Source organism: Flavobacterium chryseum, from assembly GCF_004362015.1.
Taxonomy (GTDB): domain Bacteria; phylum Bacteroidota; class Bacteroidia; order Flavobacteriales; family Flavobacteriaceae; genus Flavobacterium.
The window spans coordinates 115,343-173,013 of sequence record NZ_SNWW01000001.1 but is presented as its reverse complement, the minus strand read 5'-3'; the positions used below and the strand labels follow the sequence as shown (position 1 = coordinate 173,013).

Annotated in this window: 47 protein-coding genes (2 of these 47 running past the window's edge); 7 read left to right on the top strand and 40 right to left on the bottom strand. The window is 34.2% G+C overall.

What is annotated here, in order from left to right; all coding sequences use genetic code 11:
* The 12 genes from EV143_RS00705 to EV143_RS00650 all read right to left on the bottom strand — a co-directional run.
* A protein-coding gene (locus EV143_RS00705; protein ID WP_133506016.1) for an Ig-like domain-containing protein crosses the window boundary here: on the bottom strand, positions 1–44 show its start. It extends 3,325 nt beyond the left edge of the window; 44 of the gene's 3,369 nt are visible here — the first part of the coding sequence; it begins with the start codon at positions 42–44; its stop codon lies off the left edge, out of view.
* Positions 45–299: 255 nt separating this feature from the next.
* Positions 300–2,480, bottom strand: coding sequence for a glycoside hydrolase family 97 protein (locus EV143_RS00700; protein ID WP_243739767.1), 2,181 nt, complete (start codon positions 2,478–2,480; stop codon positions 300–302).
* Between the two features lie 47 nt (positions 2,481–2,527).
* Positions 2,528–3,907: an alpha-amylase family glycosyl hydrolase gene (locus EV143_RS00695; protein ID WP_133506014.1), complete on the bottom strand. Its 1,380-nt coding sequence runs from the start codon at positions 3,905–3,907 to the stop codon at positions 2,528–2,530.
* Between the two features lie 130 nt (positions 3,908–4,037).
* Positions 4,038–5,120, bottom strand: coding sequence for a SusE domain-containing protein (locus EV143_RS00690; RefSeq protein ID WP_133506012.1), 1,083 nt, complete (start codon positions 5,118–5,120; stop codon positions 4,038–4,040).
* A 13-nt stretch (positions 5,121–5,133) separates the two neighbouring features.
* A complete protein-coding gene (locus EV143_RS00685) occupies positions 5,134–6,645 on the bottom strand; it encodes a RagB/SusD family nutrient uptake outer membrane protein (RefSeq protein ID WP_133506010.1) in 1,512 nt (503 codons plus the stop codon).
* 9 nt (positions 6,646–6,654) lie between these two features.
* Complete coding sequence (locus tag EV143_RS00680; RefSeq protein ID WP_243739766.1) at positions 6,655–9,867, bottom strand: TonB-dependent receptor; 3,213 nt, start codon at positions 9,865–9,867, stop codon at positions 6,655–6,657.
* Positions 9,868–10,056: 189 nt separating this feature from the next.
* Complete coding sequence (locus EV143_RS00675; protein WP_133506006.1) at positions 10,057–11,235, bottom strand: FecR family protein; 1,179 nt, start codon at positions 11,233–11,235, stop codon at positions 10,057–10,059.
* Positions 11,236–11,712: 477 nt separating this feature from the next.
* Positions 11,713–12,276 carry an RNA polymerase sigma factor gene (locus EV143_RS00670; RefSeq protein WP_133506004.1) on the bottom strand — a complete coding sequence of 188 codons (564 nt, stop codon included), beginning with the start codon at positions 12,274–12,276 and terminating at the stop codon, positions 11,713–11,715.
* Positions 12,277–12,631: 355 nt separating this feature from the next.
* Positions 12,632–13,288 (bottom strand): aspartate kinase, encoded by a 657-nt coding sequence (locus EV143_RS00665; RefSeq protein ID WP_132032464.1) that lies wholly within the window; start codon positions 13,286–13,288, stop codon positions 12,632–12,634.
* 120 nt (positions 13,289–13,408) lie between these two features.
* Positions 13,409–13,780 carry a YraN family protein gene (locus tag EV143_RS00660; RefSeq protein WP_133506003.1) on the bottom strand — a complete coding sequence of 124 codons (372 nt, stop codon included), beginning with the start codon at positions 13,778–13,780 and terminating at the stop codon, positions 13,409–13,411.
* 163 nt (positions 13,781–13,943) lie between these two features.
* Positions 13,944–14,843, bottom strand: coding sequence for a S66 peptidase family protein (locus EV143_RS00655; RefSeq protein ID WP_133506001.1), 900 nt, complete (start codon positions 14,841–14,843; stop codon positions 13,944–13,946).
* A gap of 148 nt (positions 14,844–14,991) precedes the next feature.
* Positions 14,992–16,077: a serine hydrolase domain-containing protein gene (locus EV143_RS00650; RefSeq protein WP_133505999.1), complete on the bottom strand. Its 1,086-nt coding sequence runs from the start codon at positions 16,075–16,077 to the stop codon at positions 14,992–14,994.
* Between the two features lie 138 nt (positions 16,078–16,215).
* On the opposite strand from EV143_RS00650, the gene EV143_RS00645 reads away from it, so the two are divergent.
* On the top strand, positions 16,216–17,313 hold the full coding sequence (locus tag EV143_RS00645) for an endonuclease/exonuclease/phosphatase family protein (RefSeq protein ID WP_133505998.1): 1,098 nt from the start codon (positions 16,216–16,218) through the stop codon (positions 17,311–17,313).
* A 66-nt stretch (positions 17,314–17,379) separates the two neighbouring features.
* Positions 17,380–17,919: a 3-hydroxyanthranilate 3,4-dioxygenase gene (locus EV143_RS00640; RefSeq protein ID WP_133505996.1), complete on the top strand. Its 540-nt coding sequence runs from the start codon at positions 17,380–17,382 to the stop codon at positions 17,917–17,919.
* 114 nt (positions 17,920–18,033) lie between these two features.
* Here EV143_RS00640 and EV143_RS00635 read toward each other — a convergent pair whose 3' ends face one another.
* The gene (locus EV143_RS00635; RefSeq protein WP_133505994.1) at positions 18,034–18,993 is read right to left on the bottom strand and encodes an MBL fold metallo-hydrolase; all 960 of its coding nucleotides are present in this window, start codon (positions 18,991–18,993) and stop codon (positions 18,034–18,036) included.
* Between the two features lie 181 nt (positions 18,994–19,174).
* On the opposite strand from EV143_RS00635, the gene amaB reads away from it, so the two are divergent.
* Complete coding sequence (gene amaB, locus EV143_RS00630) at positions 19,175–20,728, top strand: L-piperidine-6-carboxylate dehydrogenase (RefSeq protein ID WP_133505992.1); 1,554 nt, start codon at positions 19,175–19,177, stop codon at positions 20,726–20,728.
* A gap of 77 nt (positions 20,729–20,805) precedes the next feature.
* On the opposite strand, the gene EV143_RS00625 is transcribed toward amaB, so the two are convergent.
* From EV143_RS00625 to aspS, 18 genes are all read right to left on the bottom strand, one after another.
* Positions 20,806–23,637 (bottom strand): pectate lyase family protein, encoded by a 2,832-nt coding sequence (locus EV143_RS00625; RefSeq protein WP_133505990.1) that lies wholly within the window; start codon positions 23,635–23,637, stop codon positions 20,806–20,808.
* 563 nt (positions 23,638–24,200) lie between these two features.
* On the bottom strand, positions 24,201–24,974 hold the full coding sequence (locus EV143_RS00620; protein ID WP_133505988.1) for a Bax inhibitor-1/YccA family protein: 774 nt from the start codon (positions 24,972–24,974) through the stop codon (positions 24,201–24,203).
* 162 nt (positions 24,975–25,136) lie between these two features.
* Positions 25,137–26,528 (bottom strand): NADH-quinone oxidoreductase subunit N, encoded by a 1,392-nt coding sequence (locus tag EV143_RS00615; protein ID WP_133505986.1) that lies wholly within the window; start codon positions 26,526–26,528, stop codon positions 25,137–25,139.
* Between the two features lie 150 nt (positions 26,529–26,678).
* Entirely contained in the window at positions 26,679–28,118 is a 1,440-nt protein-coding gene (locus tag EV143_RS00610; protein ID WP_133505984.1) for a complex I subunit 4 family protein, read from the bottom strand.
* 10 nt (positions 28,119–28,128) lie between these two features.
* Complete coding sequence (nuoL, locus tag EV143_RS00605; RefSeq protein ID WP_133505982.1) at positions 28,129–30,012, bottom strand: NADH-quinone oxidoreductase subunit L; 1,884 nt, start codon at positions 30,010–30,012, stop codon at positions 28,129–28,131.
* A 6-nt stretch (positions 30,013–30,018) separates the two neighbouring features.
* Positions 30,019–30,339, bottom strand: a complete 321-nt coding sequence (nuoK, locus tag EV143_RS00600) for an NADH-quinone oxidoreductase subunit NuoK (RefSeq protein ID WP_026982591.1) — start codon at positions 30,337–30,339, stop codon at positions 30,019–30,021.
* Entirely contained in the window at positions 30,339–30,878 is a 540-nt protein-coding gene (locus EV143_RS00595; RefSeq protein WP_133505980.1) for an NADH-quinone oxidoreductase subunit J family protein, read from the bottom strand. Before EV143_RS00595 ends, nuoK begins: the two co-directional genes overlap by 1 nt.
* Positions 30,879–31,424: a NuoI/complex I 23 kDa subunit family protein gene (locus EV143_RS00590; RefSeq protein ID WP_133505977.1), complete on the bottom strand. Its 546-nt coding sequence runs from the start codon at positions 31,422–31,424 to the stop codon at positions 30,879–30,881.
* Positions 31,425–31,595: 171 nt separating this feature from the next.
* Positions 31,596–32,654 (bottom strand): NADH-quinone oxidoreductase subunit NuoH, encoded by a 1,059-nt coding sequence (nuoH, locus tag EV143_RS00585; protein WP_208111243.1) that lies wholly within the window; start codon positions 32,652–32,654, stop codon positions 31,596–31,598.
* Positions 32,654–33,685, bottom strand: coding sequence for a 2Fe-2S iron-sulfur cluster-binding protein (locus EV143_RS00580; protein WP_133505975.1), 1,032 nt, complete (start codon positions 33,683–33,685; stop codon positions 32,654–32,656). Before EV143_RS00580 ends, nuoH begins: the two co-directional genes overlap by 1 nt.
* Positions 33,686–33,777: 92 nt before the next feature.
* A complete protein-coding gene (gene nuoF, locus EV143_RS00575) occupies positions 33,778–35,148 on the bottom strand; it encodes an NADH-quinone oxidoreductase subunit NuoF (RefSeq protein ID WP_133505973.1) in 1,371 nt (456 codons plus the stop codon).
* A 1-nt stretch (position 35,149) separates the two neighbouring features.
* Entirely contained in the window at positions 35,150–35,680 is a 531-nt protein-coding gene (locus EV143_RS00570) for a complex I 24 kDa subunit family protein (protein ID WP_133505971.1), read from the bottom strand.
* A 148-nt stretch (positions 35,681–35,828) separates the two neighbouring features.
* Positions 35,829–37,067 (bottom strand): NADH-quinone oxidoreductase subunit D, encoded by a 1,239-nt coding sequence (locus EV143_RS00565; protein ID WP_133505969.1) that lies wholly within the window; start codon positions 37,065–37,067, stop codon positions 35,829–35,831.
* 25 nt (positions 37,068–37,092) lie between these two features.
* Entirely contained in the window at positions 37,093–37,614 is a 522-nt protein-coding gene (locus EV143_RS00560) for an NADH-quinone oxidoreductase subunit C (protein ID WP_133505967.1), read from the bottom strand.
* A gap of 1 nt (position 37,615) precedes the next feature.
* Complete coding sequence (locus tag EV143_RS00555) at positions 37,616–38,164, bottom strand: NADH-quinone oxidoreductase subunit B (protein ID WP_056244209.1); 549 nt, start codon at positions 38,162–38,164, stop codon at positions 37,616–37,618.
* Between the two features lie 161 nt (positions 38,165–38,325).
* Complete coding sequence (locus EV143_RS00550; protein WP_133505966.1) at positions 38,326–38,691, bottom strand: NADH-quinone oxidoreductase subunit A; 366 nt, start codon at positions 38,689–38,691, stop codon at positions 38,326–38,328.
* A 241-nt stretch (positions 38,692–38,932) separates the two neighbouring features.
* Positions 38,933–39,127, bottom strand: coding sequence for a cold-shock protein (locus tag EV143_RS00545; protein ID WP_007137066.1), 195 nt, complete (start codon positions 39,125–39,127; stop codon positions 38,933–38,935).
* A gap of 370 nt (positions 39,128–39,497) precedes the next feature.
* Positions 39,498–41,249 carry an aspartate--tRNA ligase gene (gene aspS, locus EV143_RS00540; protein ID WP_133505965.1) on the bottom strand — a complete coding sequence of 584 codons (1,752 nt, stop codon included), beginning with the start codon at positions 41,247–41,249 and terminating at the stop codon, positions 39,498–39,500.
* 157 nt (positions 41,250–41,406) lie between these two features.
* On the opposite strand from aspS, the gene EV143_RS00535 reads away from it, so the two are divergent.
* Both EV143_RS00535 and EV143_RS00530 read left to right on the top strand, forming a co-directional pair.
* Positions 41,407–42,402: a TlpA family protein disulfide reductase gene (locus EV143_RS00535; RefSeq protein ID WP_133505963.1), complete on the top strand. Its 996-nt coding sequence runs from the start codon at positions 41,407–41,409 to the stop codon at positions 42,400–42,402.
* A gap of 209 nt (positions 42,403–42,611) precedes the next feature.
* Positions 42,612–42,959, top strand: coding sequence for a toxin-antitoxin system YwqK family antitoxin (locus EV143_RS00530; protein WP_133505961.1), 348 nt, complete (start codon positions 42,612–42,614; stop codon positions 42,957–42,959).
* A gap of 29 nt (positions 42,960–42,988) precedes the next feature.
* Here EV143_RS00530 and EV143_RS00525 read toward each other — a convergent pair whose 3' ends face one another.
* The 7 genes from EV143_RS00525 to EV143_RS00495 form a co-directional block, all read right to left on the bottom strand.
* A complete protein-coding gene (locus EV143_RS00525; RefSeq protein WP_133505959.1) occupies positions 42,989–44,116 on the bottom strand; it encodes a PepSY-associated TM helix domain-containing protein in 1,128 nt (375 codons plus the stop codon).
* A 210-nt stretch (positions 44,117–44,326) separates the two neighbouring features.
* On the bottom strand, positions 44,327–45,871 hold the full coding sequence (locus tag EV143_RS00520; RefSeq protein ID WP_133505957.1) for a PepSY-associated TM helix domain-containing protein: 1,545 nt from the start codon (positions 45,869–45,871) through the stop codon (positions 44,327–44,329).
* A gap of 3 nt (positions 45,872–45,874) precedes the next feature.
* Positions 45,875–46,177, bottom strand: coding sequence for a hypothetical protein (locus tag EV143_RS00515; RefSeq protein WP_133505955.1), 303 nt, complete (start codon positions 46,175–46,177; stop codon positions 45,875–45,877).
* A 17-nt stretch (positions 46,178–46,194) separates the two neighbouring features.
* Positions 46,195–46,527, bottom strand: a complete 333-nt coding sequence (locus EV143_RS00510; RefSeq protein ID WP_133505953.1) for a hypothetical protein — start codon at positions 46,525–46,527, stop codon at positions 46,195–46,197.
* A gap of 57 nt (positions 46,528–46,584) precedes the next feature.
* A complete protein-coding gene (locus EV143_RS00505) occupies positions 46,585–49,059 on the bottom strand; it encodes a TonB-dependent receptor (RefSeq protein WP_133505951.1) in 2,475 nt (824 codons plus the stop codon).
* Positions 49,060–49,275: 216 nt separating this feature from the next.
* Entirely contained in the window at positions 49,276–50,526 is a 1,251-nt protein-coding gene (odhB, locus tag EV143_RS00500; protein ID WP_133505949.1) for a 2-oxoglutarate dehydrogenase complex dihydrolipoyllysine-residue succinyltransferase, read from the bottom strand.
* Positions 50,527–50,606: 80 nt separating this feature from the next.
* Positions 50,607–53,381, bottom strand: a complete 2,775-nt coding sequence (locus tag EV143_RS00495) for a 2-oxoglutarate dehydrogenase E1 component (protein WP_133505947.1) — start codon at positions 53,379–53,381, stop codon at positions 50,607–50,609.
* Positions 53,382–53,498: 117 nt separating this feature from the next.
* Here EV143_RS00495 and EV143_RS00490 point away from each other — a divergent pair, with 117 nt between their 5' ends.
* Positions 53,499–54,050: a hypothetical protein gene (locus EV143_RS00490; RefSeq protein ID WP_133505945.1), complete on the top strand. Its 552-nt coding sequence runs from the start codon at positions 53,499–53,501 to the stop codon at positions 54,048–54,050.
* 105 nt (positions 54,051–54,155) lie between these two features.
* Here EV143_RS00490 and EV143_RS00485 read toward each other — a convergent pair whose 3' ends face one another.
* Both EV143_RS00485 and EV143_RS00480 read right to left on the bottom strand, forming a co-directional pair.
* Positions 54,156–54,509 (bottom strand): hypothetical protein, encoded by a 354-nt coding sequence (locus tag EV143_RS00485; protein ID WP_133505943.1) that lies wholly within the window; start codon positions 54,507–54,509, stop codon positions 54,156–54,158.
* 41 nt (positions 54,510–54,550) lie between these two features.
* Positions 54,551–55,576: a LacI family DNA-binding transcriptional regulator gene (locus EV143_RS00480; RefSeq protein WP_133505941.1), complete on the bottom strand. Its 1,026-nt coding sequence runs from the start codon at positions 55,574–55,576 to the stop codon at positions 54,551–54,553.
* Positions 55,577–55,741: 165 nt separating this feature from the next.
* Here EV143_RS00480 and EV143_RS00475 point away from each other — a divergent pair, with 165 nt between their 5' ends.
* A protein-coding gene (locus EV143_RS00475) for a TonB-dependent receptor (protein ID WP_133505939.1) crosses the window boundary here: on the top strand, positions 55,742–57,671 show its 5' portion. It continues 710 nt past the right edge of the window; 1,930 of the gene's 2,640 nt are visible here — the first part of the coding sequence; its start codon is at positions 55,742–55,744; its stop codon lies off the right edge, out of view.

The following is a 57,671-nucleotide window of genomic DNA, read 5'->3' as shown; positions in this document are numbered from 1 at the left end:
GTTTTCGTGAAATGTAAAAATCGAGTGGTAATGTTGATTTTCATAATTTTTGTTTTTTTGCATGCTTGTCAGCATCGTTAACTAAAATTCATTCTCATTTGCATTGTTTTAAATTTGACAAACATTTTGTGGTTAATAGTTTTTCAAGTAGTAAAATTTTAATTTTTGTCCATAAAAGGACATAGGTATTGCCACGAATTTCACGAATTAGCACAAATATTTAATCTGCAGCTTTAATTCGTGGAATTCGCAAAATTCGTGGCAAAAACCTTAGAAGCTTAGTCTCTCAGAACCTTAAATTAAATCTTTTTCAATCCCTTTAATTCTGATGCATTTCCTTCTTTGATGCTGATAGCAACGCCACCGCCCGGAGCTAAATACTGTTTTAAAATTGTTTTTGAGGTTACAACAACTTTAGTCACGGTATATTTTTGTGGGTTTTTGTTCCAGTTGGCTTCTTTTGCATCGGCATAAATTGTGGCGATGAAATTTTTTCCGGCAGGTAAATAATCAAAAGTAATGTTGGCTGTTCTTGCGTTTTCATCTGTAATTCCGCCAATAAACCACGCATCTTTTCCTTTTGCTTTACGGGCAATTGTAATATAATCTCCCGGTTCAGCTTCCAAAATATAACTGTTATCCCAATCTACAGCAACATCTTTGATAAATTGAAATGCATCTGGAAAACGCTCGTAATTTCCCGGAATATCAGCCGCCATTTGCAACGGACTGTACATGGTTACATAATATGCCAGTTGTTTTACCAAAGTGGTGTTGACACGTTGTGTACTTCCGGTTCCGTAATACGAAAGATCAGTTTGAAAAATGCCAGGCGTATAATCCATCGGTCCACCCATTAAACGTGTAAAAGGCAAAATCGTAGTATGATCCGGTGCTAATCCTCCCATCGATTCAAACTCAGTTCCTCGAGCAGATTCTTGTGCAATCCAGTTTGGGAATGTTCGGTTTAAACCAGTTGGTCGAACCGCTTCGTGACTGTCAATCATGATTTTATAATCGGCTGCACGTTTGGCAACATTAATGTAATGATTCACCATCCATTGTCCGTCATGATGTTCGCCACGCGGAATAATTTTCCCAACATAACCAGTTTTTACCGCATCGTAACCGTTGTCATTCATAAACTGAAAAGCACGATCTAAACGACGCTCATAATTGGTTGCTGATCCTGAAGTTTCGTGGTGCATGATAATTTTTACACCTTTTGAAGCAGCGTATGAATGAACTGCTTTTACATCAAAATCAGGATAAGCGGTTACGTAATCAAAAACTTCTTCTTTCCAGTTGTTGATCCAGTCTTCCCAGCCAATGTTCCATCCTTCAATAAGAATTGCATCGAAACCATTTTTAGAAGCAAAATCAATATATTCTTTTGCGCGTTCTGTTGTGGCTCCGTGTTTTCCGTTTGGTGTTAACTTAGAAAAATCATCAGTTAATTTTACGTTGTTTTCTTTTCCAAAGGCCCAGGTACTTTTTCCTGCAACAAAATATTCCCACCAAATCCCGATGTATTTTACCGGTTTTATCCATGAAACATCTTTATAGCTTGTTGGTTCGTTGAGGTTTAAAATTAATTTTGAAGCCAAAATCTCCGTTGCTTTATCGCTTACTACAATAGTTCTCCAAGGCGATTGTGCATCGGTTTGAATATAGCCTTTTGCTCCAACAGCATCTGGTGCTAAATGGCTTTTCATTTTATAGTTTACAGCATCAACTTCAAGATACATTGCCGGATAATTGATTAAACCTGCTTCGTGAATGTTGATGTATAAACCATCATCAGATTTCATCATAGAGGGCGTTTGTACAGCTAATTCTTTTATAGGCCATTGCGAATTGATGTCGATAGTCGCTTTTTTCATTAACGAAGGAACTTCAGAAATCTTCGAAGTGGTATACGCATATTCATTGGTATCATAATCTCCCGGAATCCAGAAAATTTTATGATTCCCGGCCAAATTAAATTCAGAACGTTCTTCTTTTATTACAAAATAACTCAAATCATTTTGTTTTGGAAATTCATATCTAAAACCTAATCCGTCGTTGAATAAACGGAAACGTATTCTAATATATCTGTTGTTGTTTTTCGCTTGCGCTAAAGTGACAACCAATTCATTGTAGTTATTTCGTATTGTTTTTTCTTCACCTAAAACCGGATTCCAATTTTCATCAACAGAAGATTGTGCTGTGTTTGTCACGGTAAAACCATCCAAAAACGAAGGCAAATTTTGAAGTTCTAAACCCAAAGAACTTGGTTTTATAACTGCTTTTTGTTTATATGATAATTGGTAAGACGGGATTCCGCCTTCTTTTAATTCAAATTTTAAAGAAAGATTTTTATTAGGCGAAGTTATTTCCTGCGCCTGAATCCATAATGAATTGGCACAGATAATAAGACACAACGCGATTTTTTTGCCTAAACGAATTTGAAGCAATGATTTGTGGGATTGAAAATTCATGTTTATTTAGTTTTTTGCAAATCTAAAGCTTAATTAATAAAAGGGTTCTAGTTTTTTAAAACTAAATATTGAAAAGGAAGCAATGTAATATCAGCTCCCAGGGTAATAGAAGCGCCTGTAAAAGCATCTTTCCAAGTTCCTTTTAATGCCGGTGAAATAAGATATGTTGCAGAATTATTAGTTAAATTAGAAAGAACAAGAACTTTTTCGGTATCGTTTACCATTGTAAAAGCACTAACTGCATTATTACTATATCCTGTGTAAGTTCCTCTTTTGATAGCATTGCTGGTGTTTCTAAAAGCAATTATCTTTTTGTACTCAGCTAACATACTTGCATCTGCCGTAGACCAGTCAATTGGCGTTTTTGCGAAATAATTCAATCTTTTTGAATATCCAATTTCCTGTCCGTTGTAAATCATCGGAACAGATTTCATGTATGCCGCTACAACGAAAGTTGCTACAGATCCTTGTTTGCCTCCAAAAAGTTCTAAAGGCGTTCCTTCTGTTAGGTTTACATCATGATTACTGGTGTATCTTACAATTCTGTTTTCCGGATTATAGTTGTTTGCATATTCTGTAGCATTCGAATCCTGAATAGTTGTTGCGGGTTTACTTTCTTTAAAAACTTTTTCTAAAGTGCTGAAGAAATTGAAACCAAAAGTGTAATCAAAACCGGAAGCAAAATGATTTACATTCGATCCTTCGGCTAACATTAAAATGGTTTGATTTTTTTTGATGCTTCTTAGTTTTGTGATTGCTTCTGTCCAGAAGGTTTGAGGAACAAAATCAGCATAATCGCATCTAAAACCATCTATGTTTGCTGTGTAAACCCAATAAGACATGGCATCGATCATGGCCGTTTTCATTTCGGCATTATTGAAATTTAATTGCGCTACATCATTATAATTCGTTCCCGGAGGAATTATAATTTCTCCTTTTTCATTTTTTTGATACCAATCTGGGTGTTCTGTAATCCAGGCGTTATCCCACGCAGTATGATTGGCAACCCAGTCAAGAACGACAGCCATATTTTTTTTGTGCGCTTCTTCAACCAACGTCTGAAGATCTTGTAAAGTTCCGAAATCAGGATTTACAGCTTTATAATCTTTTACGGCGTAAGGTGAACCTAGTTCTCCTGAAGCTTTTAATTTTCCGACTGGATAAATGGGCATTAAATAAATAACATTTGCGCCTAATTCCTGAATTTGGGTAAGTCTGTCCTGAACGCCTTTTAGAGTTCCGGCTTCACTAAAAGCACGGATATTTACCTGATAAATTATGGCATCGGCTTTATTTGGCATTTTTTCAAATGAAGTACCGTATTGAGGATATTCAGGGTTTGAATTTGAATCGTCATCTGAGGAACTACACGAAACAAACGCAAGCGTAAGGAGTAGTGAATAAAAGATGTTTATATTGAATTTCATGTTTTTTGAATTTTAGTTTTTTAATAAATCCGGTTTTCAGTTGTTAGAGTAACCTGCCTTTCACGTATGAAATGAAAGACAGAAATTACTCAAACCAAACTAATTTTCAGATTTTAATTTTAAGGTTGTACTACTTTTTTACAATAGTATAATTTGCAGTTGCCGGATATCCAAGACCAGAAGGATCAACATCGTTTATTTTAAATGTGATTTCATAAGTACCGGCTTCACCTACGTAATGCGCTCCCTGATCGTCCAGATATGCAATTCCATCTGTTGTATTTTTAGAACCGTAGTTGATCGTCCATTCATTATTTAGCCTGAATTTTACATTTCCGGGTACTAAATCTGCTGTTATTTTCCATGTTTTTGTTTGATAATCATAGTTCATTGGTGTGCTTGTGTTCCAGCTACCGGCAGTTCCATCACCAACAATTCCCCATGAATAGGCAACAGAACTCCATTTTAAAGTATTTAAATTTACTTTTACCTGATAGGAACCTTCTCCCGGAAGTACAAAATCAGTAGTGCTCATGTTTTTAAGATCATTGTTTGTGGCTCCTGCACCGTAATATTGTTCCCAGTTTCTGCCTGTATTTAATTTAAAAACCGGACCATAACCCGGAAGAACAGTTACGTAACCCTGATAAACACCTTTTGAAATTGCAGTTAAAGCTAAAGCGGTATCTACATTCCATTCGCCCTGATAGGCTCCCGGCATATAAATTTCGCCAAAAACAACGCTTCTTTCATATGGTGTAACCTTTATTGTAACAGGATTTGAATAAATTTTACGATCCATAGTAGCTTCTACGCGAATAACTATTTGCCCTGAAACATCTATTGGAAGACCTAAATCTGCAGCTATTTTGTTTAATTCCTGATCTGTAAATGCTTTGCTTAAAACATCACCGCCAACTTCAATTCGTTTGGCTTTTTGCCAGGCCAGACTTCCGCTTATATCATTTACTAAATCAAATTGTACGGCGTAAGTAACGGGTGCAGCAATGGGAAACGTAACTGCCGGCCACGAAATAAGCAAAGCCTGATCGTCTGCAGTATCTTCAGTAAGGACTATAGTGCTTGATGATACTTCGATTGCAGATGGAAAACTTACTGCTTTTAAAGTTGTTAACTGACCGTCAGTTTCACAGGATGAACCTAAAAAAAGCAAGCCGCCTAACAAGATTAATTTATTTATATATTTTTTCATGATAGTTTTGTTTTTAGTAATAACCCTCGTTTTGTTTTAATCCTCTGTTTGCATCTAAAGCAGCTGTTGGAATTGGGAATAATTTTCTATAGGCAGGAGATACGGGTCTGAACTCGTTTGCCAATAAGAATTTATCAAAACGAATCATGTCTTGTCTTCTGTGACCTTCCCAGTTTAGCTCAAATCCTCTTTCGTTATAAACATCATCCAATGTTGGGTTTGCAGCTAATCCGTTTAATCCAGCACGTACTCTGATTTGGTCTATAAAAGGTTTTGCTGTACCGGCGTTTCCTAAACGAACATAGCATTCAGCTTTCATTAAAATTACGTCTGCATATCTGAAGATTGGAAAGTCATTTGAAGCTCCTCCACCGGATCTTGGCGTTGCAGGGTAAAATTTAACGTTACGAACACCAGCCTGAGGTGCAGCTCCCGGATTGTCTAAAGAAGCAACCTCCAGTGTGTAATTAAATCCGCCCGGTTGTTCTCCCACTAAAAATTGCTGTCTGCGAATATCGTTTGCATCATATTTCAGAAAGAATTCTTTAGGCACAATAGTTCCGTTCCAGCCATCATATCCAAATAAACTTTTACCATGCGGGCCATATAAGCTGCGAGTGGCATAAATATTACGGGAAACTACATCAAGCGTTGCGTAGATAGGTAAAATGGTTTCATCATCCGGAAGTACATCACCAAACAATTCATAATATTTATTTCCTAACGGGCTGGCATCATTTTTTTCACCTGAGTGAAGACTAAATCCGCCTTCACTAACTTTATTACATGCGGCTAAACATTCGTTCCATTTTGCTTCTCCGGTATAAACTTCTGCATTCAGATATACTTTTGCCAATAATGTATAGCCGGCCCATCTATTGAATCTTCCGTAATAATTACCTCCTTTTGTTGTGGAAAGCAGGTCTACGTTCTGAGTTATTTCTTTTACAATAAAATCGAATACTTCTTTGCGGTTTGACTGAGGAATTTTATCAACTGTAGTATCATTATTGGTAAAAAAAGGAACATTCCCAAAATCATCAATCAATAAATAATAAAAGAAAGCACGTAATACTTTTGCTTCGGCAATTTTTGAAGCTTCGGCATTTGATTTTTCCAGTAATTGTATGGCTAAATTGGCATTGAAAATCGATTTGTATAACCAGTTCCAGGTATTATTAATAATGAAATCTGTTGGCAGCCATTCGTGTTTGTGCAAACGGGCAAAATCTTGTTGCCAGTCACCTGTGTTTCTATGCGGAATTACCTGCTCGTCTGATGACATACAGTTCATATCATACCAGCCATTATCGGCTCCGGCGTAACCTACACCCGGCACATTATTACGTACAAAGTCTCCCGGAATTTCTGCATAAACGCTGGCAAGAGCAATATCGGCTCCCTCCGGAGTTCCATAAAAGCTGTCTGGTTGATATTTGTCGTATATATTTTCGTTAATATCTGTACAGCTAAAAAGGGTTAGGAAACATGCGCTTCCTGCTATTACTATATTTTTAATTTTCATTTCTTTTTACTATTTAAATTTTACAGTCAAACCAAATGCAACACTTCTGGTACGCGGATAAATTCCTCTATCGCCACCAAAATTATCATTAGGGTCACCACTTCCGCTGATGTTCAATTCCGGATCAACACCTGTATAATCTGTAATCAGCAGTAAATTGTTTCCTGTAAGAGAAAGTCGAACATTGTCTATATATTTATCGGTAAAACGGAATGTATATCCTGCTGTAAGATTTTCTAAACGTATAAATGAACCGTCTTCTAACCATAAATCAGATCCGTATGGAGAAGAATGTATTCCTTTGTCGACAGCGCTTTCGAGAATATTTGATTTACCGGTATTCTCCAGCATACTTAAGTTTTGATTCAATGCGTTGTAAATTTTATTTCCTCCTGAACCTCTTACTAACATCGAAATGTCAAAGTTTTTGTAACGGTAAGATGGATTAAATGCAAAAGTGTACGTTGGCAACGCCGAACCTGCATAATAACGATCCGGACTTTTTACTCCCTGATCTATTATGCCGTTTCCATCACGATCCAATACTGTTTCAACACCGTTATTATTTTTACCTGTATGTTCTAAAATATAAAATGCACCAACTGGTTTTCCCTGCACTAAATAAGAATTGTTTGCTCCCCAGCCTACATAATCTGTATTTAAAGGAATACCGTTAATACTTCCGCTTAAATTAAGTACTTCATTTTTCATGAAGGATGCATTTCCTGCTAATGTTAGCGTACTGTTTTCCGTTTTGATAACATCATAGGCAAGAGCAATTTCTAAACCTTTGTTTGAAATGCTTCCTACATTGGCTTTAATTTCTTTGTATGGATAAGGAGGCTGAGGTACAGTATAATTAAATAATAAATCATCTGTCTTAGAATCGTAAACATCTAAGCTACCTCTTAACCTGTTGTCAAAAAGAGCAAAATCAAGTCCGATATTGGTTTGTTTTTTGGTTTCCCATTTTAAATCGGCATTTGCGTTTTGAGAAATGCCAAAGTTGGTAATAACAGAACCTCCAAAATAAGTGTTTCCTGAACTATCCACTAATGGTAACGAAGTTTGCGGATAAAGACCTTGCTGATTACCAGTTTCACCATAACCAACGCGTAATTTTAATTCATTAAACAAGGTTTGGCTGGTCATGAACGATTCTTTGTTAATTTGCCACGCAACAGATGCTGAAGGGAAACTTCCCCATTTGTTGTTGGTACCAAATACTGATGAACCATCTCGTCTGATACTTGCTGTAAGTAAATAACGGTCTAATAAAGAGTAGTTTAATCTTCCTAAATAAGAAACTAAAGACCGGTCATTTTTATAAGATCTTAAATCTCCGGGTCTTACCTTAGACAAATCGCCAAACTGAAGTGCATTGTAGGTTGCTTCATCACTTATAAAACCTCTTGCCTGAGCAAAATTACCCTGGTAAGTCTGGCTTTGCCATTCGTATAAAGCCAGTGCATTAAAACTGTGAACGCCTAAAGTTTTTTTATACGTAAGACTAATATTTGTTAGTTTTTCGTTTTGTCTTTTATTATCAATATTAGCATAGCCTTTCTGTTCTACTGCAAAAGCTTCTGTTGAACTTACCGGCAGGAAATATCCCTGAGTTGAATTTGTTTTTCTCCAGCTACCGAACCAGTTTGCCGAAAATCCTTTGCCCAAATCTAAATCTGCTTTTAAACTTCCAAATAAGTTATCCTCCTGTCTTTCATTCTTTACAGATTGAGCAGCTGCATACGGGTTTAAATATTGAAACACAGTTGAATCAGTAAAATAAGTTCCGTCAGTATTATAAACAGGATCTGTTGGTCTGGCCAATAATGAATTTGTAATTAGATTTGACTGATACGAAACGGCGCCAATTTTAGCAATACTTCCTGTTACATTATTTACTCCTGTATTTAAATTAAAAGTCAGTTTTAATTTGTCGTTAAGCGCCAATTGTGTTGCCTGAACGCGTCCAATATATTTTTGATTACTGGAGTTAATTACAACTCCATCCTGCATAATAGCAGTTATAGAAGCTCTGTAATTGAATTTATCGGTTCCTCCGCCAAATGATAGCGTATGTGTTTGTGTAATTCCGGTTTGAGTCAAAAGACCATACCAATCTGTATCAGAACCGTGATTTGCAGATGCAGGAACGCCAACACTTTGAGCCGTTTCCCACCATTGGTTTGCATTCAGCATTTCTAATTTTTTCGGAATAAAATCTATAGAAGTATAGCCAATATATTCCATAGTTGTTTTTCCTGCTTTATTTTTTTTAGTTGTTACGATGATAACTCCGGGCGCTCCTCTTGAACCGTAAACCGCTGTAGCCGAAGCATCTTTTAAAATATCTATACTTTCAATCTCACTTGGCGGAACCTGATTAAATAAATCCATGTTTCCCTGAATTCCATCTACAACAACCAGAGGATCATTTCCTCCAATTAAAGATGAAATACCACGAATACGAACGCTTGGCCCTGCACCCGGCTCGCTACCAATTTGAGTAATATTAACACCGGCAGCTTTTCCTGAAATCAAGGATAACGGATTTACAATTGCGCCCTGATTCATGTCTTTTGCGGCTATTGAAGAAACAGCTCCAGTCACATCTTTTCTGGCTGTAGTGCCGTAACCCACGACTACAATTTCCTGTAAGTTTGTAGCGTCCGGAAATAACTGAATGTTGATATTGCTTTGATTTGCAGTTACCTTTTTCTCTTTATAGCCAATAAAAGTCACCACGATTACAGATGCACTGCTTTCAACAATAAGTTTGTATTTTCCATCAAAATCTGTAACCATTCCGTTTTTAGTTCCTTCTTCTGTAACCGATGCTCCCGGCAAAGGCATACCATTTTCGTCAGTAATAATTCCGCTGACAGTTTCTTTTTCAAATTGAATGTTTTCTGTTCTTAGCTCGGGCTTTTTTAAGATAATTTGCGTATCACGAATTTTAAATTCAGTTGGAGTTCCTTTAAAAAGCCTGTCTAAAACCACATATATCGATTGGTCCTTTACCGAAATAGAAATCGTTCGGTCTAAGTCAATATCATTTAGTTTGTAAATAAACCTGAAATCTGTTTTTTGTTCTATGGTCTCAATAACCTTTTCGATTGTTGAATTGTTTAATTCCAGGGTAACTTTTGTCTTTTGGGCATAAGTATTTCCTCTAATATTAAACATGGCGACCAAAATAAGTAGTGTAGTTAGTTTCAATTTTAGGTCATTTTGGAACATTGAGTATAGGAACCCAATATTCTTAGATTTTTTTTTCATAATTTTGTTAATTGATTGTAGTTAATTCGTTATATTCAATCACTTAGTAAATCGGAAATTGTTCGCAGCTCTTTCCGATTTTTTTATTCCTGTATTTTTAGTTCTTCCTGTTTTTTCATTGGTTAGTGGTTATTTAATTAGTATCTGATTGTTTTTTATAGTGTAATTAATGCCGTGAATGTCATTAAAATAGCTCATTACATTTTCTATAGATTCTTCTTTAAAACTTGCATTGAATTTTTCGTTGGCCAGTTTTTCATTTTTATTGATGATCGTAACATTATAGCGTCTTTCGAGCTTTGTGATGATATTTTTGAAAGTCATATTTCTAAAAGTCAACCCGCCGTTTATCCATGAAGTATAAATATCCGTAATAACCGGTTTGGTCCTAATTGTAGCATTTTCTTTATTGAAACTTCCTTTGTAGCCCGGTTTTAGAATCGTGTTTTTATCAGCGTTGAATTCTTCATTTGTATTGTACATTCCAACAGAACCTTCAACCAAAACAACATCTGTCGCAGCATCTTCAGGATAATTAGAAACATTAAAGTGCGTTCCTAAAACACGTACATTCAGGTTGTCGGCATTTACAATAAAAGGGTGTTTTTTATCTTTTGCAACATCAAAAAATGCTTCTCCATCAAGAAAAATCTGTCTGTTTTCGCCGGCAATAAATTTCACAGGATATTTTAAAGTTGTTCCTGCGTTTAAGTGAACAAGCGTTCCGTCAGACAATTGCAATTGAAATTTTTTCCCGTACGGAATTTTAATCGTGTTATAAGACACTTTTTCTAAATCACCGTTATTTTCGTAAACCAGTTTATTACCTTCCTGATTTCCTATCACATTTCCTTTTGAGTCTAATACTTGTACAGAATTATCTTCAGAAATAACCTGAACCTTTCCGTCTTCTAATTGTAAAACAATATCCGTGCTTTTAAAATCGAATTTTTGTTCAGCTGCTTTATTGATGCTGTTTTGTTTGTAGAAAAGTCCAATTCCTAGTAAAATAACAACTGATGCGGCAATCGAAATGTATTTTTTGAAATTTGATTTTTTAGGAGCAATTTCAATCGTAGTTTCATTTTCTTTAGATGCCGATAAAATATTCAGAAAAATATCATCAGCAGTTTTTTGATTCATTTTTGGCATTTCGGCCAAAAGATTTTGAACATCTTCTACCGAAGGAAAATCTTCCGTAAGTTTATTTTTTTTGTAGTAGGCAATTACTTCGTTTGTTTCTTCTGGTGTACATTGGTTTAAAACAAACTTTTGTAAAAGGGTTTTTATTTCAGAATTTGAATTCATTACGAATTGATTTTAGTTCGGGTTTTATATAATACAGTTGAAATGAAGTTGACTACTACTCAAACGTTGTAAATTTTTCAATTTTAACATTTGACTATTGATGAATGAATTGTTAGGTATTGATTTTGCTGATGTTTTGATTTAAATATATTTTTAAATAATAAATTACCTGTGTCATTTCGACCGAAGGGAGAAATCACATCCAGAGAGCAACGAACCGTAATTCCGTTATGTGATTTCTCCCTTCGATCGAAATGACACAGATTGGCGATTTTCTTTTTCGATTCTGATTGCGAAGAATTATTAAAATCCATCCCTACAAAATAGTATGTTCTTACGGAACCCTCAAAAAAACTCCATAGACAGAAGATTTTAAAACTTTGTGCACTTTGCGTAAACCATTGCGTTTCTTGCGGTTAAAACAAAAAAAATCACTCGAAAAGAGTGATTTTAGTGGTTTACTTTGGTTTTTGTGGTTTAGATAATCTCGTCATGAACTTGAAAAAATACTCGCATCGATTCTAATGCTTTGCTCATTTGGTTCTTGACTGTATTTATAGAGATGCCGAGTTCCTGACTAATTTCTTCATAACTCATGCCTTTCTTTCGTGACATTTTAAATATTTGCTTTCGTTTTGGCGGTAATTGTTTCATGGCTTCTTTCCGAAGTTTTTTGCAATCGGCTTCTCGAATTCCGTAATCGCCTTGTTCATGTGATTTCTGACTTTCATAAAAAATCTCTTCTTTAAGCAACACTTCGTTTACTGCTTTGTTTAAGAAATTAAAAGCCTGATTTCGGGCAATTGTAAAAATATAAGCTTTAAAAGATTGTTCGAGATTTAAGTTTTCCCGATTTTGCCAAACCTTCATAAAAACATCCTGAACATTTTCTTCTGCCGCTTCTTTAGATTTTAAAATGCTAATACTATAGCCATAGATATCCTGATGGTACAAATCAAAAAGTTTACGAAATGCCTTTTCGTTGCCTCTTTTGAGTTCACTCACCAATAATTTTTCGCTATTGTCTTTCGCTTCTAACATTAATTTAATTAGTCTTTGTTTAATTCTAATTATATTAGGATACTATCAAATGTGCAGTCTTAATTGTTGACAGGTTAGCAAATATATAAAAATATAATTCGCAACAAATAGTATCTAAAAAAACTTAATTAAAATATTTTTAATAAAATTTTAAAGAATCTACAGTAATGGCAGTAAAAATTGAGTTTCCGATGGCTGTAAATTTTTTAACTAATATCGTAAAAGATGTTAGATACTAAAATTTATAGGGAATATTCTTATTTCAATTACAACTGCATTTAATGTTTCAAATAAAAAAATCCCTTTATCTTTTGATAAAGGGATTTAATAAGTAAGGAAATTTATTTAAACTTGATTAATTTTTTAAATCTTTAATTACTTTAAAAGCAACGTCAACCTGATCTTCTCCAACTAGAATCGTAAATTCATTTGAAGTCGAAATTACCTCATTAATAATAATTCCTTCCCACGCCAGGCGTTGAAAAATGAAGTAATAAATACCGGGAACTACAATATTTTCTTTTGGTAATTTTACCGTAATAGAAGCCAGATTATCTAATTTCTGAATTAGTTTTTCGCGCATAAAGTGTTTTTCAACCAAATGATTTACACTGCTGCTTACTACGATATTCGTTTCGTTTACACCACGAGATGAGGTATAAAAAATATCAGATAAAACATTAATATCAGAAATCAAATCAGCTTGTTTATTTAAAACAGTTTCTGAAGCAGCGAAGGTATAATCCGTCAATTCTGAACGAACCGTGATCTCGCCAATGTTCTTGATTACCTTATTGATTTTATGGTTTAATTTAAAATCCAATTCTTCAGTGAGTCGTTTAAGCGACATTACAACAGCGCCTTGTTTCACTTCTTTACCAAATTCACTTTCCAGTTCATTCATAATGTTCCGGGACAGAGAAGTTAAGTTGATGATTCCAAGCGATAGCGCATTCAGTAAAAACGGCTTTGTTTTGATGTAATTTTCTACAATTGAAGAAACGGTTTTCATAATTTTTTCTTTTTTTTTTGTAACGTAATTGGGTTGGTGTAGTTATAGATTTGTGTTATAAATCTATGCAAATATAAATAAAAAAACAATTTGTTACAATTATAACAATAAAAAATTGTGTTAAAAGTGATAAAAAGCGTCGGTAAGATGTTCAATTGCAAATGTTTCACCATTTTTTTGAACTGCGATTATGTCAAAACGAATTTCTAAATCATCAGTAAAATCCTTTTCCCTATAGTTTATGTAGGCATTTACTGCTTTTACCAGTAATTGAATTTTTTTTGGTTTTACAAAATCCTGAGGTAAACCAAAATCAGTACTTGATCTTGTTTTGACTTCTATAACGGCTAAAAAATGATCTTTTTGTGCGATAATATCTATTTCTGCTTTCTGAAATGTCCAGTTTCGATCCAGAATTTCATATCCATTTTGGCGAAGATATTCTACAGCAAGTTCTTCTCCCTTTTTTCCGAGTTCATTATGTTCTGCCATTTTTTTAGGTATGAGTTGTGGGTTATAAGTTATGGGTTTGTTTAGCGCGCAAAGACGCAAAGTCGCAAAGAATGAAATTCAAACTTTGCGACTTTGCGTCTTTACGAGATTTTTATGTGGTATTTAAATAGCTTTCTTAAGTTAGAAAACTAAATCAGATATATTATTTTTGAAAAGAAACAGTGCTTCCGGATGCATTTACATCAATTGTTACGGTACTTCCCATAATTAAAGCTCTGTTATCCTGAATATGTCCGGCAGGGAAATTGAAGATTACAGGAATATTATATTTTTTAGTAACATCATCTACAATTTCGACAGCATTTTTGCCCCAAGGCACTTCGTTGTCTTTCATTTTGGTCATAGCGCCAACAACAATTCCTTTTAGGTTTTCGATGCATCCATTACGGCGTAAATTCATCATCATACGATCGATATGATACAAGTATTCGTCTAAATCTTCGATAAATAAAATTTTATCCTTGCAATCAATAGCCGATTGTGATCCCAATAAACTGTATAAAATGGATAAATTTCCACCCACTAATTCACCGGTTGCTTTTCCAAAACGATTCATTTTATCCGGACCAACAGAGTAAGATAAAGGTTCACCAAACAAACTCGATTTCATAGAACTAATTGCGGCCGGAGTAGCACGCGGAATCGTTACAGGCATAACGCCGTGAATCGATTTATAGCCCATCGTGTTTAAGTGATTGTGCAGCACCGTAACATCACTAAAACCAATAATCCATTTTGGATGTTGTTTGAATTTGGTAAAATCTAAAAGATCAATCATTCTCACCGTTCCGTAACCGCCACGAACACACCAAATTGCTTTAATATTCGGATTATCTAACTGATGTTGAAAATCAGCAGCACGTTGCTCGTCAGTTCCTGCCAGTTGGTTTACATCAAGTCCAATAGTAGTTCCTACAACCGCTTCTAAACCCCAACTGTGCAATAAATCTATCGTAGGTTTTAAGTTATCGTCGATATTTTTTCTGGCAGTTGCTAAAATTGCGACCGTATCTCCTTTTTGTAAATAAGGTGGTGTTATCATGTTTTGTTGAGATTGACAGGTGAATGATTGTAAAGCAAAAATAAGAAATACGAATTTACCAAAAGCAAAGTGTTTCTTGAAGTATTGAAAGCTTTTCATGTTCTTATTTTCTTTTTACTTAAAATTATAAATTATTTTTAAATGAGCATTAATTAAATGATGGAGCTCCGTATTTCTTTTCTAATTCTTCTAAAATCAAAACTAATCCGTTATCAGCTTGTTCAGATTGTACGTTTGCAAAAAGAATAAAAGCTTTGTTTACGGATGAACAAATATACACTTTGGTTAAAAATGTTCCCGGATTTCCATTATGAAATGAATATTTTGAATCATTATTCTTTTTACTTTCAGAATTCCATCCAAAAGAAAATTCAGGTAACCCAAACTGCATATAATTAAACTCTTCAGCTGTCAATAATTTTGATTTTCCCTGCAAACCCTGAAGTAGCATTTGTATAAATTTACAATAATCAGGCAAACTTACCTTTATATTTCCTGCTGACGAAAGCCAGTTTAGTTTATAATTTAATGCTGGAGCTTCGGGCTTCAAATCTTCATCATGTCCCCAAGGCTGATTTTTATCTTTTAAATTAGGCTGACCAAATTCAAAATCAATATTTAAATTTTTTCCTAAATCTTTAACCAAAGTTTCATAAGTTTTGCCAGTTGCTTTTTCGAGCATAAGTCCAGCAGCCACATAACTGGGATTTGACCAATATATATGTTGCTTTTCTAAAACAGTTTCCTGCTGCAAAAACCAGGCAATAAATTCATAGCGTTGTTGCTGATCATTTCCTTTAATTTCTTTTTGCGTTGGAGCTTCGTTTCCGTAATACCATGTTTTCATGCTGGCTCTAAAAGTAATAAAATCCTGAAGCGTAAAATCATATGTTGAGGGTTGACTTTTTGCTTTTAATTCAGGATACAAATCAAAAAATTTAGTGTCCCATCTTATTTTTCTCTCCTTAACTAAAACTGCTGCAAGATATGCCGTAATGGTTTTTGTGACAGATCCTAAACGAAACTTATCGTCAATTTTTGCTTTGTATTTTGAGTTGATACGTTGATATCCTAAAGCGTTAATTTCTAAAACAGAATCTGAGGAAACTACCGCATAAGCCAATTCCGGAATATTATATTTAATTCTGATACTATCAGTAAACGAACTATTATTTTGTGCATGAGAACTATTAAAAAGAATAAATAATACAAAGGCAAAAAATAGTTTTTTCATTTTTTAAGAAGAGTGAATTGAGTAAGCAAGGTACAAGACATTTTAGGATTAACAAAAAATAACTAAAAATTAAACAATATAAAATTCCTACAAATTAATTAATTTTTTATAATTTGGATTTTTTAAATATCAATAACTATGAGGTTTGTTCTGTTTCGGTTTTATGTAATCGCTTTTTTTTCTTTATCACTACAAGTACAATCTAAAAAGTATGCCATTCATACTGTCGCATTTTACAATTTCGAAAATTTATTCGATACAATAGATGATATTAATACCAATGACGACGAATGGACGCCAACCGGAGCGCAGCGTTGGACGGATGAAAAGTACCAACAGAAATTGCAAAATCTTAGTAGAGTTGTAGCCGAAATTGGAACGCCTGAAAACTCAAATGCACCTGTCATTATTGGTTGTTCTGAAGTTGAAAATCGTGGCGTTTTAGAAGATTTAATCAAACAGCCAAAACTTCTTCCTTTTGATTACGGAATAATTCACTTTGATTCTCCCGATAAGCGTGGTATTGATGTTGCTTTATTGTATCAGAAAAAATATTTCAGACCAACTTCTTTTTCTAATATTCCTTTATTAATTTATAAAAATAATGTGCCAATTAAAGAAGAAAAACTGGAAGAAACTGATGATGAACTTGAAATAAAGATCGAAAATAAGAATCGTGTTTTTACACGTGATCAGCTTTTAGTTTCAGGATATTTAGAAGGTGAAGAAGTTCATATTATTGTCAATCACTGGCCATCGCGATCAGGAGGAGAGAAGGCGAGTAGTCCGTTTCGGGAAGCTGCCGGAAGATTAAACAGAAAAATTATCGATTCGCTGCAGCAAATAAATCCCAATGCAAAAGTGATGACAATGGGCGATTTAAACGATGGTCCGTTTAATAAAAGTTTGAAAATAGCTTTGGGAGCAAAGTCAAAAAAGAATGAAGTACCTGAATTTGGAGTCTTTAATCCGTTTGAAGAAATGGCTAATAGAGGACTGGGAACAATTGCTTTTCGTGATTCCTGGGATATTTTCGATCAGATAATACTAACGGAATCCTTAATCAAACCTGATTTTTCGAGCTTTAAATTCTGGAAAGCCGGTATTTTTAATAAACATTATCTGGTTCAAACTACAGGTCAATATAAAGGATATCCGTTACGACACAGTCAGACCGAAGTAGGTTTTAGCGATCATTTTCCGGTTTATGTTTATTTAATAAAAGAAATGAAATAATAGACGCACTACGACTCTACAAAAACTTTTCACTAACTTAGCTACTCATAAATTCAATACCTTAAAATGGCCATAGCAAAACCCTTCAATCTTACCAAATGGATCGACGAAAACCGTCATTTACTAAAACCACCTGTTGGGAATAAAAATCTTTATGTTGATTCCGGCGATTATATAGTAATGATTGTTGCGGGGCCGAACGCTAGAAAAGATTATCATTATAATGAAACCGAAGAACTTTTTTATCAGTTGGAAGGCAATATAAAAGTTGTTATTCAGGAAGATGGCGAGCGTAAAGAAATGGAATTAAATGCCGGAGATATGTATCTTCATCCTGCAAAAATCCCACATTCTCCAGTTCGTTCAGAAGGTTCAATCGGATTAGTAATTGAACGTAAACGTGCTGGAAAAGGTTATACAGACGGATTGCTTTGGCATTGTGATAACTGCAATAATAAATTGTACGAAGTGTTTTTTGAATTGCATAATATCGAAAAAGATTTCCTTCCTCATTTTGAGCATTTTTATAATTCAGAAGAATTAAGAACTTGCAATAATTGTGGAACTGTTATGGAGTCTGATCCGAGGTTTGTGGCGAAGAAATAATTTCTTGATTCCGAATTCAAACCTTTCAGATTTACGAACGTTCAGATTAGAGTTATTCGAGATCCTAACAGGTTTTTAAAACCTGTTAGGTGTTATTTTAAGAAACAAGATCACCTACAACTCAAATCGCTTCCCTTGTTCCGGATAAATGATCTTCAAACCTAAATCGTTTTGATTCTTAATTTGCTCTTTAATTTTTACAATATTTTTAGTTGGCGGTTTTAAATGTGTTATAATAACTTTAAAACCTTTCAAAGAATCTTTTCCGGCTAAATCTTCTAAAGCGTGAAGTTCTTTCATTAAATGATTGGGAGTCAAATGCCCGAATAGAAATTGGTCCGGCTGTTCATTCGGAAATGAAACTTCAATAAAAATTCCTTTCAATTGTTTGTTTTTAATTAATGGCGAAACTGCAGTCCATAACGTTTTTAATTTATCGCTTTTTTCAACAGCATCAGGACCGGTGTCGCCAAGATATAAAGCATAATCATTTCCATTTTTGATTAGAAACGCTGTACTTTCAAAAGGATTCACATGACTTAAAGTAAAAGCCTTTACCGTCATTGATGTATTATTTATTGGAGTTTCTTCACCAACCGTTAAAGTTTGAAAGTGGTATTTCTTTAAAGGAAAACCAACACCTTTATCACCAAAATTTGCCCAGGTTTGATCGTTGAAATAATGATTTTCCATCATTTCCATACATTTATTCGTGGCATAAACTGTTTTTGATGAATCGGCAGGAGAATTAATTATCAAACCAGAAACGTGATCTAAATGTGCATGCGAAATTAAATATCCTTTAATGTATTTTCGGAGAACTTCGGTGGTTGAAACTTTAAAAACTTTATTTTCAATTGCTTTTTCGATTCCGGAATTTACAGTTCCGGCATCAAGACAGATATAATCTTTTGTATTTATTGGTGCTATTAAATAAGCTGAAAGATTTTTCTCGTCGATTCCGCCTTTTACTCCCAAAGGAACAATCTGAAAAGCAGCTTTTTGTTCTTTTTGAGAAAAGGCATGAACTGAAATTAGAAGTAAAAAAAGTAGAAAACGATTGAAAGCAGACATATTTATTATTTTTGTGGTTACAAATTTCATCAATTATCATGAATAAATTAAGGTATATTTCTGTAATTCACTTTAATTAACTCTAAATTTACTTTGATTTTAACAACTCAATCTAATTGATATTAACTGTGAAATAATATCTTTACAAAAAAATATAACAATTTTAACTAAAAAAGTTACAATGACAACAATAGCATCACAATTTGGAATGAATGAGGCTCTGGAAAAATTGGGCATCAAATTGATAAATGAAGGAACATCAACAGGGATAGAAAATTTTTCTTCAGGAGAAATTTTAGATAGTTTTTCACCAGTTGACGGAAAATTGATTGCTTCGGTAAAGATGTCAAGTCTTGCAGATTATGAAAAAGTAATGCGTTCAGCGACAGCAGCCTTTAAAGAATTTCGTTTGATTCCGGCGCCACAGCGTGGTGAAATTGTACGTCAGTTTGGACAAAAGTTACGTGAAAATAAAGATGCTCTTGGTAAATTGGTTTCTTATGAAATGGGGAAATCATTGCAGGAAGGTTATGGAGAAGTTCAGGAAATGATCGATATCTGCGATTTTGCAGTTGGTTTATCGCGTCAATTGCACGGATTAACCATGCATTCTGAAAGACCGGGACATCGTATGTATGAGCAATATCATTCATTGGGAGTTGTCGGAATTATTTCAGCATTTAATTTTCCGGTAGCAGTTTGGTCATGGAATACAGCTTTGGCTTGGATTTCCGGAGATGTTTGTGTTTGGAAACCTTCTGAAAAAACGCCTTTATGCGGAATTGCATGTCAAAATATTATTGCGCAGGTTATTAAAGAAAACAATTTACCGGAAGGAATTTCGTGCTTGATTAATGGCGATTATCAAATTGGTGAATTGATGACAAAAGATACCCGAATTCCTTTAATTTCTGCAACAGGTTCAACCCGAATGGGAAAAATTGTTGCGCAGGCTGTTGCGGGTCGTTTAGGAAAATCATTGTTAGAATTAGGAGGAAATAATTCAATCATTGTAACTCCGGATGCTGACATCAAAATGACTGTTATTGGTGCTGTTTTTGGTGCGGTTGGAACTGCCGGACAGCGTTGTACATCAACACGTCGTTTGATTATTCACGAAAGTATTTATGATAAAGTAAAAGATGCTTTAGTGGCAGCTTACAAACAATTACGAATAGGAAATCCGCTTGACGAAAACAATCATGTTGGTCCGTTAATTGATACGCATGCTGTAGAAATGTATGCCATTGCTTTAAACAAAGTTGTTGCCGAAGGTGGAAAAATTTTAGTGGAAGGCGGCGTACTTTCGGGAGAAGGTTACGAAAGTGGATGTTATGTAAAACCAGCGATTGCTGAAGCCGAAAATTCATTTGCCATTGTACAGCACGAAACATTTGCACCTGTTTTATATCTAATTAAATATTCTGGAGATGTTGATAATGCTATTGAACTTCAAAATGGAGTTGCTCAAGGATTGTCTTCTGCCATTATGACGAATAATTTACGCGAAGCTGAAAGGTTTTTATCTGTTACAGGTTCAGATTGTGGAATTGCGAATGTTAATATCGGAACTTCAGGTGCTGAAATTGGTGGTGCTTTTGGTGGTGAAAAAGAAACTGGCGGAGGACGTGAATCAGGATCTGATGCGTGGAAAATTTACATGCGACGTCAAACCAATACGATCAATTATACTACGAGTTTGCCTTTGGCACAAGGAATTAAATTTGATTTGTAAATTGAGATTTACATTATTGATTAAATATATAAAAGGCTTCCAAATTTTGGAAGCCTTTAATTTTATAAATAGATTTTTTATTTTTTTATAATCGTTTGATTGAAAGAACCATCTGAAGTGAAAATTTTTGCTAAATAAGTTCCTGAATTTAGTTGGCTTAAATCAGTACTTTCACTTCCTTTTTGAATCGTTTTTACAAGAGATCCAAAGATATTGTAAATCAAAACTTTTTCTACTTTCTGATTACTATCCGATAAAAACAAAGTACTTGAAGCAGGATTTGGGTATAAAAATATTTTTTCTTCACTATCAGTTGTTTCAGTTTTGGCTACACGAAGCGTACCACCGTTGTAAACAGTACTCAAGTAGAAAAGATTAGCTGTATCTTTCTTTGTAATTGTATGACTTCCTGCAGCAAGAGTAACAGTTACAATTCCTCCCGAAGCAATTTTATCTACATTGTCAACCTTAATAGTTGCTGCCGATTCAACAAATACCAAAGTCAATGTACTTGCTTGAGTTGTTGTAAAAGTGATGCTTGTTGAAGATTCAATTTTAAGACATTGTGTCAATGTTAAACCGTTATACGTTACCGTTCCTTTTGATGTCGAAAGATTTCCTGTTATAGTATAAAATGAACTCGTTTTTCCAGAAGTTGTAAAATTATGTATTTCGTTTCCGGCCGGAGTTCCAGTTGTTACTGTTATAGTTCCGGATCCTGTTGCTGCAGTACCTGAAGTTCCTGTTGTTGCAATAGAATAAGATAAAGTAGCAGTTGGAGTTCCTGTAATTGTGATTGTTTTAGCAGAAGTATTTTTTACAAAACTAATTCCAGACGCAGGTAATCCGGTTACTGTCGCATCTGTTGCAGTGCCTCCCCAGGTAAATACTATCGAAGCAATTGCTGAACCACTCGCAACTGTTTGATTGTTGTTTGTAGTTGAAGTTAATGTTTGTGTTCCTGCTGCTGTAACCGTAATCGTTCCAGATCCTGTTGCAGGTGTTCCTGCAGTACCCGTTGTAGCGATTGAGTACGATACTGTTGCTGTTGGTGTTCCGGTTATTGTAATTGTTTTAGCAGTTGTATTTTTTACAAAACTAATTCCTGAGGCTGGCAATCCTGTTACTGTTGCATCTGTTGCATCTCCGCCCCAAGTAAAAACAATAGAGCCAATAGCAGTTCCGCTAGCAACTGTTTGATTGTTGTTGCTTGTCGATGTAAGTGTTTGGTTGCTTACAGGTGGATTTCCTTCACCTTGTATTGCAACTAATGTTGTGTTATAATTGGTAAGTGCAGATTTTAATGCTGTAATGACAAGAGATGAAGTATCGTCTACGGCATTGTTAAATACCCATTTTAAATCACCTCCGGAAACACGTCCTGCATATTGTGTTGTTTTCGTTTTGGCAACTGCAGGCTGATCGATAACTAAATTTTTAACGTATAATGCAGCATTAGTATCAAAATTATTATAAGTATTGGCGCCAGATTTAGATTTAACGTTGCTGCTTACAGTTTCACCTCTTGTAGTTGCCACATAGGCATCAAAATCAGTTAACGAGCTAATTTTTCCTGAAATATTGTATAGCGGATTTGGATCATTATAAGCAACAAAACGCATATTATTTGTTCCGTTTGAAGCATCAAAAGTATTATTAAACGCTTTAATTGAACCACCTGCTTCACCAGAAAAAGTTCCCATCGTTCCGGCATTATTTACTTGGTTTGCTTCATCCCAAATATCAGTTCCCTGTAATGAAGTTAACATTGGATGTTTACTGTTACGGAAATAATTTCCTTCTACAAATAATGAAGAACCCAGTGTAGAGCCTGAACCGTATTTTGAAACACCATCAAAATAATTGTTATAGATGTGTGCTGAATAATAACGAACACGTGGATGACGAGAATCTGAATGGTCAAACCAGTTGTGGTGATAAGTAATGTACAAACCGCTTGTAGTGCCTTCACTTAATCCTAAAAGACTTGCTTTTCCGCTATCCCAAAAATGGTTGTATGCTAAAGTAATGTAGGTTGATGTTTTATTATCTAATGCCCCATCTCCTTTTATTTGATCGGCATCACTTCCGGCATTCCCATAGAATAAATCGCAATTGTGAACCCAAACGTGATCGTTGTCTTGTTGCATTCCGATATTATCACCTGCTGAACTATTGCAGTTCATAACACCAAGGTTGCTGATTTCAATATTCGATGCAGATTTAAGTCGTACTCCCCAACCATTTGCAACAGCATCTGTACCAACACCTTCGAGAGTAACATAACTAGAAGCGTTATTAGCGTTTTCAATTACAACATCTCCACCTTCCATTACGGTCATGTCAGTAATATTTCCTACCAAGCGAAAAATAAACGGACGTGTGTCTTTTCCTTTTTTAATCGCATATAGAATATTTTGTAATCCCACGCAAGGGTTTACACTTGCACCTGTAATATTCATCGAAACGGTATTTTTAGTGTTTTGCGTAATGTAAACAATTACTGCATTGTCTTTAGGAGTTCCGTCAGCCTTGTATCCGCCAGGAACTCGTCCGCCTTCAAATGCAAAACCATTACGATCGTGCGCTACAACTGTTAGATTTCCGGTTGTTGTTCCTGTACCTTCTGTTCCTGAAATTACCGGTTTTATTTTTACAGTGTATGTTCCGGCTTTTAGTCCTGGAATATCGGCGCGATAGTAACTGCCGTAACTACGAATTAACTGGTCGTCAATTTTTCTATCTGTAATTCCTTCTCCGGAATAATATACATTGTAAGATTGTGCATTACTCACGGGTTGCCATTTTACAAATACAGATTCCAGCCAACCTGATGATTCATTAATTTGCTGCGCCCAACTTTGGAAAGCAAATAACATTAAGGTCAAAAAAAGTAAGTTTTTTTTCATGATAGTTTGTTTAAGTTAGTAAAAGTAATTGTGTGGTTATTTTCACATTACAAAAAGTGGTTTTATTGTAATCGATTACACAAAAATAAATAAAATTTCGATATTCAAAATTATTTTATCATAAAAAAACATATAATATAAAAAACACATTACTTAAAGAGTAAATATGTAATAAATTGCATTAATTGTAATTTATTACATAATGATATAAATGTTTCTGAAGTGTTATTTTTACTACATTTATCCTTTTTATTCAGACCATGATTGTAAAAACATTTAATCAATTAGGGATATTTTTAGATAAAAATCTGATCAAGTATTAAAATAAGAAAAAGAGGGTTAATTTTTATATTTTTAAATAATTGATGTAGTTTACAATGTACTTTTTACCTTTTTAAGTATTTATTTTTAATCAAAAACGGCAATAGTTGATTAGATTTAAGATTAGAATCAATAGAAGAAAGATAATAAATAGCTAATTTGATGGATTTTGAAGAAATTCTATTTAATAAAAAAGCCTTTCTGAATTCTCAGAAAGGCTTTAAATTTTATAATGCAAGAGATTAATTCTTGCTGGATAATTTTGATAGTAATCTTAAGAATTCAATATATAACCAAACTAATGTAATAATTAGTCCCATTGCGCCATACCATTCCATGAATTTTGGCATTCTTTCCTGAACGCCTTTTTCAATCTGGTCAAAATCTAAGAATAAGTTTAGAGCTGCAATAATAATTACAAAAACACTGATACCAATACTCATCATAGAATTTCCGTAATGTACAGGAGTAAAGCTTGTAAACATTGATACCAACCACGAAATTAAATAATAAGTAGCGATTGCCAGAGTAGCAGCAACTACAACAGACTTAAATTTTTCCGTAACTTTTACAATTTTAAATTTATATAAACCTAAACAAATCAAAAAAGTAACTAAAGTTGCTCCAACAGCATTGATTACAATTCCTGGATACATAGCTTCAAAAATAGCAGAGATTCCTCCAATGAATAAACCTTCAAATAAGGCGTAACCTGGAGCTAAGTATGGAGAATATTGTGGTTTGAATGCTGAAATTACAACTAAAATAAGCCCAACAATAGCACCGCCAATAGCCGGTAACATTACATTCAGTCCGTTAAATGCCATCCACCATGTTGTCATTGCAGATCCGCATAATATCAAAAATAAAATAGCTGTTTTATTTATAGTACCTGACAAAGTCATTTCCTGATTATAGTCAATAATTTGTGCGTGGTGTACTTCTTCAGCTTTTGAAACAGCATTTGATGAAAAACGCTTGTTGCTTAAAAATGGATTTTTTGAATTGAAGTTCATATTTCTAATACTTTTATTTATCCTCAAATATATGGAGTTTTTTTGATGTGTACTTATTTCAGTAAATTTTTTAACATGATTTTCTGTTCTAATTAGATTCATCTTTAAATAAAAAATCCACCTGTTGTAGCAGGTGGATTTGTATATATTTTGAATAAGTTTTTATTTCAATAAATCTAAAACTAAAGATGGAAATAATCCCAGTACAATGTTTAAAGTAATTGAGATTACAGCAACAGCATAAATAAGAAATGGTTTTCCGGTACGCTCTTCGTTTGGTTCTTTTGAGTACATGGCTAAAATCAATTTAAAATAATAACCAACACTAATAATAGAGTTAATAACAGCTACAATTACCAAGGCAATATATCCGGCCTGAATCGTTTGATTAAACAAGAATAATTTAGCAAAGAATCCTGAAAAAATTGGAATACCCGCCATAGATAATAATGAACCTGTTAAGATTGCAGCCAATAAAGGATTGGTTTTTCCCAAACCATGAAAATTCGTAATATCCTCGTTATCCTGATTTTTGCAAACATATAAGATAACACTAAAAGATGCAATTCCAGCCAAAGCATAAGCTGCAGTATAATAAAGCAATACACCCGCCGAACTCGAAATGCTTAATAAAGTCATCAACATAAAACCAGCATGAGAAATTCCTGAGAATGCTAACATACGTTTTACATTTACCTGACGTAATGCCATAATGTTTCCAACGGTCATTGATGCGATAGAAACAAACACAACGATATTTTCGAAAGTCCCTAAAAGTTCTTGATTGTCAAGTGACGGAATTAAATTTAATCCTTCAATTAATTTATATAATGTTGCAATGGCAATAACTTTTGCAAGTGTGCTCATCAAAGCAGTTGTTAATGCAGGAGAACCTTCATAAACATCCGGAGCCCAAAAATGAAATGGAACTGCCGCAACTTTAAACAACATTCCGATTATCATTAAAATCATTCCGATTGGAAACCAAATTGGTAATTCTGCAGATAAAGAGCTTTCGTGAATTTCTGCCACGTCAAAACTTCCCATTGCTCCGTAAATCAAACAAATACCAAATAAAATAATTCCTGATGCAAAAGATCCCATCAAAAAGTATTTCATACCGGCTTCGTTACTCTTTAAATTTAAACGATCGCTCGCAGCTAAAACATACAATGCGATTGATAGAATTTCAATTCCTAAGAAAAACATAGCCAAATTTCCAAAAGAAACCATTGCTACACCTCCGGCCAATAAAAATATTTTTATAGCAATAAAATCAGAGATTTTAGTTGGATGGTTTTCGTAAAAGTTATGACTTAAAGCTACCAGGAAAATAGTTAAAATAATAAACAACGATGAAAAGGCAGTCGAGAATTTACTCACTGTAATCATGTTATTGTAATAACTTGCTGTTGTTCCAAATTCGTAATAGTTAAGTGCCAAAACACCCAACAAACCAATAATGGTAATTGGAACAATGGCCTTTCTTAAATTAAGAATTTCAAACAATAGGCAGAAAATACCCAATCCTGTTATAGCTATTAATGTATTCATTTTTGTTTTTTTGATTTAGGAAATCTAAAACTAATGATGCCCTAATTTATTTTTATTTAAAATATATTTTAATTTTCCTTCGATAATAAATTTAACTTTTAAAGCTTCAGACAATCTGAAATCAAAAATCGTTAATCTCAATCTAAAATCTTAATTCTTGTTGATAACGTTTAAAATGTTTTCTAAACTTGGAGTAATCAAATCTGTAATTGGTTTTGGATAAAATCCGAAGAATATTAAAACCGCAATAATTACTACCAATGATATTCCTTCATTAACCGAAACATCTGCAAAAGTTTTAGAATTTGTTTCTCCCAACATTACATTCTGAAACATTTTAAGCATATAATAAGCTCCCAGGATAATAGTTGTTCCGCCTAATACAGCGAACCAAACATTAATTTGAGAAAGACTGTACAAAACTGTAAATTCTCCAACAAAGTTAAAAGTGCCTGGCAAAGCAACTGATGCTAAAACCAAAATTAAAAACATTGATGTAAATTTTGGAGATTGAATACGAATTCCGCCCATTGCATTAATTTCTCTGGTTTCAAATCTTCTAAAGATAATTTCAGCAGCGAAAAATAATCCAACAACAACAAAACCGTGAGCGATCATTTGTAAAACAGCACCGCGTAAACCGTCAATTGTTAGAGTGTAAGTTCCGGCAGCAATTAATCCAACGTGAGCTAATGATGAATAAGCCAATAATTTCTTTAAATCTTTTTGTCTTAAAGCAACGATTGATCCGTAAATAACTCCGGCAATTCCTAAAGCTATAAAAATATTCATGTATTCTTTTGCAGCAAGTGGCGCAAGTGGCAATTGCCAACGAATAACACTATATAATCCCATTTTCAGCATGATACCAGATAAAAGCATTGTTCCAACAGTTGGAGCTTTTTGGTAAACATTCGCTTGCCAAGTATGAAAAGGAATAATTGGAATTTTAATTGCATAAGCTAAAAAGAAAGCTAAGAAAATCCAAAGCTGTTCGTTTGCTGACAAATCTAATTTATATAAATCTTCAATTAAGAAACTATGCGCTTTTTGATATAAATAAATGAAAGCAATTAGCATGAATAAAGATCCGGCAAGTGTGTAAATAAAGAATTTCACCACTGCTTTTCTTCGTTCTTCCGCATCGCCATTACCCCAAATAAGAGCAATAAAGTAAATAGGAATAAGAGCTAACTCCCAGAAAATATAATATAAAAGTCCATCTGCAGCAAGGAAAGTTCCTGTCATTGCAAAGGCCATAAATAAAATTAAAGCATAAAAACCTTTAGCATTTTTATATTCGTTTCCAAAAGAAGAGAATATAATAATTGGCGTTAAAGCAACAGTTAACAAAAGCATAGCAATTGCTAATCCATCAGCATTTAGTGCAAATGAGATTTTAGGTTGATTAATCCAGGCGTTGATTAAACTGATGTTTTCGCCTGCATTAAAATGACTTAACAAAACCAATGAACAGCCTAAAGCCGCTAAACTAAAGAACAAAGCAACTTTTGAAGCTAGTTTGTCACCAACAAAATAAGTGGCAAATGCACCAATTAAAAGAATAATTAATATAAGAGAAACGTTCATAGTTGTTAAATTATTTAGCTAAAAATATATAGGAAACAATGGCGCAAAGACCCAAAACAAAAGCAAAAAGATATAGCCCGATGCTTCCGCTTTGTAATTTTTTACCCTGAAAACCTATTTCATTGGTTACTTTTCCTAATCCGAATACAAGTGCTGATAAACGAGTTTCAATATAGTCTCTAAAGAATCTTGATAATGCGTTTACTGAGCGAACAAATATGGCGTCGTAAATTTCATCAACATAATATTTGTTGTATAGAACTTTTGTTAATCCTGTTATGTTTTCATCTGCTTCCGGAACATTATCTTGTTTGAAGTATTTGATGTAAGCAATTAAAATTCCTAATAAACCGCCTAAAACAGCAACACCCATTAAAGTATATTCTGTAGTTCCTAAATGATGTTCTTCGCCTGCTGCTTTTGCAAAAAGAGGAGCCAGATATTCATTTAACCAACTATTTCCAGGCAAACTAATTAATCCGCCAAAAGTAGCTAAAACTGCTAAAATCATTAAAGGGAAAGTAATTAATCCATCACTTTCATGTAAGTGATGTTTTTGTTCTTCAGTTCCTCTAAAATCTTTAAAGAAAGTTAAGAACATTAATCTAAACATATAGAAAGCTGTCATGATTGAAGCAATAGATCCAACAACATATAATGGAATACTGTGGTGGAAAGCGGTCATTAAAATTTCATCTTTAGAGAAAAAACCAGAGAAAAATGGGACACCAGAAATTGCTAATGATGAAATTAGCATTGTCCAGAACGTTACAGGCATTGCTTTACGCAAACCACCCATTTTACGCATATCTTGTTCTCCATGTAAACCGTGAATTACAGATCCTGAACCTAAGAACAAACAAGCTTTAAAGAAAGCATGTGTGATTACGTGAAAAACAGCTACTTCATAAGCACCCAACCCTAAGGCTAAGAACATTAAACCTAATTGAGAAACGGTAGAGTAAGCCAGTACTTTTTTAATATCGGTCTGAACCAAACCAATTGTTGCAGCAACCAATGAAGTTACAGCCCCAACAACTGCAATAACAGTTTGAACGTCTGGTGCTAAATCAAAAACAAAGTGTAATCTCGTTACCATAAAGATACCTGCAGTAACCATTGTTGCAGCGTGAATTAATGCTGAAACTGGAGTTGGTCCGGCCATCGCATCCGGTAACCAAGTATATAATGGAATTTGAGCAGATTTACCACAAGCTCCAATAAACAAGCATAAAGCAGCTAGAGAAAGCAATGGTAAATTTAAATTAGTAGTTCCGGCAATTGCTGTTTGTAAAGTAGCATAATCTAAAGTCGAGAACATTGAACCAATAATAAACATTCCGATCAAAAGACCTAAATCTCCAATTCTGTTCATAATGAAAGCTTTTTTCGCTGCATCATTGTAATCCTGGTTTTTGTACCAAAATCCAATTAATAAGTACGAGCAAAGTCCAACACCTTCCCAGCCAATAAATAAAACTAATAAGTTACTTCCAATTACAAGTGTTATCATGAAGAATACGAACAGATTCAAATACGCAAAAAATTTGTGCATATTTTCGTCATCGTGCATGTAACTAATAGAGTATAAATGTATCAAAGAACCAATACCAGTTACAAAAAGCAACCAAAGCAGAGATAATTGATCTAATAAAAATCCAAGATTAATATGTAAATTACTGATCTGAATCCAGTCAAATAAAGTAATTTGAATGGCTTTTCCAGTTTGAGTAATTTGATTGAAAAAGAAAATTGTAACAAAAAAAGAAACGACAACAGAGGCAGTTCCGATAATTCCCGAAACTGTTTTTCCCAGAGTCTTTCCGAAGAAAACATTGATTAAAAATCCTAAAAAAGGAGCTAATACTAAAACTAAAGCTAAATTGGTATCCATTTCCATTTATCCTTTTAAATTTTTTAAATTATCGATACTAATCGAACCTAAATTTCTAAAGATCGAAACTAAAATAGCCAATCCTACTGCAACTTCTGCCGCAGCAACAGCCATCGAAAAGAATACAAAGACTTGCCCCTGTGCATCCTGATGATAAGTTGAAAAAGCAACAAATAAAAGGTTTACAGCATTCAACATGATTTCGATAGACATAAATACAATGATTGCATTTCGTCTATACAATACACCAAAAACACCAATACAGAAAAGTACAACACTTAAAAAGATGTAGTTTTCAATACCTATTTGATTTAATATATTACCCATTATTTATTTAATTTTTCTTTTTTAGACAATAGTACAGTTCCAATCATTGCTACCAAAAGTAAAACTGAAGCAAATTCAAACGGAACCATATATTCATTTAGTAATATCTTACCCAATACTTTAATAGATTGGAAATCTTCTCCTATGGAATCGTAAGCACCAACAATTGGTTTAGAATTTATGAATATTGCAATTAACACAATACAAATCAAACAAAAAGAAACAATGGCGCCCAAACGTGTTATTCTTGGTCGGTGTACATCGCGTTGTTCGTTTAAATTCATCAACATAATCGTAAACAGAAACAGAATCATAATTGCTCCGGAATAGACTATAATATGCACAATAGCCAAAAACTGAGCATTTAAAAGTAAATAATGACCAGCAATAGAAAAGAAACAAATTACCAGATAAATGGCACTATGAATTGGGTTTCTGCTAAAAATAGTTAAAAATGCGGTTGCTACTGTAATAAAAGCTAAGAAACAAAATATAATTTGTACAGTTGTTACGTGAGCAAAATCAGGAATATGTATCATTTAATTAGCATTATTAAGTTGAGCATTTTTGATTGCCACGTCAAGAGGCATCACTAGTCTGTCTTTTCCAAAAATGAAATCTTCTCTTTCATAGCTGGAAGGAACTAATACTTTTGATGTTGTTAAGTAAATAGCATCTTTTGGACAAGCTTCTTCACATAAACCGCAAAATATACAGCGCAACATATTGATTTCATATATCGAAGCATATTTTTCTTCTCTGTACAAATGTTTTTCATCCGCTTTACGCTCAGCAGCTTTCATAGTGATCGCTTCTGCAGGACATGATAAAGCGCATAATCCACAAGCAGTACAGTTTTCACGACCTTGCTCATCACGTTTCAATTGATGTTGACCACGATAAACCGGACTCATTTCACGCACTTGTTCAGGATAGTGAATCGTCACTTTTTTTCTGAATAAGTGTTTTACAGTGATAAGCAATCCTTTCACAATCGCCACAAGATACAATCGCTCTAAAAAAGTCATCTCTTTATTAGAGACCATCTTTTTTCTACCCGATAATGATATAGTTTCTATTGACATTTTACTATTATTATTTGTGATTTTGAATTTTAGTTTAAATCAAATTCAAGATCTATTTTATTTTTATTTGAAGCTAATCCTGCTTTCCGCTTTATCTTTTTATATTGTCTCGAGACTTCGTGACCATCTTAAAAGGATGCCGCTTCTATCAGGGCTAGAGCATTACAATTCTTAGAATCCTAAGTATGCAGCAATATCGTGTCTCAATATAACAACACCCGTAATCATGATATTAATAATTGAAAGCGGAATCAAAATTCTCCAGCCTAAATTCATTAATTGATCATATCTAAATCTTGGAATTGTCCAACGAACCCACATGTAGAAAAATATGAAGAAACATATTTTTGCAAACAATACTGCAATTCCTAAAACATTAGCCAAATTTACTCCAGCATTTTCTACCATCCAGCTCATTCCCGGATAATTATATCCTCCAAAAAACAATACTGAAATAATGGTTGCAGAAGTAAACATACTTGCATACTCAGCAAATAAATAGAATCCCATTTTCATGGAGGAATATTCAGTATGATAACCACCAATTAATTCAGATTCACATTCAGCTAAATCAAAAGGAGTTCTGTTAGTTTCTGCAAATGAACAAATTAAGAAAATCAAAAAAGACAAAGGCTGATAGAAAACATTCCAATTCATTCCTTGTTGTTGTAATGAAATTTCTTTTAAACTCATTGTTCCGGTCATCATCAATAAAGCAATCATTGATAATCCCATCGCAACTTCATAAGAAACCATTTGAGAAGCTGCACGAACAGCACCCATCAAAGAGAATTTATTGTTAGAAGCCCATCCACCAATCATGATTCCGTAAACTCCAACCGAAAGAACCCCGAAAATATAAAGTAAAGCAATATTAATGTCAGTTGCCTGAAGAATTACATCTCTTCCAAAAACATGAAGTCTGTCTCCCCACGGAATTACAGCACTTGTCATCAAAGCTGTACTCATTGAAATTGCCGGACCTACAACAAATAAAAATTTATTAGGTGTATTTGGGAAAAATTCTTCTTTAGAGAATAATTTCATACCATCAGCAAGTGGTTGCAATAAACCTCCCCAACCAGCGCGGTTAGGCCCTACACGATCTTGTAGAAAAGCTGCAACTTTACGTTCAGCCCAAGTAGAATACATTGCCATAATCATTGTAACGGCAAAAACCACTACAATTACAACACTTTTTTCTATAATAAACGCACCATCTACCATCATTAAGAAATTTTGTTGTTAGTATTTAATGGAATTTCAGCCATACTGATTTTTTTGCGGTCAGTATCTCTACCTAAAAGGATATTCTTTTCTGTATCGATTTGTACTTTTTCTAATTTTTGAGTGTAGTTATTTTGATTGATAACAGAATCTTTTTCAAATTCTCTTGGTCCTTCAATAACCCAGTCATTAACATTTTTATGATCAAAACGGCAAGAATTACAGATAAATTCTTCTACTTCATGATACTCGTCTTTACGACCAGTCACACGTTGAATTTCTCCTCCAAACATCCAAACGGTTGTTTTTCCACAACATCCAGGAGTTGTACATTCTCTGTGCGCATTGTAAGGTTTATTAAACCATACTCTTGATTTGAAACGGAAAGTTTTATCAGTTAATGCTCCAACAGGGCAAACGTCAATCATATTTCCGGAAAACTCATTGTCAATAGCTTTTGAAATTCCAGTTGAAATATTAGCGTGATCACCACGATCTAATACCCCATGAACTCTATTGTCTGTCAATTGATCTGCAACTTGTACACATCTTTGGCATAAAATACAACGGTTCATATGCAATTGAATATTTGGACCAATATCTTCTGGTTCAAACGTTCTTTTTTCTTCAATAAAACGTGATTTCGGATTTCCGTGCTCAAAACTTAAATTTTGAAGATCACATTCACCAGCCTGATCACAAATAGGGCAGTCTAATGGGTGATTGATCAATAAAAATTCTGTTACAGATTTACGGGCTTCCGTTACTCTGTCAGAAGATTTACTGTTTACTTCCATTCCGTCCATACATCCTGTTACACAAGATGCCATTAATTTTGGCATTGGTCTTGGGTCAGCTTCGCTTCCTTTAGAAACTTCAACTAAACAACAACGACATTTTCCGCCGCTGCCTTTTAATTTTGAGTAATAGCACATGGCTGGCGGAACTAAATCTCCACCAATCATACGTGCAGCCTGCAGGATCGTTGTTCCTGGCTCTACGTCTATACTTTGACCGTCTATGGTTACTTTCATCTCTTATTGATTTGAATGTTGAAAGTCGGAATATTTAAAAGAATTGCTGTCCTTTTTATATTGTTAACTTTATAACTTTCTGCTTTATATTTTTATACGATTACTTTACCGCCTACTAAATGTTTCACTTGCGAAAAAGGTTCAGTAACAAAGTGATCTCTATTTTTTATTTTTTCCGGGAAACGAACGTGATATTCAAATTCATCTCTAAAGTGACGAATCGCTGCTGCTACTGGCCAGGAAGCGGCGTCACCAAGTGGACAAATCGTGTTTCCTTCTATTTTACTTTGAATGCTCCACAATAATTCGATATCTTCTTCGCGGCCCTGACCGTTTTCGATTCTCCACAATATTTTTTCTAACCAACCAGTCCCTTCACGGCAAGGCGTACATTGTCCGCAAGATTCGTGGTGATAAAAACGAGCAAAATTCCAAGTGTTTCTTACCACACAAGCAGTGTCGTTGTAAACTATAAATCCTCCAGAACCTAACATAGATCCGGTAGCAAAACCACCGTCACTCAAAGATTCATAAGTCATTAATCTATCTTCTCCGTTTGCAGTTTTGAAAATTAATTCAGCTGGTAAAATTGGCACAGAAGAACCTCCGGGAACAAATGCTTTTAAAGGTCTGCTAGAAGACATTCCACCTAAATATTCATCAGAATTCATGAATTCGTCAACGCTTAAACCTAATTCAATTTCGTAAACACCAGGATTTTTAATATGTCCTGAAGCAGAAATTAATTTTGTTCCTGTCGAACGACCAATCCCGATTTTTGCATAATCATCACCAGAATTGTTAATGATCCAAGGCACAGTTGCAATAGTTTCAACATTGTTTACCACTGTTGGGTTTGCCCAAAGTCCTGAAACCGCTGGAAAAGGTGGTTTAATACGAGGATTTCCTCTTTTACCTTCCAAAGATTCTATAAGTGCAGTTTCTTCTCCACAAATATAAGCTCCGGCTCCACAGTGAACATACAATTCTAGATCGTAACCTGTACCTAATATATTTTTTCCTAACCAACCGGCAGCTTTGGCTTCGGCGATAGCTCTTTCTAATATTTTGAAAACCCACATGTATTCTCCACGAATGTAGATATACGATAGGTTAGCACCTAAAGCGAAACTTGAAGTAATCATTCCTTCGATCAATAAGTGAGGAATAAATTCCATCAAATAACGATCTTTGAATGTTCCTGGTTCAGACTCGTCGGCATTGCAAACTAAATGTCTCGGTTTTCCTGATTTTTTATCAATAAAACTCCATTTCATTCCTGCAGGGAAACCAGCTCCACCACGACCACGAAGACCTGATTTTTTAACTTCTTCAACAACTTCATCTGGTGTAAGTGTTTTCAAAGCTTTTTCTACAGAAGCATAACCACCATTTTGGCGATAAACTTCATAGGTTTTAATTCCCGGAACATTGATTTTATCTAATAATATTTTTTGTGACATATTATTTATCGTGTAATATTATTTTATCATCTCTGCAATCAGCGATTAACTGATCGATTTTTTCTTCTGTCAATTTTTCTTTGTAGAAATCGCCTAACTGCATCATCGGAGCGTATCCGCAGGCACCTAAACATTCTACTCCGGCAATAGTAAACATTCCGTCTGGAGTTGTTTCGCCCATTTTAATGCCTAATTTTTCAGAAGTATAATCCATTAGATTTTCGGCACCATTTAAACAACAACAAGAAGTCTGGCAAAACTCGAACATGTATTTTCCAATTGGTTTTTGGTTGTACATGGTATAAAAAGTAACCACTTCGTAAACCTCAATTGGTTTGATGTGCAAAATTTCAGCAACTTTATCCTGCAACTCAGTACTTAACCAGTTATCGTGCGCATCCTGCACTTCGTGCAAAACAGGCAACAAAGCTGATTTTCTTTTGTCTTCAGGATAATGACTGATTAATTCATTGATGCGGGACATCAATGCTTCAGTCATGTTTATTTCTTGTTTGTAATGTTTACGTTCCATTTTTATTTTAGATTTTAGATTAATGATTTTAGATTTTTTCAATCCTTGTCCTTAATCCATATTCTGCAATCTTAATTATTAGTTTTAGATCTTTTGATCTGAATTCTTCAATTCTCTATGTAAGTCTAGATTTTCAATCTAAAATTTTTTACGCGTCTAATTCTCCTGCAATTACATTTAAACTCGAAAGGATAACAATTGCATCTGATAATAAAGCTCCTTTAATCATTTCCGGATATGCCTGATAATAAATAAAGCAAGGTCTTCTGAAATGTAATCTGTATGGAGTTCTGCTTCCGTCTGTAACTAAATAAAATCCTAATTCTCCGTTTCCGCCTTCAACAGGATGATAAATTTCTGCAACTGGTACAGGAACTTCTCCCATTACGATCTTAAAGTGATAAATTAAAGATTCCATAGAAGTATACACATCTTCTTTTGGAGGAAGATAATAATCAGGAACTTCTGCGTGATATTCATTTCCGGCTGGCATTTTATCCAATGCCTGACGAATAATACTTAGACTTTCCCAAACCTCTGCATTACGAACACAGAAACGATCGTATGTATCACCTGATTTTCCAACAGGAACAATAAAATCAAAATCTTCATACGAAGAGTAAGGTTGTGCAACACGAACATCATAATCGACGCCGGCAGCACGTAAGTTAGGACCTGTAAATCCGTAAGCCATTGCTTGTTCAGCAGTAATCGCACCTACGTTTACAGTTCTATCAAGGAAAATCCTGTTTCTTTCAAATAAGTTTACAAACTCTTGCCAGGCAACAGGAAAATCTTTTAAAAAGACATCTAATTTGCGGAAAGCTTCTGGTGACCAATCTCTTTCGAAACCACCAATTCTTCCCATATTTGTTGTTAAACGAGCTCCACAAATTTCTTCGTAAATCTCGTAAACTTTTTCTCTAAATTGAAAAACGTACAAGAAACCAGTATACGCACCAGTATCAACCCCAAGAATCGAATTACAGATTAAGTGATCTGTAATACGAGCCAGCTCCATTACTATAACTCTTAAATATTGTGCTCTTTTAGGAACTTCAATATTTAATAATTTTTCTAAAGTCATCCACCATCCCATATTGTTTATAGGAGAGGAGCAATAGTTCATACGGTCTGTAAGTGGCGTAATTTGATAAAAAGGACGATTTTCGGCAATTTTTTCGAAAGCTCTGTGAATGTAACCAATAGTTGGTTCAGCCTCAAGAATTCTTTCACCATCCATCAATAAGATATTCTGAAAAATACCGTGTGTAGCTGGGTGTGTAGGACCTAAATTTAGTACCGAAAGTTCACTTCCGTCTTCGTTTAGTTTATCCTTTACTATTTTAGCATATCTATGCTCTGGTGGTAATAATAGTTCTGACATTTTATAATGTTGAATTATTTATTTTTTAGCAATTTGTTGTTGTTCTTCCAAAGAATCTGTCATCCTTATCTGTTCTTCCGCTGTCTTCCATTGGGAATTCTTTTCGCATCGGGAACGATACCATTTCATCCATATTCAAAATACGTTTTAATTGTGGATGTCCTATAAAGTTAACTCCGAAGAAATCGTAAGTTTCTCTTTCCATCCAGTTTGAACTTAAGAAAATATTTGAAATTGTTTTTATTTCCGGTTTTTCACCGTTAAGGAAAACTTTGATTTTTATACGTTTATTTTCGTACCAGTTATGCAAATGATATACTATCGCAAACTGACGATCTGTTTCGTTGTCAGGATAGTGAATGCCACATAAATCCGTTAAAAAGTGAAAACGCAAATCAGAATCATTTTTCAGGAAAAGAATCAAAGCTGTGATTTTATCAGCTGTTGTTTCTATTGAAAAAATATCTCTTTCTTGTTGAAAGTTAAAAACACTTGCGTCAAATGTTTCTGTAAGTTTATCTTGAATCAGGGTATTTTCTAAAGCCATCTTATGAAATGTTATATGAAGCTAGTAATTCTTGGTATTCTGGTGAACTTCTGCGTCTTACAGATTCGCTTCTTACCAATTCCTGAAGTTTCATTACTCCATCAACAATTTGTTCTGGTCTTGGCGGGCATCCGGGAACGTAAACATCAACTGGAATTACTTTGTCAATTCCTTGTAAAACAGAATAAGTATCGAAAATTCCACCAGATGAAGCGCAAGCTCCAACAGCAATTACCCAACGAGGTTCAGACATTTGTTCGTAAACCTGTCTTAAAATTGGTGCCATTTTTTTAGAAATAGTTCCCATTACCATTAACATATCTGCCTGACGAGGAGAAAAACTCACACGCTCAGACCCAAATCGTGCTAAATCGTAATGTGAAGCCATTGTTGCCATAAATTCGATTCCGCAACAAGAAGTCGCAAACGGTAATGGCCAAAGAGAATTCGCTCGTGCCATACCTACAACATCATTTAGTTTTGTGGCGAAAAAACCTTCACCAACAACACCTTCAGGAGGGGCAACCATATTTACTTTTGAATCGCTCATTTTATTTTAGATTTTAGATTTCTGATTTTAGATTTTTGCAAATCGTGAAAATCGAAATCAATATTTAAAAAAATCAATATTATAGTTGGAGAACTTATTTTCCAAATTTAAATTCTAAATCAAAACAATCTAAAATCTAAATTCTGAAATCTAAAATTTCTTTATTCCCAGTCTAATGCTTTCTTTTTGATGATGTAGAAAAAACCAACTAAAAGCAAAGACATAAAGACAATCATTTTTAGCATTCCCTCTATACCAAGATCTTTAAAGTTTACTGCCCAAGGATAAAGGAAAATTACCTCTACATCAAACAATACAAATAAAATGGCTACTAAGAAGTATTTTACAGAAAAAGGAATACGAGCGTTACCAACAGATTCGATACCGCACTCAAAGTTTTTATCTTTAACTTCAGAAGTTCTTTTTGGACCTAATTTTCCAGAAATAATGATGGTTCCTACCACGAAACCTACAGCTAATACAAACTGCATTAAAATAGGAATATAACTGTATTGATCAGATTGCATAATCTTGGGGGTTTTTACTTAAAAAATGAGCCACAAAGATAGCTTTCAACTCTGTAAATCACAAGCTAAAAAAGGATTTAAGTGTGTGCTAAAAGTGCGATTGATTGTAATTTTTATTGATTATAAATAACAGACGCCTATTTTGTGTTTTTTTTAAGGTTTGAGCAAAAAAAAACGTCTCGAAATTAATCGAGACGTTTAGACCATTCAGAGGCAAAAAAAATAAATTGCTATATTTTTCTTAGATTACTGCTACTTTAGCAGCAACTTTCCCTTTTCTTCCTTCTTCTTCTTCGTAACTTACACGGTCACCTTCGCGTAATTCTTCCGCGTTAATTCCTGAAGCGTGAACGAAGATATCTTTTCCTGTTTCTTCGTCTGTAATGAATCCATAACCTTTAGATTCATTGAAAAATTTTACTGTACCTGTACGCATTGTAATTGTAATAATAATTTATAATGTAGCAAATGTAACATATAAATTCATACAAAAGACAATAAGGTGTTAATTTTTTGTAAAAATTATTGATTCACAGTGTTTTCGCTATTTATATTGCATCAATTAAGATACGGATATGCTTTAATTGAGAATCGTTTATTGTAGGAATAAAAAGTAAGAAATTTTTAAATTATCTTCAAAAATATTTTTTGATAGTAGGATTTGCTTTACTACATTTAAATTTAAGTTTAAACAGCTGTATTTCCTCAGATTTTCACCTTTAGAATACAGTTTACTCATTACTGAGCATAAAAAAACTGCAGCTAAATTTTTAGCTGCAGTTTTTAAATTTAAATTTCTTTGGAAATTATATTATATCTACTTTAATGTGCAATTCTTTTAATTGAGCGTCATCAATTTTAGCTGGCGCATCAATCATAACATCTCGGCCTGAATTGTTTTTAGGGAAAGCAATAAAATCTCTAATAGTTTCCTGACCTCCTAAAATAGCAACTAGTCTGTCTAAACCAAAAGCTAAACCTCCGTGTGGCGGTGCTCCAAATTGAAATGCGTCCATTAAGAATCCGAATTGTGCTTTTGCTTCTTCTTCGGTAAAACCTAAATATTTAAACATTAATTGTTGTGTTGCTTTATCGTGAATACGAATAGAACCTCCACCAATTTCATTTCCGTTTAAAACCATATCATAAGCATTGGCACGAACTTTTCCAGGATCAGTTTCTAATAAGTGCATGTCTTCTGGTTTTGGAGACGTAAATGGGTGGTGCATCGCGTGATAACGACCACTTTCTTCGTCTAATTCTAATAATGGGAAATCTACAACCCATAACGGAGCAAATTCTTCAGGTTTACGCAATCCTAAACGAGTCGCTAATTCCATACGAAGTGCAGAAAGCTGACTACGGGTTTTATCAGCAGGACCTGAAAGTACAAAAATCATATCTCCGGGTTTTGCTCCCGTAATTTTCGCCCATTGTGCTAAATCATCCTGATCGTAAAATTTATCTACAGATGATTTAAAAGTTCCATCGTCATTGCATTTAGAATATACCATTCCTGATGCGCCAACTTGCGGACGTTTTACCCAGTCAATTAATCCGTCAATTTCTTTACGAGTATAATTTCCTGCTCCCGGAACTGCAATTCCAACCACTAATTCTGCAGCGTTGAAAACCGGAAAATCTTTGTGTTTTGCAAATTCGTTTAATTCGCCAAATTCCATTCCGAATCGAATGTCCGGTTTGTCATTTCCATATGTTTTCATAGCATAGTCGTAGGTAATTCTTGGGAATTTGTCTACTTCGATACCTTTTATTTCTTTTAGTAAATGTCTTGTCAATCCTTCAAAAACATTCAAAATGTCTTCTTGTTCTACAAATGCCATTTCGCAATCGATTTGTGTAAACTCAGGCTGACGGTCTGCACGTAAATCTTCGTCACGGAAACATTTTACAATCTGGAAATATTTATCCATTCCGCCAACCATCAATAATTGCTTGAAAGTTTGAGGAGATTGCGGCAATGCATAAAATTGTCCTTCGTTCATACGGCTTGGTACAACGAAATCTCTTGCTCCTTCAGGAGTCGATTTGATTAAGTATGGAGTTTCAACTTCACAAAAATCTAAATCAGATAAATATTTACGAACTTCCATCGCTACTTTATGACGGAAAAGCAAACTGTTTTTTACAGGATTACGGCGAATATCTAAATAACGATATTTCATTCTGATATCTTCTCCACCATCGGTTTCATCTTCAATTGTAAATGGAGGCGTAAGTGCTGCATTCAAAATCGTTAATTCTGTTACTAAAATTTCGATTTCACCAGTCGGAATATTTTTGTTTTTGGCTTCACGCTCAATAACAGTTCCTTTTACCTGAATCACAAACTCTCTACCAAGTGTTTTTGCCAGTTCAAAAACAGTTTTATCAGAACGGCTTTCGTCGAAAATAAGTTGCGTAATTCCGTAACGGTCGCGTAAATCAACCCAATTCATGAATCCTTTATCGCGTGATTTTTGAACCCAGCCTGCAAGTGTAACTTCGGTATTAATATTTGAAGCGTTTAACTCGCCGCAATTATGACTTCTATACATGATCTAAATTTTAGACTGCAAAAGTAAACACAAAATTCAAATTAAAATAGCAAAGTGCCCACGGGATACTCATAAATTTGAAATATTTTGTTAATTGTTAAATTTCAAACCTCGAATTTCTTTAGATTTGAACTACTAAAAACAAACTTTACTATATATGAAGAAAATTTTCGTTTCCGGATTATTGATTTTGAGCGCTTTGAATGTTATTGGTCAAGCCAAAAGTCAGATTGCATTTACGGCTAAAATAAGCAACAGAAACAGCGATACTTTAGTAATTAAAGGAGCGAATAATTTCAAACAAGTAATTCCGATTAATAAAAAAGAATTATTTGCTGCCAATTTTGAAGCTCCAAAAGGGTTTTATATGTTTTCAGATGGAGTAGAGTCTTCTAATTTATACTTAAAACCAAATTCTGAAGTAAATCTGACAATGAATGCCAAAGAGTTTGATGAAACGATTGTATATAAAGGTAAAGGAGTAAACGAAAGTAACTTTCTTGCACAATATGCTTTATCTAACGAAAAATTTCTAAATGAAGCTTTTACAAAAGAAGCGACTGAATTTGCATCGTTAGTTGAAACGAAGAAAAAATCAGACTTAGAAAAAATCGAAAAAGGCGATTATGATCCTGAATTTAAAACAGCTTTAAAAAAATCTTTTGAAGAGTTTAATCAATATGCTGTTCAGGAATATGAGAGAGCTTCTTTAATGAATAAGCTGAACGGAAAACCTTCTGCAGAATTTGATTATGAAAACCACAAAGGCGGAAAGACAAAACTTTCTGATTTAAAAGGGAAATATGTATACATTGATCTTTGGGCAACGTGGTGCGGACCGTGCAGAGCAGAAATTCCTTACTTGCAAAAAGTAGAAGAAAAGTATCACGGAAAAAACATAGAATTTGTGAGTGTTTCTGTCGATGTAGTGAAAGATCATGATAAATGGCAAAAATTTGTAACGGATAAACAATTAGGAGGAATTCAATTGTTTTCTGATAAAGACTGGCAATCAGAATTTATTAAAAGTTATGGAGTAATGTCGATTCCCAGATTTATTTTAATTGATCCAAAAGGAAATGTTTTAAATGCAGATGCCCCAAGACCTTCTTCACAAGAGCTACAAACTAAGTTAGACGCTCTATTGAATTAAATTTCGTAATAATTACAACGATATCGTAATTTTATACATTTCGTCTTAAAACCAGTAAAACCAATGCTTAAGCGTTGGTTTTTGTGTCTATGGTAGATTTCCAATGTTAAGTTTTTATCCAATGTTACCAAATTGTTAAGTAAAAGTTTTTTTAATGTAAACATTTAATTATATTTGGTAAAGATTTGATAACATTAATACCTAAAGATATGAAAAAATGTGTGATTTTAGTTGCAATGATGTTCTCTGGAATTTTAGTTGCACAAGAAGTAAAACCAGAATTAGAAGCTGTTGGAAATAAAGTAAAAGCTACTTACTATTATGAAAATGGAAAAGTACAACAAGAAGGCTTCTATAAAGAAGGTAAATTAGATGGAGTTTGGGTATCTTATGACGAAAATGGAAACAAACTTGCAGTAGGAGAGTACACTGACGGAGTGAAAACAGGAAAATGGATTTTCTTTAATGATAATAAACTTTCTGAAGTTGCTTATGAAAATAGCAAAATCACCTCGATTAAAAATTTACAGAAAAATGCTTTGGCAGATAGAAATTAAGATGATTTCAATAATTTGAAAAACCGCTTTTAATGAGCGGTTTTTTTATGCTTTGATTTTTTAGATTTTTTTCTTCTTCCATACCAAATTACAAAACCAGTTACAGGCAAAGCAGCCGCAATTAAACTTACTGTAAATGCAATAATTTTTCCTGGTAAATCCAAAATTTGACCTGTGTGAATTCCATAATTCATTTCAACAACTTGTAAACCCAGACTTTTTTTATCGTAAGGATCACTTTGAATTAATTTTCCATCGCTTGGATGAAAATAATAATTGCTTTGATGATCGTATCGTAAAGTATGCGGATATGCGCCTGTATTTATAATATCTCCTTTTTGCTGTGGAGTTGTTACATAAAACATTTCGGCTTTTGGCTGCAATTTCATAGTTTGTAGAAAAGCACGATCAATGGCAATCATTTTATTTGCTTTGAATTTTGTGGTGTCAATTATGGGTGCTTTTGTTTCTAAAGTTTTATCGCCACCAAAATTAAAAGTCTTGTAAATTCCATCGCCAACCCATTCGTAAGTAAAAGTTAAACCGGTTATGGCTATAATTGCGGCAATAATTGAAATGTAAAATCCGGATGTATTGTGCCAGTCGTAATTTACACGACGCCATTTTGCAGACCATTTTACAGTGAAAACTCTTTTAAGATCATTTTTTCGTTTTGGCCACCATTGAATAATTCCCGTAATAAGTAAAATGATAAAGATAATTGTTGCGCCGCCAATAATGTGTTTGCCAATGTAATCGGGAAGAAGCAGATACAAATGAATGTATTCGACAATGATAAAAAAATCAGTTTCAGGATTTTCTATTTTTAAATGTTTTCCTGTATAGGGATTAAAGTAGAGGTATAAATTTCCTATATCAGAGTAAGTATAGACGATTGCCGAACGATCTCTTCCGTAATAGGAAACCATAGCTGATTTATAACTGGGAAGAATTTCTTTGGCTTTGCCCAGTAAAACAGATGGAGGAATAAATGGTTTGTTTTGAGGTTCAACCAAACGCCATTCTTTTCTTGTAATGTCCTTTATTTCGTCATGAAAACAGAATATACAACCCGTAATGCTGACAATAAAAACAATAAGCCCGGAAATTAATCCGAGCCATTTGTGTATAAACCGTATTTTTGTTTTGAATCCCATTTTGAATAAAAGCGTAAATGTATACGCTAAATTGATATGGGACAAATATTTTAAGTATTACTTGATTATTAGCTCTTATACTGACGTCAAGTAGCAAAGTGTTTTTTCACGCAGATTTAAAAAGATTTAAGCAGATCTAAAAATGATTTTTTATAATTAATAAACTTTAATCTGTTTAAATCTGCGAGAAATGCTATAAATTTTACTAAACTACTTCTTTCTTGGTTTCAAATTAAACGCTACATAAAGTGATATTGAAGCAAGCACAATCCAGAAAACATCTATAAAGAAAACCTGAACATGATTTTGAACGAAAGAACTCCAAAACCAGGTTCCGGAAACAAGTCCGTTTGTAATCGGGATTAAAAATCCTAAAATACTTCCCGAAATCAAACAGAATTTGTTGGTAAAACCATCATTCTTTTTAATTATAAAAAAGATTGCCAGCAACAACCATCCGCCAAAATAAAGCATGAATAAATTAGACTGACTTAACGGATAAAAAAGTTTAGTTCCAATAAAAGCAAGCGCAGTAATTGGATACATGCTTAAACAAATTGCCAAATAAATGCGAACAACGGCTGCGTTGAAACGTCTCTTCTTTTCCGGCATATTGTTTTTTTTTCTTGCAATCAGCCAAATCATAACTCCTGAAATGATGACAAAACAAGTTATAATTCCTAAAATGAAACTCACGATTTTTAAGGCATAACCGCCGTAATCACCATAGTGAATTCGGTATAAAACATTCTTTACAACGTCTAAATAACTGGTTTGCGTAATAGGATTTTTTCGGGCAATTTCTTTTCCGTCAACAATTCGGTAAATTACTTTTCCAACTCCTGTAAATTTTTTGTGATGAGGAATTTCACCCTCCACTAAAATATGCATATTCGCATCGCCATAATTTTGAATGAAAACGCGTGTAACTTCAAAATCCTGCCAGTTATTTTTTGCCTTTGCAACCAACCGATCAATATTAAAAGGTGTTGCTAATTTTTTATTGTCAAATTTATAATCAGGATCAGTATACTCTAATTCTTTATACAATTTAGCCTGATCTCCTTTGTATAAAGCCATTACTGCCGGAGCGACAATCAAAAGTTTAATCATAAAGAAAGCCCCCGTTACTGCATACACGAATTGAAAGGGTAAACCAATCATTCCTAATGATGTATGCGCATCTGTCCATAATGTTTTTAATTTTTCCTTCGGACGGAAAACATAAAAGTTAGAGACAATTTTTTTCCAATGCAATAAAACCCCGGTTACAATTGCAAACAAAAAGAATAAAGCTATAAAACCTGAAAGGTAATATCCAACCGGATAAGGAATTTGTGCTAAAAAATGCAAACGGTATAAAAACTCTCCTAAAGAATATGATTCTTCGTAAGTGAACGATTTAAAGTTTTTAGTATCAAGATAAAAAAATGTTCCTTCTTTTTGCTTGGCCGGAGCCAAAGTATCTTTTGTGCCTTCTAAATAAACGGCAACTCTTCTTTCTGTACTTGGTTTAGAAATGGTAATATTTCTACCATGTAAAATATATTTTTTGTCAAGCGTATCTAATGCAGTGTTATAATTCAGTTGAATTTCATTTGTAAGTGCTGTAGATTCACTTCTTTCCCAATTGATGATTTCATCTCTAAAAAAAGAAAAGGACCCGGCAAAGAAAATCACAAAAAGTACGACACTAATAACGATTCCGCTAACCGTATGTGTGTGAAAATAGATATTATAATTACGATTGCTCATAGGTTATTGCGCCGTTGGATTATAGGTTTGACCGAGATAAATAAAAAGAGAAAAAACTAAGGTGAGAAGGATGTAAAGACCCCAAATTTTCCATCCGTTTTTTGCCAGAAAGGCAACTACCATTAATGCGACCCAAAGAATAAAACCACTAAAAGCCATTGTCATTAAAATATTGGCTCTGCTAAACCACGAAGCCAAAGCCAGATGAAAAGTAACAGAAACAAAATAGCCACCCAAAATGGCAGCTGTTATTTTGGCAAATCGTTGCCAGGGAGATTGTGTTAGATATTTAGGATTTGCTGGCATATTGTGGTCAGAAATAATTAGTTGTAATAGAATTCTAATAAAGCAACAATTACAAATAGTACAATAATGGCTTTATTGCTTATCTTTTTTAATGGACTTAAAATGACGATTAAACTACCTATGGCCATCAACTGAATAAAAAACATTAGAGTTCCGCAACCTAAAGATTGAGTAAAAAGCCAAAAGATATAGGCTAATAAAAGTAGAGTTAGTCCTGTGATTTTGGTTTGCTTGGGATTGTTTTTCATCCATTTTTCAAAACCTAAATCATAAGATAGTACAGCTCTTTTTGATGTATAATACAAAGTGTAAAAAGCTAAAAAAACGATAAGACTTGCTATTGTTATCATAATTTTAAAAATTTAAAAAACACCTTTCTAATTTAATAGAAAGGTGTTTTGTTTTTATTAGAATCTGTAAGTAAAACTTCCTACTATTGCTCTTGGATCTTTAGGGTGAACTGTTGACCAACCATCATAGATTTCTTTATTTGCAATGTTGTTTAATTTAGCTGTGATTGTAAATTTTTCAGCACTGTAAAACAAAGATGAATTTAGAACTGTGTATTCAGGAATTGTAAATGTTCCGGCAACATTTCTATTCATAATCATGTTATCACCAACATAATTTCCTCCAAAACCTAAACCAAAACCTCTCAATAAACCGTTGGTAAATTTATAACTAGCCCAAAGGTTTGCCAGATTTCTAGGTCCTGCATTTTCAGATCTGTGACCTACAAAGTCAGGATCTCCTTTTGTTAAAACAGCATCATTGTAACTGTATCCAAAAACAATGTTTAATCCATTAATTGGGTTTGCAACAAATTCTGCTTCAAAACCTTTGTTTTTCTGAGCTCCGTCCTGATAAGTAGTCTGATTATTTGGCAATTCAGCAGTTGGGTCATTTGGGTCTACATAAGGAGTTTCTACTACATAAACCTGATCTGTAACCTTAATATCGTAATAGCTAAAAGTAGCGTAAAGTTTGTCTTTAAAAAGATTCAACTTTGTCCCTACTTCAAACTGATCTGCATGTTCAGGATTAAAGGTCAATGGTGTTACAATAGTAGCTGTACGATTTTGACCTGGTGCAACATTAACGAATCCGTTCATGTAATTGGCAAAAATAGAAACCTTATCTAGAATCGGTTGGTATACTAATCCAAATTTTGGAGAAAATGCAGTTTGGTTATATCCGTCATTTTTAGCATTCATGAAACGGTCAGCACGTAAACTTAACATCGCTGACAACTCAGGTGTAAAATTTATTACATCTGAAACATAAGCACTGTATGTTTCTTGTTTTGTATTGTTGTTATTTCTTGGACTGTTTCCAATAATTGCATCAGATCCAGCTTTTGTTAAATTTCCGGTATCACCATTTGTTGGTCCAAAAAGGTTATTAAAAGATTGTAGATCATTACCAATGTAGATATAACCGTTACCAAAATATCCAGTACTTCGATCAGAAGCCGTTCTTTTGAAATAATCAAAACCAACAACAATTCTGTTTCTTACACTTCCAATTTTAAAGTCACCATTAAAATTTTGCTGAATATCAGTTGTTATATTTTGATTGTCCTGATCGGTAAAAAAACATCCTAAAACAATTCCTTCCTTAATTGAAGCAAATAACGGATTGCTCGTTCCTTCGTATAAATAAGTATAGTTTCCTACTGATTTTGCAGAGCTCGTTGAGAAAATGGTTTGAGAACTCCATTGCTCAGAAAATTTGTAATTCATTTGAGCCTGAATATTATAAGAAGGAGTTTTCATAGTAAGTTCATTACTAGTGTACGAACGTTTGTTGTCATAATTTAATTCATTAATATTATGAACTCTTAATGGAGCACCTCTATCTAAAAATAACATTGTTGCATTTGTAGATTCGTTGCTCATAAATTCTGTATTAACTAAGAATGATAATTTATCGTTTACTTCATAAGATAATGAAGGCGCTATAAAATAGGATTCTCTAAAACCAGCATCCTGAAAACTATTTTGTTCGTTGTAAGCTGAATTTATCCTGAAATTTAAAGTTTTTTTATCGTTAAGAGGTGTGTTCAAATCTACAGTTGCGCGATTTAAACCATAGCTTCCTACCGTATAATTTATTTCTCCTCCAAAAGTTTTGTAAGGTCTTTTTGTAGTAGTATTAATTAACCCTCCATAAGAGATTAAGCTACTTCCGAACAAGGTTCCTGATGGACCTCTGATAATTTCAATTCTGTCTATGTTAGCAGGATCTAAACTTCCGTTTGTTAAACCTGGTAAACCATTAACCATTGTTGGCTGAACTGGAAATCCTCTTAGAGAATAATAAGCAGCTCCATCTCCGGCACGGCCTGTTGCAGCCCAAAGTGGTGTAATACCAGATGCATTCTTCAAGGCATCATCAAAATTGGTAACTACTTGTTCTTTTAATAATTCACCTGTAATGGTAGTATATGATTGTGGGTTCTCAAGATTTTTAAGAGGTAATCTCGACACTTGTTTATTGTCTTTACGTGCAAAATGGTTTTTTCTACCGCCATTTACAACTACCTCTGTTAAATCTTCTGAATTTGTAGAAACAGCAAAGTTCTGAGTTAAGTTATCGCCTTCTTTAAGTACAATCAATTTTTCTTGTGTAATGTACCCTACAGAAGAAACTTTTAAAGTATAAGTTCCTGGTTTGATATTTTTTAAGATATAATTACCTTCTTCATCTGTTGTTGTACCCGATTTTGTACCTTTTAAAACAACAGAAATATTCTCTGGAGACTCATTATTGTTTAAAGTAATCTGACCTTTGATACTTGCTTTTTCCTGAGACCAGGCTGTTGTGCCTGCTATCAAAATAAAACAGAAATTCAAAAACAATATTGTAAATTTAGATTTCATTTTTATTTAGAATTGATTTTAATAGTGCAAATTTAGTTGTTGAATCTCAACCAAACAAGCTATTTTTATTTATTCTAAATAAAATATTTTTTAAAGGGTAAAATTTAAATTTGTTTAAAAAATTAACATCTTAAGCAAATATTAAGCAAATCTTAAGACAAAAAAAGCCTGTTCAAATGAATGAACAGGCTTTTTAATATTTGAAAATGAAAGATATTACAATTCTAAAGCACGTTTAGCATCGCCATTCATTAATAATTCTACCGGATTTTCTAAAGCTTCTTTTACAGCAACCAAGAAACCAACTGACTCACGTCCGTCAATGATTCTGTGGTCATAAGAAAGAGCAACATACATCATTGGGTGAATTTCAACTTTACCGTTTACAGCAATCGGACGCTCAATAATATTGTGCATTCCTAAAATTCCTGATTGTGGAGGATTAATAATTGGAGTACTTAACATACTTCCAAAAACACCACCATTAGTAATTGTAAAAGTTCCACCTGTCATATCGTCAACAGTAATTTGACCGTCGCGAGCTCTAATAGCTAATCTTTTAATTTCAGCTTCAATTCCACGGAAAGTTAAGTTTTCAGCATTACGAACTACAGGAACCATTAAACCTTTTGGTCCTGAAACTGCGATAGAAATATCAGCAAAATCGTAAGCTACTTTATAATCACCATCCATCATAGAGTTTACGTCTGGAAATAGTTCTAAAGCTCTTGTAACTGCTTTTGTAAAGAATGACATGTATCCTAAACCAAGACCACCATGTTTTGCTTTGAAAGCATCTTTGTATTCGTTACGAATCAAGTTGATTGGCGTCATGTTAACTTCATTAAAAGTCGTTAACATTGCAGTTTCGTTTTTCGCAGCAACTAATCTCTCAGCCACTTTACGACGCAACATTGATAATTTTGTACGCTCAGATCCACGGTTTCCTCCAGTTGGAGTTCCCATAGAAGGCACTGCATTTACAGCATCATCTTTAGTTATTCTTCCACCTTTACCAGTTCCTGAAACTGTTGTTGGCGCTATATTTTTTTCATCTAATATTTTTCTTGCTGCCGGAGATGGAGTTCCTGCTGCATAACTTGTAGCTGCTGCAGGTGCTGCCTTTGGAGCTTCTGCTTTTACTTCAGCTTTTGGAGCCTCAGCTTTCGGTGCTTCTGCTTTTGGAGCTTCAGCTGCTGGTGCAGCCGGAGCATCACCCGCAGGTTTTACACCATCTGTATCAATTAAACAAACTACAGCTCCTACAGCAACTGCATCACCTTCTTCAGCTTTAAGCGTAATAATTCCGCTCATTTCAGCCGGTAATTCAAGAGTTGCTTTGTCTGAATCAACTTCAGCAATAGCTTGATCTTTTTCTACATAATCTCCGTCTTTTACTAACCAAGTTGCAATTTCAACTTCTTTTATTGATTCCCCTGGTGATGGGACTTTCATTTCTAAAATCATCTTTGTCTTTGTTTAAGGTTTTTATGGTTTAAAGTTTCATGTTAGTATTAAACCTGAAACTTTAAACTTGAAACATTTTTTTATCTAAATAAATCTTTATCGAATACCATTCTAATCGCATCTGCATGACGACGTTTTGCACGTGTATAACTTCCTGCTGCAGGAGCAGCATAAGCTTTTAATGAAGCTAATCTCCATTTTACAAGATCAAAATTCATTAACATAAAGCTGTAAGCTCCCATGTTTTTAGGCTCTTCTTGTGCCCAAACATAATCATCAGCATTTGGATATTGTGCTATAATTGCTTTTAATTGCTCAACAGGTAATGGGAATAATTGTTCGATACGAACAACTGCAACATCCTTTCTTCCGTTGTTTTCTCTTTCGGCAACAATGTCGTAGTAGAATTTACCGGTAACAAAAACCAAAGTTTTTACTGCTTTTTTATCTACTGAATTATCATCAATTGTTTCCTGGAAACTTCCGCTTGCCAGTTCTTCAACTGTAGACACACATCTTGGATCACGTAATAAACTTTTTGGAGAGAAAACTGCCAAAGGTTTACGGAAATTGGTTTTCATTTGTCTTCTTAACAAGTGAAAGAAGTTGGCTGGCGTTGTACAATCTGCAACATACATATTTTGTCTTGCACAAAGTTGTAAATAACGTTCCATTCTTGCAGAAGAGTGTTCTGCACCTTGTCCTTCATATCCGTGAGGCAATAATAAAACAATACCATTTTGGTTGTTCCATTTGTCTTCACCGCATGAAATGTACTGGTCAATCATAATTTGAGCTCCGTTAGAGAAATCTCCAAATTGTGCTTCCCAAATCGTCAAGGCTTTTGGATTCGCTAATGCATATCCATAATCAAAACCAAGAACTCCATATTCAGATAAAAGAGAATTGAATACACCGAATTTTCCTTTTTTGTTTTCGATGTTATCAAGTAAAATTACTTCTTCTTCAGAATCTTCTACTTTAACTACCGCGTGACGGTGAGAGAAAGTTCCACGTTCAACATCTTGTCCGGAAATACGAACATCAAAACCTTCTTGCAATAATGATCCGTAAGCTAATGCTTCTGCAGTTCCCCAATCAATGGTATTATTGTCGTATCCTGTTTTTCTGTCAGTAACAATTTTAGTTATTTTACTGATGAACTTTTTGTCTGATGGTAATGTTGAGATTGTATTTATAATAGAATCCAATCTGATTTTTTCTAAAGTAGTATCTACTTTTTCTAACATTTGCGTATCAGTTACCTGAACAAATCCATCCCATTCGTTTTTCATGAATGGCGTTATAATCGTTAAATCTTTTTTACGGGAAGCTTCTAAATTCTCCTCCATTAAAGATTTGTATTCTTTTTCTAAAGCGTTTACATAAGTTGCATCGATTACGCCGTCAGACAATAATTTCTCGGCATAAATATCTCTCGGGTTTTTATGTTTTGCGATGATTTTATATAAAACCGGTTGTGTAAAACGAGGCTCATCACCTTCGTTATGACCGTATTTTCTGTATCCTAATAAATCGATAAATACATCACGGCCAAATTGCATTCTGTAATCTAAAGCGAATGACATAGCGTGTACAACAGCTTCAGCATCATCAGCATTTACGTGTAATACTGGCGAAAGTGTTACTTTGGCAACATCTGTACAATAAGTAGAAGAACGAGCGTCTAAATAATTTGTTGTAAAACCAACTTGATTGTTAATTACGATATGAATTGTACCTCCGGTTTTGTAACCGTCAAGCTGAGCCATCTGAATGATTTCATATAAGATACCCTGACCTGCGATTGCAGCATCTCCGTGAACGGCGATAGGTAATACTTTAGAGAAATCGTCAGCATAATATTTATCTTGTTTTGCTCTTGTGATTCCTTCAATTACAGCTCCAACCGTTTCTAAGTGAGAAGGGTTTGGTGCTAAATTGATATTGATGTTTTTTCCTGATCTTGTTTTCTTGTCAGCCGTAAGACCTAAGTGGTATTTTACGTCACCATCAAAATACTCCTGATCGTAATCTTTACCGTCAAACTCACCAAAGATATCCTGAGTTGATTTTCCGAAGATATTAGCCAAAACGTTCAAACGACCACGGTGAGCCATTCCCATCACGAATTGTTCAACACCTTTTTCAGCAGCTTGTTCAATCAAAGCATCTAAAGCAGGAATAATAGATTCTCCTCCTTCTAGTGAAAATCGTTTTTGACCTACATATTTAGTGTGAAGGAAGTTCTCGAAAGAAACGGCTTCATTTAATTTGTCTAAGATGATTTTCTTTTCTTCAGAAGAAAAATTAGGCTGATTAACATTTACAGCTAGTTTTTCCTGAATCCATTTTACAACACCAGGGTTTCTGATGTACATATATTCAATACCAATATGCTGGCAATAAATAGATTGAAGACGAGTTACAATATCCTGCAAAGAAGATGGTCCTACTCCAATAGTCTGAGCAGCATCAAAAACTGTTGAAAGATCAGCAGTTGTTAATCCGAAATTTTCAATATCTAAAGTTGGAGATGATGTTCTACGGTCACGAACAGGGTTTGTTTTGGTAAACAAATGCCCGCGGGTACGGTATCCATCGATTAATTTTAGAACATTAAATTCTTTTTGCAGTTTTTCTGAAACCTGACTGTAATCTGTGTTGGGGCTAGTCACATATTCAACAATCTGTTGAACAGGATTTTCGTCATTATAAGTCGTCTGTCCAAAGTCAAAACCCTGAAAAAAACTTCTCCAGCTTGGCTCAACGCTATCCGGATTAACTAAATACTGATCATATAATTGTGCGAAAAACTCTGTATGCGCTGCATTTAAAAATGAAAACCTATCCATAATATTAGTGAATATACTTTTTGTTAAATAGAAAGGCAAAAGTACAACAATGCATTTATTTAAATCTTTTTTTTTGCTTACTTTTACGTAAAAATTTGTTAAAAAAAGTGTTAAGCCATGAATAAAAATCAAATTTCAAACGTTTTCAAATCATTTTTTGTGATTTTGATACTCTTGTTTTCAAGTTATTCAATGGCACAGGAAATTTCCGCCGTAGATAACTCTAATAATTTCTGGGATAAAGTTCAGTTTGGTGGCGGACTTGGTCTTGGAATTGGTTCAGGATATACTGATATTTCTGTAATGCCAAGTGCGATTTATAATGTTAATCCAATTGTAGCTGTTGGTGTTGGTTTGCAATTTGGCTATTTATCTTCTAAAAATTATTATGATTCGTATGTATATGGCGGAAGCTTAATTACACTTGTAAATCCGATTCCGGAAGTACAGTTATCTGCAGAATTAGAGCAAGTAAGAGTGGATACCAGATATGAAGCGAATATCAACAGACCATCCTTTTCTGATAATTACTGGAATACCGCCCTATATCTGGGAGCGGGCTACAGAACCGGAAATGTAACCATTGGCGGTCGTTACGATGTTTTATTTAACGATGACAAAAGTCTTTACGGATCGGCATTTATGCCTTTTGTGAGAGTTTATTTTTAATAAAAGGTTCAAAGGGACAGAGCAACAAAGGTTCAAAGTTTTATAATGCTCAAGACTCTTATCGCAAAGAAACACAACCTTTGTCGCTTTGCAACTTTGTACCTTCTACTTATACTTATTTCTAAACCAAACCTTTTGCCATTCTCTTTTTAAAATTAAAAACGAAACTTGTTCGGCCAGAATAACCAAATCTGAGCCGTCAAGTTTTTTAATTTCATCTTCAGAAACATCGATGATGTAAAGCAGATTTAAATATTCAGCAAATTTGTACTGAATCATGCGGTAGATTTTTTCGTGAAGCTGAATTTTTAATTCTTCCGGGGAAATGCTCAATGGAAAATCAATTCCTTCATTAGCCAAATTAAAATCCTTATTAATTTGTTCAATCAATTTAAGATATAAATTTTCGCTTTCGGCATCAGCCAATAAAAAATCGGTATTTTCAGGAATCGGAAACATTGATGCGCTTTAAGAATTCACGCAAAGTTAAAACTAAAAAATCATTTAACCGTCGATTCTCTTTCTATGATTCTCGTTGGAAGTTCTATAATTTGATGCACTACAGGCCGATGCTCTTTTATGTCTGCAATTTCATCAATTAAAATCGAAACCGCTTTATGTCCCATTTCAAATCCGGGCTGATCAATTGTCGTTAATTTAGGGGAAATTACAGTACTCATAAACCAATTACTAAACCCGAAAACAGCCACCTGATCCGGCGTTTTTATTCCCGCTTCATTAAAATATTTTATAATTCCGATAGCCACCAAATCTGTAATCGCAAAAATAGCGTCGATATCCGGATGTTCTGCCATTATTTTTTGAGCATTTTCATAGCCGTCTTCAAAATCGGTATTGTTATCACAAACGTAAACCAGTTTCGAATCGTACTCAATTCCATTCGCCTCCAAAGCTCTTTTATAACCTAAAAAACGATCGATAGAATTTTGCGGAACATACGAACCTCTAAAATGCGCAATTTTTTTATAACCTTTATTAATAAGATACGTAACGGCATCATAAGCCGCTTTTGCATCGTTTATCACCACTTTAGAGCAATCCACTCTTTTGGCAATTTTATCAAATAAAACAACCGGCGTATTTTTTCGAATAGCTTCATTAATATGAGAGAAATCATCCGTTTCATTCGAAAGAGACATTAAAACGCCATCAACTCGTTTTTGAATTAATAAAGCAAGTTGCTTTTTCTCCAACTCATATTTTTCATTCGATTGTAATATGATGACCAAATACCCTCTTTTTTCAGCTTCTTCTAAAATACCATTTAACACACTCGAAAAAAAATGATGCACCGTTGCGGGAATAATGACACCAATGGTTTTAGTTTCATTGGTTCGCAAATTAACCGCAACAGAATTGGGCATATAGTTCATCGTTTCGGCCATTTCGATAACTCTGGCGCGGGTCGATTTACTAATATCCGTATACCCTTTTAATGCCTTTGAAACCGTTGTAACCGAAATTCCTAATGCTGAGGCTATATCTATTAATTTAGTGTCATTCATGAAATAAATGTACTAAAAATTAATTTCATTGATAAAAAATTAACTTTCGAAAACGTTTTCGGTCATTTCGAAAACGTTTTCGATTTGTAATTCCGAAATTGAAGTTAATAAGTGATTAAGTTTACATTCATTAATAAAAACTTTACTTAACTAAACCAAATAATCATGAAACCGAAACAATCTTATTTAGGCTTGTTATTTTTAATAATGTGCCTGATTTCAGTTCCTAATAACCTGTTTGCTCAGGTAAAAAATACCGTTTCCGGAAAAGTATTCGACGAAAACGGACAAACAGTTCCGGGCGCAAACGTAACGTTAAAAGACACCGGAAAAAGTGTAGTAACAGACGAAAACGGAAGCTATATTTTCTCTGATGTTCTTGCCGGAAGTTATATTGTAGAAGTAACAAACGTTGGCTACAAAACCTACCAAAAAGAAATTTCAGTAAAAGAAGGCGAATCAGTAACGGCAGATTTACTGCTTGAAGGTGAATCGCAAAACTTAAAAGAAGTTGTAGTTACCGGATCTTCAACACCAAGATCTAAACTAGAATCTAGTGTTGCCATTACGACAATGGGCGCAAAAGCAATCGAAGACAGAGCGCCATCGAGCACGGCGGCTTTGTTGCAGACAATTCCAGGATTTGTGGTTGAAGCCTCTGGAGGAGAAATAGGAAACAACCTTTTTGCAAGAGGAATTCCGTCTGCCGGAGCTTACGAATATGTACAAATTCAGGAAGACGGTTTACCGGTTTTTGAAGACGGCGCATTACAATTTGCGAACGCAGATACTTTTTACAGACTTGACGAAACAGTGAGCAAAATGGAAGCGGTTCGTGGAGGTTCTGCCTCAATTTTCGCCAACAATGCTCCGGGTGGAATCATCAACTTCATTTCGAAAACAGGTCAGAATGAATTTATGGGAAGAGCAAAATTCACGACTTCAGATTATGGAATGTTTAGAACGGATCTTAATTTATCGGGCGCTTTAATTCAGGATAAATTATTTTTTAATGTCGGTGGATTTTACAGAGCTGACAACGGAGTAAGAAACACAGGTTTTACAGCCAATAAAGGCGGACAAATAAAAGGAAACATCACGTATAAATTTGATGATAGCGATTATTTAAGAGTGAACTTCAAACATCTGGATGACAGAAATACGTTTTATTTACCAATTCCTTTAAAAAGCAACAACGGAAAAATCGAAGGTATCGACGGATTTAATCCGAATTACGGAACGTTGACTTCAGTAAATTTTAGTCATTTAAATGTTCCTCAATATGGCGGCGGAACTTTTACCGCAGATTTAGAAGATGGTTCTCATCCGGTTATCAACTCGATTGGAGCTGAATTTAAAAAGAAAATATCGGAGAAAGTGACATTCAAAAATGCTTTCAAACAAACGAGCATCGATTTAAATTATAATGCAATTTTCCCAAATGGCGGACCTTGGACACAAGATGCTTACGCAACAGGCGTTCAAAACACAACAGCCAGTAATTTGACTTACAGTTATGTAGATAATGGCGCAACGTTAGATCCAAATGCTTTAATCATGAGAGCAGATCTTTGGCACATTGAGAAAAAGATGAACAACTTTGCGAATAATTTCTCTTTTTCTTTTGATTTAGATCCGGTACAATTAACGGCTGGTTATTACTATTCGAACTGGAAATCAAACCAATACTGGAACTGGAATTCTTATTTAGTTGGTGTTTCAGACAATCCGAGATTATTAAACGTAACAGACAATACAACAGGAGTTGAGCATACTTTTAATGGTGTAGAAAGAATTACATGGCTTGAAAGAGATGCACAAACCAAAGGACTTTTGAATGATATTTATGCTGATGCCGAAATTAAAGCTACAGATAATTTAACGTTCAATGCAGGTTTAAGATATAACAAAGACAAATATTCAGGATACAGAGATAACGCCAGATTTTTTGCTGAAGATTTAGGAATTTTAGACAATAATACAGCCGATGATGCCGTGACAACGGTAAAAGGAAATCCGTATACGTATTGGAGATATGACGTGAGCGAATGGTCTTATACTGCCGCAGGAAATTATAAATTTAATGACAATATGG

Bases quoted from the DNA above. Each gene is read 5' to 3' on its own strand.
- EV143_RS00700 (WP_243739767.1), bottom strand. From the start codon at position 2,480: ATGAATTTTCAATCCCACAAATCATTGCTTCAAATTCGTTTAGGCAAA.
- EV143_RS00695 (WP_133506014.1), bottom strand. From the start codon at position 3,907: ATGAAATTCAATATAAACATCTTTTATTCACTACTCCTTACGCTTGCG.
- EV143_RS00690 (WP_133506012.1), bottom strand. From the start codon at position 5,120: ATGAAAAAATATATAAATAAATTAATCTTGTTAGGCGGCTTGCTTTTT.
- EV143_RS00685 (WP_133506010.1), bottom strand. From the start codon at position 6,645: ATGAAAATTAAAAATATAGTAATAGCAGGAAGCGCATGTTTCCTAACC.
- EV143_RS00675 (WP_133506006.1), bottom strand. From the start codon at position 11,235: ATGAATTCAAATTCTGAAATAAAAACCCTTTTACAAAAGTTTGTTTTA.
- EV143_RS00670 (WP_133506004.1), bottom strand. From the start codon at position 12,276: ATGTTAGAAGCGAAAGACAATAGCGAAAAATTATTGGTGAGTGAACTC.
- EV143_RS00665 (WP_132032464.1), bottom strand. From the start codon at position 13,288: ATGAAAACCGTTTCTTCAATTGTAGAAAATTACATCAAAACAAAGCCG.
- EV143_RS00660 (WP_133506003.1), bottom strand. From the start codon at position 13,780: ATGGCAGAACATAATGAACTCGGAAAAAAGGGAGAAGAACTTGCTGTA.
- EV143_RS00655 (WP_133506001.1), bottom strand. From the start codon at position 14,843: ATGATAACACCACCTTATTTACAAAAAGGAGATACGGTCGCAATTTTA.
- EV143_RS00650 (WP_133505999.1), bottom strand. From the start codon at position 16,077: ATGAAAAAACTATTTTTTGCCTTTGTATTATTTATTCTTTTTAATAGT.
- EV143_RS00645 (WP_133505998.1), top strand. From the start codon at position 16,216: ATGAGGTTTGTTCTGTTTCGGTTTTATGTAATCGCTTTTTTTTCTTTA.
- EV143_RS00640 (WP_133505996.1), top strand. From the start codon at position 17,380: ATGGCCATAGCAAAACCCTTCAATCTTACCAAATGGATCGACGAAAAC.
- EV143_RS00635 (WP_133505994.1), bottom strand. From the start codon at position 18,993: ATGTCTGCTTTCAATCGTTTTCTACTTTTTTTACTTCTAATTTCAGTT.
- amaB (WP_133505992.1), top strand. From the start codon at position 19,175: ATGACAACAATAGCATCACAATTTGGAATGAATGAGGCTCTGGAAAAA.
- EV143_RS00625 (WP_133505990.1), bottom strand. From the start codon at position 23,637: ATGAAAAAAAACTTACTTTTTTTGACCTTAATGTTATTTGCTTTCCAA.
- EV143_RS00620 (WP_133505988.1), bottom strand. From the start codon at position 24,974: ATGAACTTCAATTCAAAAAATCCATTTTTAAGCAACAAGCGTTTTTCA.
- EV143_RS00615 (WP_133505986.1), bottom strand. From the start codon at position 26,528: ATGAATACATTAATAGCTATAACAGGATTGGGTATTTTCTGCCTATTG.
- EV143_RS00610 (WP_133505984.1), bottom strand. From the start codon at position 28,118: ATGAACGTTTCTCTTATATTAATTATTCTTTTAATTGGTGCATTTGCC.
- nuoL (WP_133505982.1), bottom strand. From the start codon at position 30,012: ATGGATACCAATTTAGCTTTAGTTTTAGTATTAGCTCCTTTTTTAGGA.
- nuoK (WP_026982591.1), bottom strand. From the start codon at position 30,339: ATGGGTAATATATTAAATCAAATAGGTATTGAAAACTACATCTTTTTA.
- EV143_RS00595 (WP_133505980.1), bottom strand. From the start codon at position 30,878: ATGATACATATTCCTGATTTTGCTCACGTAACAACTGTACAAATTATA.
- EV143_RS00590 (WP_133505977.1), bottom strand. From the start codon at position 31,424: ATGTCAATAGAAACTATATCATTATCGGGTAGAAAAAAGATGGTCTCT.
- nuoH (WP_208111243.1), bottom strand. From the start codon at position 32,654: ATGATGGTAGATGGTGCGTTTATTATAGAAAAAAGTGTTGTAATTGTA.
- EV143_RS00580 (WP_133505975.1), bottom strand. From the start codon at position 33,685: ATGAAAGTAACCATAGACGGTCAAAGTATAGACGTAGAGCCAGGAACA.
- nuoF (WP_133505973.1), bottom strand. From the start codon at position 35,148: ATGTCACAAAAAATATTATTAGATAAAATCAATGTTCCGGGAATTAAA.
- EV143_RS00570 (WP_133505971.1), bottom strand. From the start codon at position 35,680: ATGGAACGTAAACATTACAAACAAGAAATAAACATGACTGAAGCATTG.
- EV143_RS00565 (WP_133505969.1), bottom strand. From the start codon at position 37,067: ATGTCAGAACTATTATTACCACCAGAGCATAGATATGCTAAAATAGTA.
- EV143_RS00560 (WP_133505967.1), bottom strand. From the start codon at position 37,614: ATGGCTTTAGAAAATACCCTGATTCAAGATAAACTTACAGAAACATTT.
- EV143_RS00555 (WP_056244209.1), bottom strand. From the start codon at position 38,164: ATGAGCGATTCAAAAGTAAATATGGTTGCCCCTCCTGAAGGTGTTGTT.
- EV143_RS00550 (WP_133505966.1), bottom strand. From the start codon at position 38,691: ATGCAATCTGATCAATACAGTTATATTCCTATTTTAATGCAGTTTGTA.
- EV143_RS00545 (WP_007137066.1), bottom strand. From the start codon at position 39,127: ATGCGTACAGGTACAGTAAAATTTTTCAATGAATCTAAAGGTTATGGA.
- aspS (WP_133505965.1), bottom strand. From the start codon at position 41,249: ATGTATAGAAGTCATAATTGCGGCGAGTTAAACGCTTCAAATATTAAT.
- EV143_RS00535 (WP_133505963.1), top strand. From the start codon at position 41,407: ATGAAGAAAATTTTCGTTTCCGGATTATTGATTTTGAGCGCTTTGAAT.
- EV143_RS00530 (WP_133505961.1), top strand. From the start codon at position 42,612: ATGAAAAAATGTGTGATTTTAGTTGCAATGATGTTCTCTGGAATTTTA.
- EV143_RS00525 (WP_133505959.1), bottom strand. From the start codon at position 44,116: ATGGGATTCAAAACAAAAATACGGTTTATACACAAATGGCTCGGATTA.
- EV143_RS00520 (WP_133505957.1), bottom strand. From the start codon at position 45,871: ATGAGCAATCGTAATTATAATATCTATTTTCACACACATACGGTTAGC.
- EV143_RS00515 (WP_133505955.1), bottom strand. From the start codon at position 46,177: ATGCCAGCAAATCCTAAATATCTAACACAATCTCCCTGGCAACGATTT.
- EV143_RS00510 (WP_133505953.1), bottom strand. From the start codon at position 46,527: ATGATAACAATAGCAAGTCTTATCGTTTTTTTAGCTTTTTACACTTTG.
- EV143_RS00505 (WP_133505951.1), bottom strand. From the start codon at position 49,059: ATGAAATCTAAATTTACAATATTGTTTTTGAATTTCTGTTTTATTTTG.
- odhB (WP_133505949.1), bottom strand. From the start codon at position 50,526: ATGATTTTAGAAATGAAAGTCCCATCACCAGGGGAATCAATAAAAGAA.
- EV143_RS00495 (WP_133505947.1), bottom strand. From the start codon at position 53,381: ATGGATAGGTTTTCATTTTTAAATGCAGCGCATACAGAGTTTTTCGCA.
- EV143_RS00490 (WP_133505945.1), top strand. From the start codon at position 53,499: ATGAATAAAAATCAAATTTCAAACGTTTTCAAATCATTTTTTGTGATT.
- EV143_RS00485 (WP_133505943.1), bottom strand. From the start codon at position 54,509: ATGTTTCCGATTCCTGAAAATACCGATTTTTTATTGGCTGATGCCGAA.
- EV143_RS00480 (WP_133505941.1), bottom strand. From the start codon at position 55,576: ATGAATGACACTAAATTAATAGATATAGCCTCAGCATTAGGAATTTCG.